At 54.6% G+C, this 57,098-nt stretch carries 55 protein-coding genes, 1 pseudogene and 4 riboswitches (1 of these 60 running past the window's edge); of the genes and pseudogenes, 42 read left to right on the top strand and 14 right to left on the bottom strand.

What is annotated here, in order from left to right; genetic code table 11:
* From NLX71_RS16055 to NLX71_RS16020, 8 genes are all read left to right on the top strand, one after another.
* A protein-coding gene (locus NLX71_RS16055; RefSeq protein WP_254364824.1) for an acetyltransferase crosses the window boundary here: on the top strand, window positions 1-425 show its 3' portion. 238 nt of this gene lie to the left of the window's left edge; the window shows 425 of its 663 coding nt (coding positions 239-663); its start codon lies off the left edge, out of view; its stop codon occupies window positions 423-425.
* 4 nt (window positions 426-429) lie between these two features.
* Complete coding sequence (locus NLX71_RS16050; protein WP_302058267.1) at window positions 430-1,599, top strand: DegT/DnrJ/EryC1/StrS family aminotransferase; 1,170 nt, start codon at window positions 430-432, stop codon at window positions 1,597-1,599.
* Window positions 1,586-2,488 carry a UTP--glucose-1-phosphate uridylyltransferase GalU gene (gene galU, locus NLX71_RS16045; protein WP_254364822.1) on the top strand — a complete coding sequence of 301 codons (903 nt, stop codon included), beginning with the start codon at window positions 1,586-1,588 and terminating at the stop codon, window positions 2,486-2,488. The genes NLX71_RS16050 and galU overlap by 14 nt, the downstream gene beginning before the upstream one ends.
* A gap of 3 nt (window positions 2,489-2,491) precedes the next feature.
* Window positions 2,492-3,835: a UDP-glucose 6-dehydrogenase TuaD gene (gene tuaD, locus NLX71_RS16040; protein WP_254364817.1), complete on the top strand. Its 1,344-nt coding sequence runs from the start codon at window positions 2,492-2,494 to the stop codon at window positions 3,833-3,835.
* Window positions 3,810-4,343: a VanZ family protein gene (locus NLX71_RS16035; RefSeq protein WP_309248959.1), complete on the top strand. Its 534-nt coding sequence runs from the start codon at window positions 3,810-3,812 to the stop codon at window positions 4,341-4,343. The genes tuaD and NLX71_RS16035 overlap by 26 nt, the downstream gene beginning before the upstream one ends.
* Window positions 4,340-4,999, top strand: coding sequence for a hypothetical protein (locus NLX71_RS16030; protein WP_254364815.1), 660 nt, complete (start codon window positions 4,340-4,342; stop codon window positions 4,997-4,999). Before NLX71_RS16035 ends, NLX71_RS16030 begins: the two co-directional genes overlap by 4 nt.
* A 38-nt stretch (window positions 5,000-5,037) precedes the next feature.
* Window positions 5,038-5,964, top strand: a complete 927-nt coding sequence (locus tag NLX71_RS16025) for a hypothetical protein (RefSeq protein WP_254364813.1) — start codon at window positions 5,038-5,040, stop codon at window positions 5,962-5,964.
* Between the two features lie 134 nt (window positions 5,965-6,098).
* Window positions 6,099-6,296 (top strand): hypothetical protein, encoded by a 198-nt coding sequence (locus tag NLX71_RS16020; protein ID WP_254364812.1) that lies wholly within the window; start codon window positions 6,099-6,101, stop codon window positions 6,294-6,296.
* A gap of 77 nt (window positions 6,297-6,373) precedes the next feature.
* Here the strand turns inward: NLX71_RS16020 and NLX71_RS16015 are convergent, their stop codons facing one another.
* Together NLX71_RS16015 and NLX71_RS16010 are read right to left on the bottom strand one after the other, a co-directional pair.
* Window positions 6,374-7,138, bottom strand: a complete 765-nt coding sequence (locus NLX71_RS16015) for an AAA family ATPase (RefSeq protein WP_254364810.1) — start codon at window positions 7,136-7,138, stop codon at window positions 6,374-6,376.
* A 174-nt stretch (window positions 7,139-7,312) separates the two neighbouring features.
* Entirely contained in the window at window positions 7,313-8,179 is an 867-nt protein-coding gene (locus NLX71_RS16010; protein ID WP_254364809.1) for a stalk domain-containing protein, read from the bottom strand.
* A 4-nt stretch (window positions 8,180-8,183) separates the two neighbouring features.
* Window positions 8,184-8,338, bottom strand: a riboswitch (cyclic di-AMP (ydaO/yuaA leader).
* A gap of 163 nt (window positions 8,339-8,501) precedes the next feature.
* Between NLX71_RS16010 and NLX71_RS16005 the strand changes: the two genes are divergently transcribed.
* The 14 genes from NLX71_RS16005 (at window position 8,502) to purD (ending at window position 23,648) form a co-directional block, all read left to right on the top strand.
* Complete coding sequence (locus NLX71_RS16005; RefSeq protein WP_254364807.1) at window positions 8,502-9,200, top strand: DUF6483 family protein; 699 nt, start codon at window positions 8,502-8,504, stop codon at window positions 9,198-9,200.
* A 115-nt stretch (window positions 9,201-9,315) separates the two neighbouring features.
* A riboswitch (purine riboswitch) is annotated at window positions 9,316-9,417 on the top strand.
* 158 nt (window positions 9,418-9,575) lie between these two features.
* Window positions 9,576-10,061 carry a 5-(carboxyamino)imidazole ribonucleotide mutase gene (gene purE / locus NLX71_RS16000; protein ID WP_254364806.1) on the top strand — a complete coding sequence of 162 codons (486 nt, stop codon included), beginning with the start codon at window positions 9,576-9,578 and terminating at the stop codon, window positions 10,059-10,061.
* Window positions 10,058-11,251 (top strand): 5-(carboxyamino)imidazole ribonucleotide synthase, encoded by a 1,194-nt coding sequence (gene purK, locus NLX71_RS15995; protein WP_254364805.1) that lies wholly within the window; start codon window positions 10,058-10,060, stop codon window positions 11,249-11,251. The genes purE and purK overlap by 4 nt, the downstream gene beginning before the upstream one ends.
* 28 nt (window positions 11,252-11,279) lie before the next feature.
* A complete protein-coding gene (gene purB / locus NLX71_RS15990) occupies window positions 11,280-12,575 on the top strand; it encodes an adenylosuccinate lyase (protein WP_254364803.1) in 1,296 nt (431 codons plus the stop codon).
* A 27-nt stretch (window positions 12,576-12,602) separates the two neighbouring features.
* The gene (locus NLX71_RS15985; RefSeq protein ID WP_254364801.1) at window positions 12,603-13,496 is read left to right on the top strand and encodes a phosphoribosylaminoimidazolesuccinocarboxamide synthase; all 894 of its coding nucleotides are present in this window, start codon (window positions 12,603-12,605) and stop codon (window positions 13,494-13,496) included.
* A 95-nt stretch (window positions 13,497-13,591) separates the two neighbouring features.
* Entirely contained in the window at window positions 13,592-13,840 is a 249-nt protein-coding gene (purS, locus tag NLX71_RS15980) for a phosphoribosylformylglycinamidine synthase subunit PurS (RefSeq protein WP_025845489.1), read from the top strand.
* 19 nt (window positions 13,841-13,859) lie between these two features.
* Window positions 13,860-14,555: a phosphoribosylformylglycinamidine synthase subunit PurQ gene (gene purQ / locus NLX71_RS15975; RefSeq protein WP_254364799.1), complete on the top strand. Its 696-nt coding sequence runs from the start codon at window positions 13,860-13,862 to the stop codon at window positions 14,553-14,555.
* Window positions 14,533-16,779, top strand: a complete 2,247-nt coding sequence (gene purL, locus NLX71_RS15970) for a phosphoribosylformylglycinamidine synthase subunit PurL (RefSeq protein ID WP_254364798.1) — start codon at window positions 14,533-14,535, stop codon at window positions 16,777-16,779. The genes purQ and purL overlap by 23 nt, the downstream gene beginning before the upstream one ends.
* Window positions 16,761-18,299 (top strand): amidophosphoribosyltransferase, encoded by a 1,539-nt coding sequence (gene purF / locus NLX71_RS15965; protein ID WP_375377932.1) that lies wholly within the window; start codon window positions 16,761-16,763, stop codon window positions 18,297-18,299. The genes purL and purF overlap by 19 nt, the downstream gene beginning before the upstream one ends.
* A gap of 398 nt (window positions 18,300-18,697) precedes the next feature.
* A complete protein-coding gene (purM, locus tag NLX71_RS15960) occupies window positions 18,698-19,738 on the top strand; it encodes a phosphoribosylformylglycinamidine cyclo-ligase (protein ID WP_254364796.1) in 1,041 nt (346 codons plus the stop codon).
* A complete protein-coding gene (gene purN / locus NLX71_RS15955) occupies window positions 19,735-20,367 on the top strand; it encodes a phosphoribosylglycinamide formyltransferase (protein ID WP_254364794.1) in 633 nt (210 codons plus the stop codon). Before purM ends, purN begins: the two co-directional genes overlap by 4 nt.
* On the top strand, window positions 20,364-21,551 hold the full coding sequence (locus tag NLX71_RS15950) for a phosphoribosylaminoimidazolecarboxamide formyltransferase (RefSeq protein WP_254364793.1): 1,188 nt from the start codon (window positions 20,364-20,366) through the stop codon (window positions 21,549-21,551). Before purN ends, NLX71_RS15950 begins: the two co-directional genes overlap by 4 nt.
* A gap of 89 nt (window positions 21,552-21,640) precedes the next feature.
* Entirely contained in the window at window positions 21,641-22,375 is a 735-nt protein-coding gene (locus NLX71_RS15945; protein ID WP_254364791.1) for an IMP cyclohydrolase, read from the top strand.
* A 13-nt stretch (window positions 22,376-22,388) separates the two neighbouring features.
* Window positions 22,389-23,648: a phosphoribosylamine--glycine ligase gene (gene purD, locus NLX71_RS15940; protein WP_254364790.1), complete on the top strand. Its 1,260-nt coding sequence runs from the start codon at window positions 22,389-22,391 to the stop codon at window positions 23,646-23,648.
* A 64-nt stretch (window positions 23,649-23,712) separates the two neighbouring features.
* On the opposite strand, the gene NLX71_RS26620 is transcribed toward purD, so the two are convergent.
* Window positions 23,713-23,844 (bottom strand): hypothetical protein, encoded by a 132-nt coding sequence (locus NLX71_RS26620; RefSeq protein ID WP_281943158.1) that lies wholly within the window; start codon window positions 23,842-23,844, stop codon window positions 23,713-23,715.
* Window positions 23,845-24,098: 254 nt separating this feature from the next.
* Between NLX71_RS26620 and NLX71_RS15935 the strand changes: the two genes are divergently transcribed.
* From NLX71_RS15935 to NLX71_RS15915, 5 genes are read left to right on the top strand one after another with little or no spacing between them, the layout of a single operon-like run.
* Window positions 24,099-25,202 carry an ABC transporter ATP-binding protein gene (locus NLX71_RS15935; RefSeq protein WP_254364789.1) on the top strand — a complete coding sequence of 368 codons (1,104 nt, stop codon included), beginning with the start codon at window positions 24,099-24,101 and terminating at the stop codon, window positions 25,200-25,202.
* Window positions 25,195-25,827 (top strand): DUF4129 domain-containing protein, encoded by a 633-nt coding sequence (locus NLX71_RS15930; RefSeq protein ID WP_254364787.1) that lies wholly within the window; start codon window positions 25,195-25,197, stop codon window positions 25,825-25,827. Before NLX71_RS15935 ends, NLX71_RS15930 begins: the two co-directional genes overlap by 8 nt.
* On the top strand, window positions 25,820-26,953 hold the full coding sequence (locus NLX71_RS15925) for a DUF4350 domain-containing protein (RefSeq protein WP_254364785.1): 1,134 nt from the start codon (window positions 25,820-25,822) through the stop codon (window positions 26,951-26,953). Before NLX71_RS15930 ends, NLX71_RS15925 begins: the two co-directional genes overlap by 8 nt.
* A gap of 5 nt (window positions 26,954-26,958) precedes the next feature.
* Window positions 26,959-27,879: an AAA family ATPase gene (locus tag NLX71_RS15920; RefSeq protein ID WP_254364784.1), complete on the top strand. Its 921-nt coding sequence runs from the start codon at window positions 26,959-26,961 to the stop codon at window positions 27,877-27,879.
* 22 nt (window positions 27,880-27,901) lie between these two features.
* A complete protein-coding gene (locus NLX71_RS15915) occupies window positions 27,902-29,209 on the top strand; it encodes a DUF58 domain-containing protein (RefSeq protein ID WP_254364783.1) in 1,308 nt (435 codons plus the stop codon).
* Here NLX71_RS15915 and NLX71_RS15910 read toward each other — a convergent pair.
* A complete protein-coding gene (locus NLX71_RS15910; protein WP_254364782.1) occupies window positions 29,187-30,242 on the bottom strand; it encodes a stage II sporulation protein M in 1,056 nt (351 codons plus the stop codon). The two genes, NLX71_RS15915 and NLX71_RS15910, sit on opposite strands and share 23 nt — an antisense overlap.
* A gap of 82 nt (window positions 30,243-30,324) precedes the next feature.
* Between NLX71_RS15910 and NLX71_RS15905 the strand changes: the two genes are divergently transcribed.
* Together NLX71_RS15905 and NLX71_RS15900 are read left to right on the top strand one after the other, a co-directional pair.
* A complete protein-coding gene (locus NLX71_RS15905; RefSeq protein ID WP_254364839.1) occupies window positions 30,325-31,119 on the top strand; it encodes an RDD family protein in 795 nt (264 codons plus the stop codon).
* 127 nt (window positions 31,120-31,246) lie between these two features.
* Window positions 31,247-31,573 (top strand): hypothetical protein, encoded by a 327-nt coding sequence (locus tag NLX71_RS15900; protein ID WP_254364780.1) that lies wholly within the window; start codon window positions 31,247-31,249, stop codon window positions 31,571-31,573.
* A gap of 74 nt (window positions 31,574-31,647) precedes the next feature.
* On the opposite strand, the pseudogene NLX71_RS15895 reads toward NLX71_RS15900, so the two are convergent.
* Window positions 31,648-32,234, bottom strand: a pseudogene (locus NLX71_RS15895) (P-loop nucleotide/nucleoside kinase family protein).
* 447 nt (window positions 32,235-32,681) lie between these two features.
* Between NLX71_RS15895 and NLX71_RS15890 the strand changes: the two are divergent.
* The 4 genes from NLX71_RS15890 (at window position 32,682) to NLX71_RS15875 (ending at window position 36,557) form a co-directional block, all read left to right on the top strand.
* Window positions 32,682-33,392, top strand: a complete 711-nt coding sequence (locus NLX71_RS15890) for an MIP/aquaporin family protein (protein WP_254364779.1) — start codon at window positions 32,682-32,684, stop codon at window positions 33,390-33,392.
* A gap of 55 nt (window positions 33,393-33,447) precedes the next feature.
* The gene (glpK, locus tag NLX71_RS15885) at window positions 33,448-34,950 is read left to right on the top strand and encodes a glycerol kinase GlpK (RefSeq protein WP_254364777.1); all 1,503 of its coding nucleotides are present in this window, start codon (window positions 33,448-33,450) and stop codon (window positions 34,948-34,950) included.
* 152 nt (window positions 34,951-35,102) lie between these two features.
* Window positions 35,103-35,645, top strand: a complete 543-nt coding sequence (locus tag NLX71_RS15880; RefSeq protein ID WP_254364776.1) for a glycerol-3-phosphate responsive antiterminator — start codon at window positions 35,103-35,105, stop codon at window positions 35,643-35,645.
* Window positions 35,646-35,786: 141 nt separating this feature from the next.
* Window positions 35,787-36,557: a DODA-type extradiol aromatic ring-opening family dioxygenase gene (locus tag NLX71_RS15875; protein ID WP_254364775.1), complete on the top strand. Its 771-nt coding sequence runs from the start codon at window positions 35,787-35,789 to the stop codon at window positions 36,555-36,557.
* Between the two features lies 1 nt (window position 36,558).
* Here the strand turns inward: NLX71_RS15875 and NLX71_RS15870 are convergent, their stop codons facing one another.
* The gene (locus tag NLX71_RS15870; protein WP_254364773.1) at window positions 36,559-36,969 is read right to left on the bottom strand and encodes a hypothetical protein; all 411 of its coding nucleotides are present in this window, start codon (window positions 36,967-36,969) and stop codon (window positions 36,559-36,561) included.
* A gap of 11 nt (window positions 36,970-36,980) precedes the next feature.
* Window positions 36,981-37,174, bottom strand: a riboswitch (cyclic di-AMP (ydaO/yuaA leader).
* 330 nt (window positions 37,175-37,504) lie between these two features.
* A riboswitch (cyclic di-AMP (ydaO/yuaA leader) is annotated at window positions 37,505-37,679 on the top strand.
* A 127-nt stretch (window positions 37,680-37,806) separates the two neighbouring features.
* Between NLX71_RS15870 and NLX71_RS15865 the strand changes: the two genes are divergently transcribed.
* The gene (locus NLX71_RS15865; protein WP_254364772.1) at window positions 37,807-38,262 is read left to right on the top strand and encodes a hypothetical protein; all 456 of its coding nucleotides are present in this window, start codon (window positions 37,807-37,809) and stop codon (window positions 38,260-38,262) included.
* Here the strand turns inward: NLX71_RS15865 and NLX71_RS15860 are convergent.
* Window positions 38,247-39,518 (bottom strand): ATP-binding protein, encoded by a 1,272-nt coding sequence (locus NLX71_RS15860; RefSeq protein ID WP_254364770.1) that lies wholly within the window; start codon window positions 39,516-39,518, stop codon window positions 38,247-38,249. The two genes, NLX71_RS15865 and NLX71_RS15860, sit on opposite strands and share 16 nt — an antisense overlap.
* A 277-nt stretch (window positions 39,519-39,795) precedes the next feature.
* Here NLX71_RS15860 and NLX71_RS15855 point away from each other — a divergent pair, with 277 nt between their 5' ends.
* Window positions 39,796-40,944 carry a DUF3048 domain-containing protein gene (locus NLX71_RS15855; RefSeq protein ID WP_254364769.1) on the top strand — a complete coding sequence of 383 codons (1,149 nt, stop codon included), beginning with the start codon at window positions 39,796-39,798 and terminating at the stop codon, window positions 40,942-40,944.
* A 122-nt stretch (window positions 40,945-41,066) separates the two neighbouring features.
* Here NLX71_RS15855 and NLX71_RS15850 read toward each other — a convergent pair whose 3' ends face one another.
* From NLX71_RS15850 to NLX71_RS15840, 3 genes are all read right to left on the bottom strand, one after another.
* Complete coding sequence (locus tag NLX71_RS15850; RefSeq protein WP_254364767.1) at window positions 41,067-42,368, bottom strand: hypothetical protein; 1,302 nt, start codon at window positions 42,366-42,368, stop codon at window positions 41,067-41,069.
* Window positions 42,369-42,372: 4 nt separating this feature from the next.
* Window positions 42,373-42,924 carry a sigma-70 family RNA polymerase sigma factor gene (locus NLX71_RS15845; RefSeq protein WP_254364838.1) on the bottom strand — a complete coding sequence of 184 codons (552 nt, stop codon included), beginning with the start codon at window positions 42,922-42,924 and terminating at the stop codon, window positions 42,373-42,375.
* Window positions 42,925-43,067: 143 nt separating this feature from the next.
* Entirely contained in the window at window positions 43,068-43,985 is a 918-nt protein-coding gene (locus NLX71_RS15840; RefSeq protein WP_254364765.1) for a polysaccharide deacetylase family protein, read from the bottom strand.
* 192 nt (window positions 43,986-44,177) lie between these two features.
* Here NLX71_RS15840 and NLX71_RS15835 point away from each other — a divergent pair, with 192 nt between their 5' ends.
* Window positions 44,178-45,002: a DUF6492 family protein gene (locus NLX71_RS15835; protein ID WP_254364764.1), complete on the top strand. Its 825-nt coding sequence runs from the start codon at window positions 44,178-44,180 to the stop codon at window positions 45,000-45,002.
* Entirely contained in the window at window positions 44,999-46,165 is a 1,167-nt protein-coding gene (locus NLX71_RS15830) for a glycosyltransferase (protein WP_254364762.1), read from the top strand. Before NLX71_RS15835 ends, NLX71_RS15830 begins: the two co-directional genes overlap by 4 nt.
* Before the next feature lie 59 nt (window positions 46,166-46,224).
* Here the strand turns inward: NLX71_RS15830 and NLX71_RS15825 are convergent, their stop codons facing one another.
* The 4 genes from NLX71_RS15825 to sda form a co-directional block, all read right to left on the bottom strand.
* Window positions 46,225-50,427 (bottom strand): S8 family serine peptidase, encoded by a 4,203-nt coding sequence (locus NLX71_RS15825; RefSeq protein ID WP_254364761.1) that lies wholly within the window; start codon window positions 50,425-50,427, stop codon window positions 46,225-46,227.
* A gap of 255 nt (window positions 50,428-50,682) precedes the next feature.
* Window positions 50,683-51,201 (bottom strand): hypothetical protein, encoded by a 519-nt coding sequence (locus NLX71_RS15820; RefSeq protein ID WP_254364760.1) that lies wholly within the window; start codon window positions 51,199-51,201, stop codon window positions 50,683-50,685.
* Window positions 51,202-51,226: 25 nt separating this feature from the next.
* Window positions 51,227-51,433: a sporulation histidine kinase inhibitor Sda gene (locus tag NLX71_RS15815; RefSeq protein ID WP_254364759.1), complete on the bottom strand. Its 207-nt coding sequence runs from the start codon at window positions 51,431-51,433 to the stop codon at window positions 51,227-51,229.
* 340 nt (window positions 51,434-51,773) lie between these two features.
* Window positions 51,774-51,866 carry a sporulation histidine kinase inhibitor Sda gene (gene sda / locus NLX71_RS15810; protein WP_254364758.1) on the bottom strand — a complete coding sequence of 31 codons (93 nt, stop codon included), beginning with the start codon at window positions 51,864-51,866 and terminating at the stop codon, window positions 51,774-51,776.
* A gap of 810 nt (window positions 51,867-52,676) precedes the next feature.
* Here sda and NLX71_RS15805 point away from each other — a divergent pair.
* The 5 genes from NLX71_RS15805 (at window position 52,677) to NLX71_RS15785 (ending at window position 56,898) form a co-directional block, all read left to right on the top strand.
* Window positions 52,677-53,120, top strand: coding sequence for a hypothetical protein (locus NLX71_RS15805; RefSeq protein ID WP_254364756.1), 444 nt, complete (start codon window positions 52,677-52,679; stop codon window positions 53,118-53,120).
* 263 nt (window positions 53,121-53,383) lie between these two features.
* A complete protein-coding gene (locus NLX71_RS15800) occupies window positions 53,384-53,794 on the top strand; it encodes a hypothetical protein (RefSeq protein WP_254364754.1) in 411 nt (136 codons plus the stop codon).
* A 73-nt stretch (window positions 53,795-53,867) separates the two neighbouring features.
* Window positions 53,868-54,914 (top strand): ABC transporter permease, encoded by a 1,047-nt coding sequence (locus tag NLX71_RS15795; protein WP_254364753.1) that lies wholly within the window; start codon window positions 53,868-53,870, stop codon window positions 54,912-54,914.
* A complete protein-coding gene (locus NLX71_RS15790) occupies window positions 54,914-56,209 on the top strand; it encodes an ABC transporter permease family protein (protein ID WP_254364752.1) in 1,296 nt (431 codons plus the stop codon). Before NLX71_RS15795 ends, NLX71_RS15790 begins: the two co-directional genes overlap by 1 nt.
* A gap of 5 nt (window positions 56,210-56,214) precedes the next feature.
* Window positions 56,215-56,898 (top strand): ABC transporter ATP-binding protein, encoded by a 684-nt coding sequence (locus tag NLX71_RS15785; protein ID WP_254364751.1) that lies wholly within the window; start codon window positions 56,215-56,217, stop codon window positions 56,896-56,898.
* Window positions 56,899-57,098 lie beyond the last annotated feature (200 nt).

The raw sequence follows: 57,098 nt of genomic DNA, 5'->3' as shown, positions 1-57,098 counted from the left end.
GGCTCGGGTACCCCGAATCCCGCTACGCGGTGCTGATTCATCCGAGGGCGACGCTCGGAAGCGAGGTGACGATCGGCGGCGGTACGGTCGTCATGCCGGGAGCCGTCATCAATCATGGCGCCCGGATCGGCGCTCAATGCATCATCAACACCGGCGCCATCGTCGAGCACGAGAACAGGCTCGGAAGCTTCGTGCATATTTCTCCCTCCGCAGCCTTAGCGGGCGATGTCACGGTAGGAGACGGAACGCATATCGGGCTTGGCGCGAAAGTGATCGAAGGATTAACGATAGGCGGCTGGAGCACGCTCGGAGCGGGAGCGGTTGCCGTTCACGACATGCCGGCTCAATGCACGGCCGTAGGCGTACCCGCCAAACCAATCAAATACGCTGATCAGCCGGATCAGCTTGCACAGAGGAGGGCGTAGCGAAATGTCGCTGAATCAAAGGATTTACCTGTCTCCCCCGCATATGGGGCAAGAAGAGCAGCAATGGGTGCAGCAAGCTTTCGCCACCAACTGGATCGCGCCCTTAGGGCCCAACGTCGATGTCTTTGAGAAGGAGATTGCCGGGTATGTCGGAGCCGACGGAGCTTTGGCGCTCGGCTCCGGTACGGCGGCCATCCACCTAGCTTTGCGTTTGCTCGGAGTTGGCGCCGGAGATACGGTGTTCTGCTCAAGCTTAACGTTTGTCGCCAGCGTGAATCCGGTGATGTATCAAGGGGCGGAGCCGGTCTTCATCGACTCTGAGCCGGAGAGCTGGAATATGTCTCCGCAAGCGCTGGAGCGTGCGCTGTCCGAAGCCAAGCGTGCCGGGAAGCTTCCGAAAGCGGTCGTTGTCGTCAATCTGTACGGGCAAAGCGCAGACATGGACCCGCTGCTTGATTTATGCGACCAATACGGCGTTCCCGTCATCGAGGATGCCGCCGAATCGCTGGGCGCGACGTACAAAGGGCGGGCCAGCGGAACGCTGGGCAGGTTCGGAGTCTACTCGTTCAACGGCAACAAAATCATCACCACCTCCGGCGGAGGCATGCTGGTGTCGGACGACCTTGAAGCTTTGGAGAAGGCCAGATATTGGGCGACTCAGGCCCGGGACCCCGCACCGTATTACGAGCACAGCGAGGTCGGGTTCAACTACCGGATGAGCAACGTGCTCGCCGGCATCGGCATCGGTCAGCTTCATCAGCTTCCCGAACGAATCGAAGCGAGGCGCGCCATCTTTGCAAACTACGCCGAAGCGCTTGGTTCTATGGAGGGCATCGAGTTTATGCCGGAGGCGTCCTTCGGCCAAGCGACCCGTTGGCTGACGGCATTGACCGTCGACCCGCAAGCTGCGACAACGACGGTGGGGGACATCATCCAAGCGCTCGCGGAGGCGAACATCGAGTCCAGACCGGTGTGGAAGCCAATGCATCTGCAACCGCTCTTCCAAGGCTGCGCCTATTATCCGCATCAGGAGGGGCACAGCGTATCCGACCAGCTGTTCGGGCAGGGCATTTGCCTGCCTTCCGGCTCCAGTCTGACCGAAACCGAGCAAGCGAAAGTGATTGAGATCGTCAAAACACTCGTATGCGGAGGTATGACTCATGAAATTGCGTAAAGCGATCATTCCGGCAGCAGGACTGGGAACGCGCTTCCTGCCTGCAACCAAAGCCCAACCGAAAGAAATGCTGCCGATTGTGGACAAGCCGACGATTCAATACATTATTGAAGAGGCGATTGCCTCCGGGATCGAAGATATTCTGATTATTAGCGGACGCGGAAAGCGGGCCATCGAAGATCACTTCGACAAGTCGTTCGAGCTGGAGGAGACGCTGTCGAAGAAGGGCAAGAACAAGGAGCTGGAGCAAATTCAAGCCATTTCCGAGATGGCGAATATCCACTATATCCGACAAAAAGAGCCGAAGGGTCTCGGTCACGCGATCTGGTGCGCGCGCAGCTTTGTCGGCGACGAGCCGTTTGCCGTTCTCCTCGGCGACGACATCGTGCAATCGAGCGAGCCGTGCCTGAGCCAGCTCATTCGCGTGCATTCCCGGTATTCCTCCTCGGTCGTCGGCGTGCAAAAAGTGAACGACGAGGACGTGTCCAAATACGGGATCATCGCTCCCCGGGGATCGTCGATCGAGCCGGAGGTGTTCTTCTTGGAGACACTGGTCGAGAAGCCTTCGAAAAAAGCGGCTCCATCCAACTATGCCATCATGGGCCGGTACATTTTGACGCCGGACATTTTCGATATTTTGGAGAGTCTCCCGGCCGGTGCGGGCGGCGAAATCCAGTTGACGGACGCGCTGAAGCGGTTGAACGAGAAAAAGCCGGTCATCGCCTACAATTTCCAAGGGGCCCGGCATGATGTAGGGGACAAATTCGGCTTTATCAAAGCGACGTTGGACTTCGCGCTGCAGCGCGACGATTTGCGCAATGACGTGATGAACTATATCCGGACGATGTACGAAAGTGAGCCTTCATTTTACAGTAAGGTGGCGAAATAAGTTATGCACAATATAACAGTGATTGGTACGGGATATGTCGGTCTGGTGTCGGGAACGTGCTTTGCCGAAATGGGCAACCGCATCATCTGCTGCGATGTGAACAAGGACAAAATCGCCATGCTGCAAAACGGAGAGATTCCCATCTACGAGCCGGGCTTAAAGGAGCTTGTCGCGAAGAACGTGGCGGAAAACCGTCTCTTCTTCACCTCCGAAGTCGGCGAGGCCATTGAAGATTCCGACATCATTTATATTGCGGTTGGCACGCCTATGGCGGAGAACGGCGAAGCCGATATGCGCTACGTGAAGGAAGTAGCCAAGACAATCGGCAAGCATTTGAACACGTACAAAATTATCGTCAACAAAAGTACGGTGCCGGTCGGTACGGGAGAGCTGGTGCGGACGATCGTCGCCAACAACCGAATCAACGAACGTGTTCATTTTGACGTCGTGTCCAACCCCGAATTTCTGCGCGAAGGTTCGGCGATTGCGGATTGCATGAACATGGAGCGGGCGGTGATCGGGGCGACGAGCGACAAGGCGGCCAAAGTCATTGCGAAGCTGCACGAACCGCTGCAGACGAAAATTTTCATTACGGACCTGCAAAGCGCGGAGATGATCAAATATGCGGCCAACGCCTTTCTGGCCACGAAAATTTCGTTTATCAACGCCATCGCCAATCTGTGCGAGCGGGTCGGGGCCGACGTGACTCAAGTGTCGGAAGGCATGGGGATGGACAGCCGGATCGGCGGGAAATTTTTGCAGGCCGGTATCGGCTACGGAGGCTCCTGCTTCCCGAAGGATACGTTTGCGCTTGCCCATATGGCCGATCAGGCCGGGTATGATTTTACGCTGCTGAAATCCGTCATTTCAACGAATGAGGCGCAGCCGTACGTGATGCTGAAGAAGCTGCAGGATTTGTTCGGTGACTATGCCGGAAGGCGGATTGCGGTGCTTGGGCTTGCCTTTAAACCGAACACGGACGATATGCGCTGCGCTCCGTCGCTTGTTATTATCGACGAGCTGGTGAAAAAAGGTGCTATCGTACAAGCGTACGATCCGATCGCCATTCCGAACGCCCGGGCGCTGCTGCCTGCCGAGGTGGCCTATTTTGACAGCGTTGAGGCGGCAGTGACGGACTGCGACGCCTGCCTGATTTTAACCGAATGGGATGAGATTGCGGGCATGGATCTTGCTTCCGTTCGCAGGCTGCTGAAATATCCGTTCCTGGTGGACGGGCGCAACTGCTTCTCGCTCCAGGAAATATACGAACACGGCTTTGTTTACCATTCGGTTGGCAGGCCGGCAGTATTGACGGCTAGGAGTGAATCCCATCCGGTCAATTACTAAGCTCCTTATCCTTGTTCCTGTGTTGCTGTGGACGCTGCTTATTTTTAACTTCTCTTCCCAGTCCTACCATAAGCAGAGTATACATCCAATTTTACATAAATGGTTCACGAAGGAGGGGATGCTTAACGTCGTACCTGAAATGACCATTCACTATCATCATTCTACGATTGAAGCCAGGAAGCAGCCGTTTGAATTTATCGAGTTTTTGTTTCGTAAAGGTGCGCATTTGTTCATGTATGCGATGCTGGCAGTTTGTGCTTGGTTCGCGTTGATTCAAGCCCGATGGAAGCTTGGCTTCAAGCTATTGCTTGCGATCGTTTATGTGATTGGCATAGCTTCGGTGGACGAATGGAATCAAGCGAGAAGTGTGGAGCGTACCAGCGCAATGCAGGATATTGTATTGGATTCAATCGGCGGATTCCTTGGCTTGGTGGTTCTCATCCTATGCCTGGCGATGTTCCGCAAAATCAGACGGAACAGTGCGCTTCGAAGAGGGGAGGTTCCATGAAGGCGAGAATGAAAAAGGCCTTAGTAGTCGGGACAGTGGTTGTATTGCTGCTGCTTGCCGGCGGATATTGGGCGCTTCATGCGGTGCAGGAACGGATGACAGCGGCTCTTGCCAGTCTGGCGGAAGAAGCGCCAGCAAAAAGCCGGCTGGTGAACGATCCGGAGAAGCGGACCGAAGCGGCGCGCCAAGCTCCGGCCTCCGAGCAGCCTTCGGTATCGCAGCAGAAGCCGGCGGAGGCCCCGAAGCCGGGCGATTCCCCGGCACCGTCGGGGAAAGCAGAGCAGGCTCAGTCGCCAGCGCAGGCACCGGCCACGGTCCCGCAGGCAACCGGCAAGCCGTCCGACCCGAAGTCGGGCAGTACAGGCTACAAGGCTGAAATATCCGAAAGCAAAGCGAAGGAAGTGCAGGATCAAATTTCGCTGGCCGAGCAAGTCAAAATCACAACTGTGCTGCTTAAAAAGTTAGATGGAAATGATTTAAAACAATTACAGAGTATGTTCGACAAAGGCGTTTCCTTGGAGGATAAAAGGAAAGCCAAGGTCATGATCTTGGAAAAGCTTTCGGAAGAGGAGTACGACGAGCTGATTGCAATTGCTTCGAAATATGGTTTGAGCAAGGGCAAAAGCTACGAGGAGTCTCTTCAGGAGAAAAAATGAGCTCTGCATAACTTTATAAAACTAAGGGAGAGAAAACTATGAAAAAAAGGAAAGCCACCTTGACAAAGTTTCTTGCAGTCGTGATCGCGGCAGCCTTGACGACGCCGGCACTATCTGCGCCGAAAGCCGAAGCGGCATCGCTAACATTTGAGAACCAGTCGCCGCTGGTTAACTTCAACGGACCTACCGTGATCAACTTGAATGTGCTCCTCGGAGAAAAGTTTAATATGGACAAATGGTTCGAGACGAATTTCGGCTGGAGCACTCCAAAACCGTCAAAGAGCGATAAGGAAAAGGAACAGCAGGAGAAAGAGAAGCAGGAGAGAGAGAAGCGGGAAAAGGAACGGCTAGAGAAAGAGAAGCAAGAGAAAGAAAAGCAGGAGAAGGAGCGGTTAGAGAAGGAAAAGCAGGAAAAAGAAAAGCAGGAAAAAGAAAAGCAAGAGAAGGAAAAACAGGAGAAAGAGAAGCAAGAAAAGGAAAAGCAGGATAAGGAAAACGGCAATGGAAACGGCAACGGCAATGGTAATGGCAACGGGAATGGTAACGGCAACGGCAACGGCAACGGCAACGGCAATGGCAATGGCAACGGTAATGGTAACGACAACGACAACGACAATGGAAATGGTAAAGGTAACGGCGATAAGGAGAAGGATAAAGAGTACAAGGAAATCACGAAAAATGCGACTCAGCAGCTCATCCATCTCCGTAATGAAAGCAAGCAGGAATTGATGGGGATCGCCATTCAAGCCAAGCAGGCGAAAAACTCCAAGGAAAGAGCAAGTATTTACCAGCAGGGAGAAAGCACGTTTAACGAAAAAACAGCTCAATTCAACGCCATTCTCGATAGCGTAAGAAGCGAGTTGGAGTCTAAAGGCTTCAGCACGGATATCATCAACGAATATCAAGAAGAGTTTAACAAAGAAGTTGAATTGGGACAAAGTCTGCTGCAAGCTCTCGTGCATTAACCATCGGGAACCGGCGATCGCCTACGGGTATCGCCGGTTTTTTCGTATCCGGCCGGAAAGCAGACGCTTTTCAGGTATGAAATGTCAGCGCAAACCGCAAAATACAGGTAGTTCACAATAAGGAGGGAATTCGAATGAGCCAAGTGCATGATCATGCAGGTAATGCCGAACTGGAGGATCTGGGCACTCATGCGGCCGGGGCTACCGACCTGCACCAGACGCGTACGACCGAGCAGGCCGTGCAGATCGATCCGCCGGTTGCCGGAAGCCCGGGCCCAATTGACCGCCGCGAGGAACGCTTCAGCGTACAAAAGAATGAAGATTCCGTTTAGCGACGGTTCGAACCAGATCATCCCGCAAAAAAACGAAGAACAGTGTACCGGAACGAACCGGGCCTGTTCTTTTTTCGTTATTCCTCGTCGGCAAAAAGCTCTCTAAGCATGCGTTCCCGATTATGCAGAAATTGCTTCATAATGATATAGTGATCGGTTTCTTCCACATTGATGTGCTCGATTCCGTCCGGCGTCAAATAATAAGCCAGAGCATCCGGATAGCCCATCAGAATGGGCGAATGCGTCGAGATGATGAACTGCGAATTTTTCTTGACCAGCGCGTGGATGCGGGCGAGCATGGACATTTGCTTCAAGGGAGATAGCGCCGCTTCCGGCTCGTCCAGAATATATAGCCCGTTGCCTCCGAAACGGTGAAGGAAGGCCGCAAAAAACGATTCGCCGTGCGACTGCTCGTGCAGCGATTTGCCCCCGTATGAATTGATGATGGGAGGGGCGGGCGACAGTTCGCTATCCAGCCGATCGATATTGGTCGCGAGATTGTAGTAGGTTTCCGCCCGGAAGAAGAAGCCGTCCCTTGGCCTATCGATCCCGCGCACCAGACGGATATGCCGGTGCAACTCCGAGTGGGATTCGTGCGTCGCGAAATTGAAGTTCAAGCTGCCGCCTTCGGGATTGAAGCCCCAGGCAACGGCGATGGCTTCAAGCAGGGTGGACTTGCCCATGCCATTCTCGCCGATGATGTAGGTGACCTTGGGATGGAAGTGCAGGGTGGTCAACTGGCGCAAAGCCGGGAGGTGAAACGGATATTCGGCAAAAGACGGCACGTTCTCCCGCCTCAGCTCCATACTTCTCACGAACGGATCTTTATCGTATATCCCCATAAGGTAATGCCTCCTTCCAGTTGATCATTGACTCTATTATACAGAAAAGCCGGCAAGTCGCGAACTATGCCAGCAAAACGTACGAATAATAAGATATAAACCGAAAAAAAGCAGCCGTCCCGCTTTGAAGTGAGACGACTGCTTTTTTTCGGTTTGGATGAGAATCAAGCTTGATTAAGGATTAAGTACGTATACCTGCACATTCTGCATACCGAAGAGCTTGGCTTGAGCGCGGCTCTCGGGAAGGAAAATATCGACCCTGTTGCCTTTTATCGCTCCTCCGGTATCCGTCGCTGTGGCGTACAAGCCGTCAGCGGGCAGGCCCTTATAGGAGTAGCCTTTGATCAATACCTTGGAACCGAGCGGAATGACCGAAGGATCTACGGCGATCGTTCCAAGTTTCAAGGGGTTGCCCATATAATCGACTGGGCCATATCCGCCGTTCTCTGCAGGAGACGCGGTGTAGGCTGTCGCTTTGACTTCGATCATTTTGCTGTAAGCCGGCGCGGGCGCCTTGGAAGCCGTTTGAACGGCTGCGCTTGGGCGATACCAGGCAGGCGCATGATAATTGCCGTCAGCGCCGAGAATCGCGATGCGGTTTTGATTGTCCCATTGCGTCTGGATGTCGAACGAATCCGAGATTAAGCGGACCGGCACATAGACGCGGCCGTCGACGAATTCCGCGGCGCTTTCGAGCTGCTCGCGCTGCCCGTTGACCGTAACCGACTTATTCCCGGTTTGCAGCGACAGGCTGTTTTTATCGTCTTTGATTGTAATTTTGATCTCGGAACCGGCAGGCTCCCAATTCAGCTGGTAGCCGAGTTTGTCCGCGACGACGCGCGCCGGAACTTGAAGCTTGTGATTCTCATCCACAAACGGCTGGGCGTCCGGAAACTGCACCAGCTTGTCGTTCACCTGAACCTTGACGTCCTCCGCCAGACGCACCGGTTCATCGGCATAGGCCGCCGGAGTGTAGACGGGCAGTATCGCGGGCAGCGTGAACAGGCATGCAAGAAGCACGCTTTTCAAACCAAATTTCATATTCTTTTTCCCTCCTGTAAGCCTCCGAGGTTAGTTGTCGGGTTCGGGAAGAGGTAGGCTCCCTAGCTGCGAACCGTTGCGGTCCTGCGGCATTCACCCCATGTATTGCGTCCCCCGTACGTACACGAAATTTGCTGTGCGATTCGGCTTTTAAGAATTTACCACAGGCTCGTTGCTGGTATCAATACATAAAATCATCCAACAACTGCCGGAAAATAGCAGAGCTTTTTTCCTCCCAAGCAGGAATTGCGGTACAATAAAAGAGTGTTCGGGGGCATCCGTTGATTTGGGACGGTCCTGGTCCCGGGAAAGGAGCAGCGCCATGTATAAGCGGGATTATATTTTACGGATGATCGAACAAGCGGTGGAAATGCTGCATAAAGTGATGTTTCATCGGCGGAATCAACAGCTGCGGGAAGCGATGGAGCTGCTGAACCAAGCGATGCGGCAGCTGCTCGGCGTCGGCTCGAAGCTGGTCCATGCGCTATCGGTCAAAGATTTGCTGGCATTGCTGTCCAAAGACGGCGAGGTCGATCAGGGAAAAGTGCTTGTATGCGGAGACATGCTCAACGCCCAGGCGGCTTTGCACACGGACTCCGGAGAAGAGGCGGCGGCCAGAGCGGCGGCGGCTAAATCGCTGGAGCTGCTGTTAACGGCCAGAGAGCTGGATGCGCGCGATGAGCTGCGCGAGGAATTCACAGACCGGATCGAGTCCGCGCTTGCCTTGGTTGGACGGGCTCCTATGTCTGCGGGTTTGCTTAAAGTACTTATCCCTTATTATGAAGCAAGCGGCCGATATGGACGGGCGGAGGATGCGTTTTTCCATTTGCTGGCCGAGCTGGAACGGACGAAGGAAACCGAGGAGCGGCTTGAACAGCTAAGATTCGGTATTCGGATGTACGAACGATGGCTGGGCTTGGATTCAGCGGCGCTGGAGCAGGGAAATTTGTCGAAAGAAGAAGTGCAGGACGGGCTGAACGAGCTGATTCGCATAAAAAAGAGCATTTTGGAGCAAGGATAAGCTGTACGGTATTTTGTGCGAAAATGCGAACTATTTTTGCTTTAAATAAAAAAATGTTCGTCTTTTGGAGTTGACATGCGGTGTTTAAGACTGTTAAACTAAAGAGGATGAAAGCCTTAACAAAATCGAATAGTCTCGTATAATGTCGGGAATATGGCCCGAAAGTCTCTACCCGAAAACCTTAAATTTTTGGACTACGAGTGAGCGAAGTTTCAGGGGTCGGCATAAGCATGCCAGACCTTAGCTTGCGCTTGGGGAGTATTCTTGTCGTCCTGCCGATAGACTGCGCTTGTCAGTACTATCCAATGGGCGTTTTGTTTTTTTCTTCTATAAATATAGGGTCAAACATCGATGCGACCGACACGGAGGTTACCAATGTCTGTTCTTGTTGGAGTCATTATGGGCAGCCAGTCCGACTGGGAAACGATGAAGCATGCTTGCGACGTGCTGGACGAGCTCGAAGTGCCTTATGAAAAGAAAGTCGTCTCCGCTCACCGGACGCCCGACCTGATGTTCGATTACGCCGCGTCAGCGGCAGAACGCGGATTGAAGGTCATTATTGCCGGAGCCGGAGGCGCGGCGCATTTGCCGGGCATGGTGGCGGCGAAGACGGTGCTGCCGGTGATCGGCGTGCCGGTCAAATCGTCCACGCTGAACGGCCTCGATTCGCTGCTATCCATCGTTCAGATGCCGGGCGGCATTCCGGTCGGCACTGTGGCGATCGGACATGCCGGAGCGACGAATGCGGGGCTGTTGGCCGCTCAAATGCTCGGCGCCTTCGATCCGGCACTCCAGCGTAAAGTAGCGGAGCGCCGCGAAAAAATCGCGCAAACCGTTATTGAAAAGAGCGTGCTGGAATGACGCGGCAGACGGATCAAAACCGAACGTACGACCCATCGAAAGTATGGCTCCCCGGCGCTGCGATTGGCGTGCTTGGGGGAGGGCAGCTTGGACGGATGATGGCTCTGGCGGGAAGCGCTATGGGCTACCGGTTCGTGACGTTGGACCCGACGCCGGATTCGCCTTGCGGCCAAGTGGCGGACCGGCAAATTGTCGCGCCTTATGATGACGTCGATGCCGCGCGGCAGCTTGCGGAGCTGGCCGATGTCATCACATACGAGTTCGAGAACGTGGACGCCGATGTTACCAAGCTGCTGATGGCCGAGTCGTACGTGCCGCAGGGCAGCAAGCTGCTGTACACAACGCAGCATCGGCTGCGCGAGAAGCGGGCGATTGAAGCCGCAGGCGTCAAGGTCGCGCCGTATGCCGAAATCGGCAGCGCGGAAGAGCTGCGCGAAGCGGTCCGCCGCTTCGGTACGCCGTGCGTGCTAAAGACGGCGACGGGCGGGTACGACGGCAAAGGGCAGTGGGTCATTCGCTCGCTGGACGAAGTGCAGGAGGCGTACGATACGTTAAGCCGGGCCCGGACGGAGCTTGTGCTGGAGCAGTTCGTTCATTTCACGAAGGAACTGTCGGTCATTGCGGCCCGCAGCCCGCGCGGGGAAGTCAGAGCTTTTCCCGCTGCGGAGAATGTGCATGTGAACAACATCTTGCACTTGTCCATCGTACCGGCGAGAGTGCCGGAAGAGGTGCAGCGGGAAGCGGAGCGGATGGCGCTGCGGATCGCCGAGGAGCTGGATGTGATCGGGCTCATTGCCGTCGAGCTGTTCCTTTCCGCAGATGGCGAGCTGTTCGTCAACGAGCTGGCGCCGCGTCCGCATAACTCCGGGCACTATACGATGGAGGCGTGCCGGACGTCGCAGTTTGAGCAGCACGTACGGGCGATCGCGAACCTGCCGCTTGGAGACCCCGCGCTGATGACGCCGGTCGTCATGGTCAATGTGCTGGGCGAGCATGTGCAGCCGCTGCTGGACTGGATCGTCAAGCCGGAAGCGGAGCAGGTGCCGGGCGTGACGGCGAAGGTGCATTTGTACGGGAAGCATGAAGCCAAAGCCGGCCGCAAGATGGGGCATGTGAACTTGCTCGCGGCCTCGCATGAGGCGGCATTCGATTGGATAGAGGCTTCAAAAATATGGGAAGCTATAAAATAGAAAGATAAAAGCGGAGGATGGAGAAACCATGATCGAACGTTATACGAGACCTGAGATGGGCGGCATTTGGACGGAAGAAAACAAATTTAGGGCGTGGCTCGAAGTCGAGATTCTTTCCTGCGAAGCGTGGGCGGAACTGGGTGTAATCCCGAAGGAAGACGTAGCCGAGCTGCGCAAAAACGCAGACTTCAACATCGACCGCGTCTACGAAATCGAGCAGGAGACGCGCCACGATGTGATCGCCTTCACGCGTGCGGTATCCGAGACGCTCGGACCGGAGCGGAAATGGGTACACTACGGCTTGACTTCCACGGACGTGGTCGATACCGCGCTCGGTTACTTGCTGAAGCAGGCCAACACGATTTTGGAGAAGGACCTGCTGAACTTCATTGAGATTTTGAAGGACAAGGCGGTTGCTTACAAAGATACGCCGATGATGGGACGGACGCACGGCGTGCATGCCGAGCCGACGACGTTCGGGCTGAAAATGGCGCTGTGGTACGAGGAAATGAAGCGCAACCTGGAGCGTTTCCGCTTTGCGGCGGACGGCGTGCAGTACGGCAAAATTTCCGGCGCGGTCGGCACATATGCGAACATTGATCCTTTTGTGGAGGAATACGTATGCGGCAAGCTTGGCACGAAGCCGGCGCCAATCTCCACGCAGACGCTGCAGCGCGACCGTCACGCGGAGTACATGGCGACGCTGGCGCTGGTCGCGACCTCGCTCGACAAGTTTGCGACGGAAATCCGCGGGCTGCAGAAGAGCGAATTCCGCGAGGTGGAGGAGCCGTTCGCCAAAGGGCAAAAAGGCTCGTCCGCGATGCCGCACAAGCGCAATCCGATCGGCTGCGAGAGCATCTCCGGAATGGCACGGGTCATCCGCGGCCATATGGTTTCCGCTTACGAGAACGTGACGCTGTGGCACGAGCGCGATATTTCGCACTCCTCGGTCGAGCGGATCATTTTGCCGGATGCGACGATCCTGCTCAACTATATGCTGAACCGCCTCGGCAACATCGTGAAGAACCTGACGGTGTTCCCGGAAAATATGAAGCGCAACATGCAAAGCACGTACGGCGTGCCGTTTTCCGGCCGCGTCATGACGAAGCTGATCGACAAAGGCTTCAGCCGCGAGCAAGCGTACGATACGGTGCAGCCGCGCGCGATGCAGGCGTGGGAGGAGCAGCGTTCGTTCCGCGACATCGTCGAGAATACGCCTGCGATCCGGGAGCATCTAAGTCTGGAAGAGATCGAGGATGCGTTCAACCCGAGCTGGCATTTGAAGCATGTGGATACGATTTTCAAGCGTCTCGGCTTGAGCTGATCTAAACGGGGGAGGCCTGACGAAGCGATGAGTGGAACGACGACAACGGCCATTTCGAGTGCCGAGCCTTACGTAAAGGCGCCGCTGCTCTACAAAGGCAAAGTCCGGGAGCTGTACGATCTCGGCGAGCACTACCTGATCGCGGTCACCGACCGCATCTCCGCGTTCGACTGGGTGCTGAGCCCGGCGGTGCCGGACAAAGGCAACGTGCTGAATTCGCTCAGCCGCTTCTGGTTCGAGCAGACGGCAGGCATCCAGCCGAATCATCTGGTGCACGCTGACGTGGATCGGCTCGGGGAGCTGGTCATGGACCGCGAGATTATGAAGGACCGGTTCATGGTCACGAAAAAGGCGCAGCGGATCGACATCGAATGCGTCGTGCGCGGCTACATTACCGGCGGCGGCTGGCGGCAGTACCAGAAAACTGGCGAGGTAAACGGACACAAGCTGCCGGCGGGCATGCGCAAGAACGAGCGGTTTCCGCAGCCGATTTTCACCCCCGCCGCGAAGAACGACGTCGGCCATGACGAGGACATCACGATCGAGCGCATGACCGAGCTGGTCGGCGTGGAGCTGACGCAGCAGCTTCAAGAGATAAGCATCCGGCTGTACGAGTTTGCGCGGGAGTTTTGCGAGGCGCGCGGCATTATTTTGGCGGATACGAAGTTCGAATTCGGTCTGATCGACGGCGAAATCATCCTGATTGACGAAATTTTTACGCCGGATTCCTCCCGCTTCTGGGACAAAAGCAAATACGAGCTCGACATCGAGATCGACGGCATGGACAAAGAGCCGGTCCGGACGTATTTGTCCGGCACCGATTGGGACAAAAACAGCGAGCCGGACCCGCTGCCTCCGCATGTGGTGGAGGAGACTTCCCGGCGTTACCGCGATATCTATAACCGTTTGGCGCAAGGGTAAGCTGGCTTGCCGGGGCGGCAAGCCGCCGCTCCGCGGATAACGCGCTTCAGGATAGGCCCAAAATGATTAACTTAATGTGGGAGGTACTTTTCCTAATGTTCAAAGCAACGGTATACGTAACGATCAAGCAAAGCGTTCTGGATGTGCAAGGAACCGCCGTACAGGGCGCGCTCCACTCGATGGGCTTCGACGAAGTGGAGAAGGTGAGAATCGGCAAATATTTGGAAGTGGAACTGAACACAAACGACCGGGCTGCGGCGGAAGAGCGGTTGAAAGCGATGTGCGAAAAGCTGCTCGCAAACACCGTGATCGAGGATTACCGTTTCGAGCTGGTACAGGGTTAATCAAAAGGAGGCGCGCGTGATGAATTTCGCGGTGTTGGTATTCCCCGGCTCCAACTGCGATATCGACTGCTATAAAGCGGTAGAGGATACGATCGGACAGCCAGTGGATTACGTGTGGCATACGGAAACGGACTTATCGAAGTATGATTGCATTCTTATTCCCGGCGGCTTCTCGTACGGCGACTACCTGCGCTGCGGCGCGATTGCCCGCTTTGCCCCGGTCATGAACGCCTTGGTGAAAGCGGCGGCGGAAGGAAAATACATTCTGGGTATTTGCAACGGATTCCAGATTTTGCTGGAATCGGGTCTGCTGCCAGGAGGCATGCTGCGCAACCGGTCGCTCAAATTCCGCTGCCACGCAGCCATGCTGCAGGTGGAAAATACGAACACACCGTTTACTTCGGATTACACGAAGGGCGAGCTGATCAACATTCCGATCGCCCATGGCGAAGGCAACTATTACTGTGATGAGACAACGCTGGCGGAGCTGAAAGCGAACAACCAGATCGTGTTCCGTTACGAAGCGGGCAACAATCCGAACGGTTCGGTCGACGATATTGCCGGCATTTGCAACCGGGCGGGCAACGTGCTGGGCATGATGCCGCATCCGGAGCGAGCGGTGCATGAGCTGCTCGGCTCGGCGGACGGACGGAAGATGTTTACATCGATTTTGAGCACCTGGAGGGAGAAGCATGGCGCAGCAGCTATCGGCTAAGGAACCAACGGCAGAGCAAATTGCCGAGCAGCAGATTTACAAGCAGTTCGGCGTATCGGATGCGGAGTATGACAAAATTTGCGGGTTTTTGGGCCGGAAGCCGAACTACGTCGAGATCGGCGTATTCAGCGTCATGTGGTCCGAGCACTGCTCCTATAAAAATTCGAAAGCGGTTCTCCGCAAATTCCCGACAAGCGGACCCCGTGTCCTGATGGGGCCGGGCGAAGGCGCAGGCATCGTCGATATCGGCGACAACCAGGCGGTGGTGTTCAAAATCGAAAGCCATAACCATCCTTCGGCGGTCGAGCCGTATCAAGGCGCGGCGACGGGAGTCGGCGGCATTATCCGCGACATTTTCTCGATGGGCGCAAGACCGGTGGCGGTCTTGAACAGCTTGCGTTTCGGCCGTCTCACGAATGACCGTGTCAAATATTTGTTCGAGCATGTCGTTTCAGGGATTGCTGGATACGGCAACTGTATCGGCATCCCGACGGTTGGCGGCGAAGTCATGTTCGACGAGAGCTACGAAGGCAATCCGCTCGTCAATGCGATGTGCGTCGGTCTGATCGATCACGACAAAATCCAAAAGGGCGTCGCCAAAGGCGTCGGCAACCCGGTCTTCTACGTCGGCCCGGCGACGGGACGCGACGGCATTCACGGCGCGACGTTTGCCTCCGAGGACTTGACGGCGGAGTCCGAAGCGAAGCGTTCGGCGGTGCAGGTCGGCGATCCGTTCATGGAGAAGCTCGTGCTGGAAGCATGCCTTGAGCTGATCGATTCCGGCATCGTCGTCGGCATTCAGGATATGGGCGCCGCAGGCTTGACCTGCTCCAGCTCGGAGATGGCCAGCAAGGCCGGCAACGGCATGGAGCTGTATCTGGACGAGGTGCCGCAGCGCGAGGAAGGCATGACGCCTTACGAGATGATGCTGTCCGAGTCGCAGGAGCGGATGCTGTTCGTTGTGAAGCCGGAGCACGAAGCTCAGGCGAAAGCGATTTTCGAGCGTTGGGGGCTGCACTGCGCGAAGGTGGGCAAAGTGACTGACGACGGCAACCTGAAGCTGTTCCATAAGGGCGAGCTGGTCGGTGACATGCCGGTCAAAGCGCTTGTAGACGACTGCCCGATGTATCACAAGCCTTCCGCGGTACCGGCTTATTATGAGGAGAACGGCAAGATCGACACGCTTCGTTACCCGGAAGTGACGGATTTGAACGGCGCGCTCAAGCAGGTGCTGGCTTCCCCTACGGTAGCGAACAAAGAGTGGATTTATAACCAATACGATTATATGGTGCGTACCAGCACGGCGGTTCAGCCGGGCTCCGACGCGGCGGTCGTGACGATTCGCGGCTCCCGCAAGGCGCTGTCCATGTCCACGGACTGCAACGGACGCTATGTCTACCTCGATCCGGAAGTCGGCGGCCGCATCGCTGTAGCGGAAGCGGCGCGCAACAACGTCTGCTCCGGCGCGGAGCCGCTGGCGATTACGGACAACCTGAACTTCGGCAGCCCGGAAAAGCCGGACATTTTCTGGCAGCTGGAGAAATCGGTCGACGGCATGGCCGAAGCTTGCCGCAAGCTGAATACGCCGGTGATCGGCGGCAACGTCAGCTTGTACAACGAGAACGCCAAAGGCGCGATTTATCCGACGCCGGTCGTCGGGATGGTCGGCTTGGTGCATGACACCGACCATATTACGACGCAGGGCTTCAAGCGCGAAGGCGACGTGATCCTGCTGCTCGGCGAGACAAAAGCAGAGCTGGGCGGCAGCGAGTTCCAATATGTCGTTCACGGCGTCACGGAAGGCCGTCCGCCGCAAATCGATTTGGACGTGGAAAAAACGCTGCTGGATGCGGTGCTGACGGCGATTCAGCAGGGGCTGGTCGCTTCCGCGCACGACTTGTCCGAAGGCGGACTGGCCGTCGCGCTGGCCGAGAGCTGCATGAGCGGTCGTCTCGGGGCGAAGGCGAACTTCGCTTCGGAGCTGCGCCCGGATATCGCGCTGTTCAGCGAAAGCCAATCCCGCCTTCTGCTAAGCGCAGCCCCGGACAAAGCCGAAGCGCTGCAGAAGCTGCTGACAGAGCGCGGCGTGCCGGTGCAAGCGCTCGGTACGGTCGGCGGCGGCTCGCTGCAGCTTCAAGTCAATGGAAAACCGGTTATTGATGCATCTGTGACGGAACTAGAAAAGGTTTGGAAGGATGCGATTCCATGTCTGATGAACAGCTGATCGGCGGACAGGGAGAAGAGGCAGCAAAAATCATTCGTTCGGCTTCCGGAGTGGCAATGCCTCTCTGGACCGGGCGCTACTATAACGAAGGCCATACCGGCCAGGACAGCTTTATGGACAAGCTGGGGGAAGAGTGCGGGGTTTTCGGCGTGTTCGGTCATCCCGAAGCCGCTTCGCTTTCGTACTACGGCCTCCATGCGCTGCAGCACCGCGGACAGGAAAGCGCGGGCATCTGCGTAGCGACCGGGGAGTCGTTTCATTATCACCGCGGCATGGGGCTTGTGAAGGAAGTGTTCAACAACGATAACCTCGCCCCCATGACCGGAAATGCATCGATTGGACACGTGCGTTATTCGACAGCGGGCGAAAGCAAGCTGGCCAATGCGCAGCCGCTCGTGTTCAAATACCGCGGAGGCGACCTGGCGATTGCTACGAATGGCAACTTGACCAATGCGCCTCAAATCAAGGATCAGTTGGAAAAGGAAGGGTCGATTTTCCAAACGACCAGCGATACGGAAGTGGTAGCGCACTTGATCGCCCGCTCGAAGCAGAACGATATCGTCTCCGCCGTAAAGGAGACGCTGCTCCGGGTGGAGGGCGCGTATGCGTTTATGTTTTTGACGAAGGACAAGCTGATCGTCGCGCGGGACCCGCACGGCTTACGGCCTTATGTGATGGGCCGTCTTGGCAACGCGTGGCTGTTTGCTTCCGAATCCTGTGCGTTCGACACGGTCGGGGGCAAATATTACCGCGACATCGAGCCGGGCGAGCTGCTGGTGTTTGACTTCAAGACCGGCGCAATGACGGAAGATCGCTTCTCGCCGATCAAGCAGCGTGCGATCTGCGCGATGGAATACGTTTATTTTGCCCGGCCGGACAGCGATATCGACGAGACGAACATCCATTCTGCGCGCAAGCGGATGGGACGCCAGCTGGCAATTGAAGCGTTCGTCGATGGCGACATCGTTACCGGCGTGCCGGATTCCAGCATTTCCGCTGCGATCGGCTACGCGGAGCAAACAGGCATTCCATACGAGCTGGGCCTGATCAAAAACCGCTATACCGGCCGGACGTTCATCCAGCCGAGTCAGGAGCTGCGCGAGCAGGGCGTCAAGATGAAGCTGTCGGCGGTGCGCAGCATCGTCGAAGGCAAGCGCGTCGTCATGATCGACGACTCGATCGTGCGCGGCACGACCTCGCTGCGCATCGTCAACCTGCTGCGCGAGGCCGGCGCGAAGGAAGTGCACGTGCGCATCAGCTCGCCGCCGTTTGCGAACCCATGCTTCTACGGCATTGATACGCCGAGCCGCACGGAGCTGATTGCGGCGGTCAAGTCGGTGGAGGGAATCCGCCAAGCGATCAATGCCGACTCGCTGTATTTTCTCAGCAAAGAGGGACTACTTGCGGCGATCGGACGTCCGAACGTGGAAGTCAACCGCGGGCTGTGCACGGCCTGCTTCGACAACAGCTACCCGACGCCGATTCCCGACGAAGCCGCTCTTGGCTGCGGCTGCGATTGATTGTGGCCAGCAGCAGGCTGGCGGCGCGAGTGTAGTGGCTACAGTGAGGCCGCGTTAAGCGGGAGAATGCCAATACCTTTTAAACGCGCCAGCTTGCTTTTGACCTAACCCGGCGGTCCCGGGCTGCCCGGACCGCCTTTTTACGATAGCGCAGATTTTCCTGCGCAAAATTTTTGACGGAGCGCTTAGGCGGAGGTTCGTGTGTCTGCTGGGGCTTATGCTTACGAAGCAGTTTTCCCGAGGGAAAACTCTTAGTCTACGTGCCGCCTTTGAAAACGGGTTATTCCCACTACTAATATCAAATAAGATAACCCGTTTTCAAGAGCGGCCGCAGGCAGACAGCACGAACTGGAGCCGTAACAAGCGCAGTCAACCACTTTTGGGGAGGAACAATCCAAGTGTCCGATGCATATAAACAAGCCGGTGTCGATATCGCGGCCGGCAACGAAGCGGTAGAGCGCATGAAGAAGCACGTCAAGACGACCTTCCGTCCGGAAGTGCTGACAGACCTCGGCGGCTTTGGCGCGCTGTTCGGCCTGAACAAGGACAAATACGAAGAGCCGGTGCTCGTTTCCGGTACGGACGGTGTCGGCACGAAGCTGAAAATCGCTTTTGCGATGGACAAGCACGACACCATTGGCATCGATGCCGTGGCGATGTGTGTGAACGATATTGTCGTGCAGGGCGCGGAGCCGCTCTTTTTCCTCGACTATCTTGCCTGCGATAAAGTGATTCCGGAAAAAATCGAAGCGATCGTCAAAGGCATCAGCGACGGCTGCGTGCAGTCGGGCTGTGCGCTGATCGGCGGCGAAACGGCGGAAATGCCGGGCATGTACAGCGAAGGCGAGTACGATATCGCGGGCTTTACGGTCGGCATCGTCGACAAGAAGAAGATCATCGACGGCTCCACGATCCGTCCGGGCGACGTTGTCCTGGGGCTCGCTTCGAGCGGCGTTCACAGCAACGGCTTTTCGCTCGTGCGCAAGCTGCTGCTGGAAGACAAGGGTTACACTCTGCACGATACGATCGACGAGTTGGGCGGCCGTCTGGGCGACACGCTGCTCGTGCCGACGAAGCTTTACGTCAAGCCGGTGCTGGCGGTGCTTGAAGTATTGCCGATTAAAGGGATGGCTCACATTACAGGCGGCGGTTTCCTGGAGAACATTCCGCGTGTGCTGCCGGAGAGCGTCAATGTCGAGATCGATTACGGCTCTTGGCCAATTTTGCCGATTTTCCAGTTGATGCAGCGGGAAGGCGGTATCAGCAACAACGATATGTTCCGCACGTTCAACATGGGGATCGGCATGGTCGTTATCGTGGCGGAGGATCAGGCCGCACGGGCTGCCGAGCTATTCGCGCAGCATGGCGAGAAAGCCTATACGCTTGGCCGCGTAACGGCAGGGGAGCGTAAAGTTACGTTTACCGGGGCGGTCGTATGAGAACCGAACCGTTGCGTATTGCCGTATTTGCCTCGGGCAGCGGAAGCAACTTCCAGGCGATTGCGGATGCGGCAATAGCAGGCCGGCTCGATGCGCGCATCGAGCTTTTGGTCTGCGACCGGCCAAAGGCCGGAGTGGTGGAGCGGGCCAAGCAGGCCGGCGTGCCTGTTCATACGTTTCGTCCGAAGGATTACGATTCGCGCGAAACGTATGAGCGGGAAATTTTGACGATGCTACAGCAAAAGCAAGTCGAGCTTGTCGTTCTTGCAGGGTACATGCGCATTGTGACGAATGTGCTGGTGGACGCGTATTGGGGACGCATGCTCAATATTCACCCTTCGCTGCTGCCGTCGTTCCCGGGTCTTGATGCCGTAGGACAGGCGCTGCGGCACGGGGTCAAGGTGACTGGCGTGACCGTTCATCTTGTCGACGGGGGCCTCGACAGCGGACCGATTTTGGCGCAGCGCGCCTTGGACATTGAACCCGGCGATACGGAGACTTCCGTCGCCGAACGAATCCATCGCATCGAGCACCGGTTGTACCCCGAAGTGATACAGGCGATTGCTACGGGAAGCATCCGCTTGGAGGATGCCGCCAACAAATATAAGGAGGACGGGACCGCATCATGAGCCAAACGACGAATCAAACGCAAGTATTGGAGCTCCGTTACGGAATGAACCCGCATCAAAAGCAAGCGAAGCTGATTGGGGAAGGGACGCTGCCGATCAAAGTAGTGAACGGCGACCCCGGTTTTATCAATCTGCTGGACGCTTTTAACGGCTTCCAGCTCGCAAGGGAGCTGCGCCGCGCAACGGGGCTGCCTGCCGCCGCTTCGTTCAAGCATGTCAGTCCGGCAGGCGCAGCCGTAGCTGCGCCACTAACGCCTGAGCTGAAGAAAGCTTATTTCGTGGAAGGCCTGGAGCTGTCGCCGCTGGCAACCGCTTATGCACGAGCTCGTGGCGCCGACCGCATGTCCTCGTTCGGCGATGCCGCCGCGCTCAGCGATATTGTGGACGCCTCGACGGCATCACTGTTGAAGCGGGAGGTATCCGACTTGGTCGTGGCCCCGGGATATACCGACGAAGCGCTGGAGATTCTCCGCGCCAAGAAAAACGGCGGTTACCTGATTCTCCAAATCGATCCGGATTACGTTCCGAATCCGGTCGAAACCCGTACGCTGTTCGGCATGACGCTGCAGCAGGAGCGAAACGACGCCGTCATCGACGAAACGGCGCTGGAACGCATTGTGACGAACAACAAAGAGCTTCCGGAGAACGCGAAGCGCGACCTTCTCATTGCGCTCGTGACGCTGAAATATACGCAATCCAACTCGATCTGCTACACGCTGGACGGTCAAACGATCGGGATCGGCGCCGGCCAGCAATCGCGCATTCATTGTACCCGTCTGGCCGGAGACAAAGCGGACCGCTGGTTCCTTCGCCAGCATCCGACGGCGTTGAACATGGCTTTCCGTCAAGGGCTCTCCCGTGCGGAGCAAAACAACGCCATCGATCTGTGGCTGGAAGAAGAGCTGACGCCGGTGGAGCAGGCGGCTTGGGAAGCTTGCTTCGAGCAAGTACCGGCGCGTCTGACGCGCGAAGAGAAACGCGAATGGCTGAACAAGCTGCAGGGCGTTTCCTACGGCTCCGACGCTTTCCTGCCGTTCCGCGACAATCTGGACCGTGCCAGCCGCAGCGGCGTCAAGTACGTCGTGCAGGCAGGCAGCTCGATGCGCGACGAAGAAGTCGTGAAAGCAGCCAACGATTACGGCATGGTCATGGCTTACTCGGGAGTCCGTTTGTTCCACCATTAAGAAACGAAATGGCATTACTCCGTAGTGCCTAAGCCTATGCTTACGATGCGAACATTGCTTCCGCAATGTTCTGAGGAGGAGTATTACAAGTGTCAACGAATAGAGCCGCGCAAGCGGAGCAATATTTTCAAAGTTTGCGGCAAAATGTATACCCGGGCCGCGGCATCGTAATCGGCCAGACGCCGGACGGCACCCGACTCGTACAGGTGTACTGGATCATGGGGCGCAGCGAGAACAGCCGCAACCGTGTATTTATTCAGGAGGACAACGGATTTGTCCGCACCGAAGCGAAAGACCCGGCGAAGCTCACCGATCCGTCGCTCATCATCTACTACCCGGTGAAGCACGCGAACGGCGCGCATATCGTCACGAACGGCGATCAGACGGACACGATTCACGAGGCGCTGCTTTCCGGCAGCACGTTCGAAGCCGCGCTGTCCACGCGGACGTACGAGCCGGACGCGCCCAATTTTACGCCGCGTATCAGCGGCTTGATCGATGTGAACGACGGGCAATTTGCCTATAAGCTGTCGATCCTAAAATCGAGCGGCAATACGGAAGATCAAACTCTTCGTCATACGTATACGTACGAGAAGGCGCTGCCGGGCTACGGTCACTGCATCCATACGTATGCAGGCGATGGGAATCCGCTGCCTTCGTTCCAAGGAGAACCGGCGATTGTACCGATTGCCAGCGACGACATACGGCAGATCGCGGATGCCTACTGGCAGGCGCTGAACGACGAGAACCGCATCTCGCTGCTCGTCAAAACGGTACGGATCGGAAGCGGAGAAACCGAGCTGCTGATCGTCAACAAAGAATAGGAGGAGCCTGAACGTGCGGATACTGGTTGTAGGCGGCGGCGGCCGCGAGCATGCGATATGCTGGGCGTTGAAGAAAAGCCCTAAAGTCACGGAGCTGTACTGTGCGCCGGGGAACGGAGGCATCGCGTCGGTAGCCGAATGCGTCCCGATTCAAGTAAACCAATTCGAGGAGATTGCGCAGTTTGCCATCAACCATACGATTGATCTGGTCGTCATCGGTCCGGACGATCCGCTGTCTGAAGGCATCGTGGATCACTTGGAAGCGAAGGGCCTAACCGTGTTCGGACCCCGCCAAAATGCGGCGATTATCGAAGGCAGCAAAGTATTCACCAAGCAGCTGCTGAGAAAATATAACATCCCGACGGCTGCGTACGAATCGTTCGAGCAGTACGAGGACGCGGTCGCTTATCTGCGCCAGCAGCAAGCGCCGATCGTGATAAAAGCGGACGGCCTTGCGGCAGGCAAAGGGGTCGTCGTGGCGCAGACGCTGGACGAAGCGGAAAAAGCGCTGCACGACATTATGGTTGCCAAGGTGTTCGGCGAATCCGGCAATCAGGTCGTGATCGAGGAGTTCCTTACCGGTCAGGAAATGTCGATTCTTTCGTTCGTTGACGGCGAAACGGTATGCCCGATGGTTCCTGCACAGGACCATAAGGCTGTCTACGATAACGACAAAGGGCCGAACACCGGCGGTATGGGCACCTACAGTCCGCTGCCACACATCCCGCAAGCCGTGATCGACGAGTCGATCGAGACGATTATTAAGCCGACGGCTAAAGCGATGGTTGCCGAAGGTCGGCCGTTTCGCGGCGTATTGTTCGCCGGCCTGATGCTGACGCCGAACGGACCGAAGACCATCGAGTTCAACGCCCGCTTCGGCGACCCCGAGACGCAGGTCGTGCTGCCGCGGCTGAAAACCGATTTGCTGGATATTTTCCTCGCTGCGGTCAACGGTAGGCTGGATCAGATGGAGATCGAGTGGATCGAGGACGCGGCCGTTTGCGTCATTTTGGCGTCCGAAGGCTATCCCGCCTCGTATCCGAAGGGGCTTCCGATTGAAGGCTTGGAGGACGTGCAAGATTCGATCGTATTCCACGCGGGAACAGCTGTCAAGGATGGCGCAATTGTGACCAACGGCGGCCGCGTGCTTGGCGTGACCGCGCTTGGCCGCGATATTGCCGAGGCCCGCGCCAAAGCTTATGCGGATGCCGATCGCATCCGTTTCCAAGGCAAGCACAATCGTACGGACATTGCGAAGAAAGCGCTCGTGTAAATACGAACCGGGGTAAAGGAAACGTTCCTTTGCCCCGGTTTTTTTGCGTGCGGCGAAGCCTTGCCTACTTGCGTCCGCTTCCTTTAATCATAATTTTGTCCCAATTTCGATACACGTAAAAAACAGCCCCTATCGCTCCGACCACCAAAATACCCGACAGCCAATAGTTATGCACATAATAGGAAAAAGCGCGCAAGGCTATTCCTCCCAGTCCATTTTCGAATTAGTGTTCCCTAACCGCAGAAAAATAAAGCGCCTGACTCCATTGCAGGAGAGGCGCTTTCTTCGGTATCGATATTATTTCCCCGCCATCGTGAGCTTCGGAGCTGCTGCTTGCCTCTGCCGAAAGGAACAGACGGCCGGCTTTTCTGCATGCTGTAATTTATTGGTGCTATCCCGCTGAAAGTTCGTGTATAATGATGTCGAATATGTGGGGCAGGAGGAGCAACAATGATTTCATTTGAAAGGCCGATGGGGATCGGTGCGATTTTGGACAGGAGCTTTCAGATCTACCGCAAGCATTTTACGGTGACGTTTTTGCTGACGCTGCTGTTTTTCGGTCCGCTTTATCTTTTGCAAAACGTAGTGCTCTTCGATTTGAGCAGTGTTTCGCTTCTCCCGGAATCCGGGGAAACGATCACCGATTCGCTGGAACGATTCGCCGAAGCTGGAGGGTCGGGTGAAGAACTGAACATAGGACTGCTGTTGTTTTCGTTCCTGCTGCTGCCGATTTACGTGGTGGCTGTGTTGCCGGCAGCGGTCTCGTCGCAGCTTCACCTGGTCCGCGCCGCCGCCGAAGGAGCTTCCGTGGGCTTCAAGGAGCTGTTGAAAAGCTCATTCTCCCGTTTCTGGCCGATGGTAGGAAATACACTGCTGTTCGGATTGATCCTCGGAGGCGTGTACATGGCGATCTCGACCATTGTCGTGTTCGGGGTTATTATTGTCGGCGTGGTGTCGATCGGCATCGGCGCCGGCATTGCCGAGATCGGTTCCGACCCGTTCGGCGGCAGCATCGTGCTGATTGTTCTGCTGTTTGTCTTGTATTTGCTGATCGGGGTGCTGACGATGGCGGGAATCGGTTTTATTGCCATCCGATTCGGCTTTTATTTGCCGGTCGTCGCGCTGGAGGACGGCCGTTCGTCACTGGGCCGGAGCTGGAGGCTGACCAAAGGAAACTTTTGGCGCATATTCGGCATCTACTTCGTCCTGTCGATCATTTACGGTGTCTTTACGATGGGGACTTATGCGCTGCTGATCGCGGTATTCAAATTGTCTCTGCTCGGCCAGTTGATTTACATCGTGCTGTCGCTGCTGATCACGCCGATCTATATGATTCCTTATGCGGTGACGTACTTCGACTTGCGGGTGCGTAACGAGGGGGCCGATCTGGAGCAGATGCTTGCCGCCGGTCAGTCGTACGGTTCATACGGCAGCCAACCGGTGGAAACGGGAGATGCGGCCGGACGGGAAAACGGAAGTCTCGCGAAGCCGTCGCCGGAACGCGGGCCTGCCGATGCCAACCGTTCGGAGGAGCCCGAGAGGAAAAATGATTAACGAAGGTTGGAAAGCGGAAAAGAAACAGCTGGAGAGTATTCTGGAACGCGACGAGTACACGGCGTATTTGCGAGGCGACGGACGGAATCCCGTTATCGAGTGGCTGGAGCGGATGTGGTTGAAGGTGCTGGACCTGTTCCCGGACATGGCGGTTCCGCCCGGCACTCCGAAGGTGCTGGCCTACGTCTTGCTCGGCATCCTGCTCGCCGTCCTCGTGGCGGCTATCGTCTGGCTGGTACGCAGCCTGATTCTTCTTCGCCGCAGCCGACGGCGCAGCGTGTTCCGCAGCGCTGCGGAGCTGGATCGCTCCTTCGCCGCATTGCTCCGGGAAGCGGAGGAATGCGCAGCGGAGGGCAACTATCCGGAGGCGGTGCGCCGGACGTTTCTGGCGATGCTTCTGCTGATGGACGAACGCGATTGGGTGCGGGCGGAGCGGTGGAAGACGAACCGCGAATACGCGGAGGAGCTGTACGAACGGCAGCCGGGGGCGGTCGAGTCGTTCAAGCAGGCCGCTTCTTTGTTCGAGCTCGTTTATTACGGAGGCGGTACGGCGGGAGCGTACGAATACGGACGGATGACCGAGCTGTTGGCGCCGTACCGGCGGGAGGAGGCGGGCTATGCTTAAGCGGAACAAGCTGCAGATCGCTTTGGCGGTCAGCATCGTCGCCTTTCTGCTGTTCGGATACGTTCTGGTGAAGCCCGATCTGCCGGATCTTCCTCCGTATCTGTCGACGTCCGCAGACCGCGATGGGACCAAAGCGGTATTTACGCTGCTGAAGGAGCAGGGCGCACCCGTCAAAGCCTGGAAGCAGCCTTGGCGGTCTCTGCCAAGCGGGGGGCGTCATAAGCTGATCGTCATTCAGCCTTATACGCTGGCGGCCAAGGAATGGGAAGAGATTCGCACATGGGTAAGCGGGGGCAATGAGCTTGTGCTGTTTCATGACGCGCCGGCAGAATTGGATGAATTCTCCCTCACGAAGACAGGGAAAGCCGGATCGGCCGCTGTGGCGATCACCGACTTGACAGGGCAGCCGGGTACCGGGCTCAGCGGAAAGGTTGCGTCCGCTTACCGCCTGGAGGAAGCGCCGGGCATGAAGCCGCTGCTGAAGGATGAGCGCGGCATTATTGCCGGACGCGCGGCAATCGGGCAGGGCAGCATGACGTTGCTGCTCGTTCCGGAGTGGATGAGGAACGACGGCATTTTGGAGCATTCGCATTTTGAGCTGATCCGGCCGTACCTACAGACAAGCCCGGAGACCGTGGGGCTGTGGTTCGACGAGTACCATCACGGGCTTTACGAAAAACCGGGCCTGCTTGCGGTATATCCCGGCTGGCTGCTCGCCGTGCTGTTGCAGTTGACTCTGGGAGCGCTGCTGTGGCTCTGGATGAAGGGCGTGCGCTTCGGACCGGCTTACACGCCGCGCGCATGGACGGTGCGGCGCGGGGACGAGACGCTGCTCGCGGCCGCAGGGTGGTACGAGCGGCGCGGGCTGGCGCGGGAAGCGCTGGCGCACCAAGCGAGATACGTCCGCGGCCTCATGCGCGAGCGATGGGGCGTACGCCTTGATGCGACCGTAACGCAGGCGCTTGCGGCGGCCAAGCCGCATTTGAGCAAGGAGGAGCTGGAGCAGCTTGCGGCGGTGCTGCGAAGCTGGCAAGCCGCCGAGGAAGCGGCGAGCTATTCGCCGAAGCAGTTCGAGAAAGACAGCCGGATGGCCGATAGCGTGATCCGTAGACTGGAGAGGGAGTGAGCCGATTGCAGCAGTTGCTGGAACAGATGGAGAAGAGCGTGATCGGACAGCGGCACAATATTCGTCTGCTGCTGACCGCATTTTTGGCCGGGGGGCATGTGTTGCTGGAAGGAGTTCCCGGCCTTGGGAAAACGAAAATGGTACGCACGCTTGCCGAATTGACGGATGGTTCGTTCAGCCGGGTGCAGTTCACGCCGGACATGATGCCGAGCGATATTACCGGCAGCGTGATTTTCAATATGAAAGATAACGAATTCCAGACGATCCGCGGTCCGGTCTTTACGAACCTGCTGCTGGCTGACGAGATTAACCGTACGCCTCCGAAAACGCAAGCCGCCTTGCTCGAAGCGATGGAGGAGCGGCAGGTGACGATTCAGGGCACGACGTACCGGCTGCCCGATCCGTTCTTCGTCGTCGCGACGCAGAACCCGGTGGAGTACGAAGGCACGTATCCGCTGCCTGAAGCGCAGTTAGACCGCTTTTTATTCAAGCTGACCGTGTCTTACCCGAATTTGGAATCGGAGCTTGCGATTTTAAAAGAACACGTTCCTTTCTTCGCCACTGCGGAGCGGAAGGAAAACGCCGCGTTCTCGCTGGACCGTCTGAAGCAGCTTCGTGCGGAGCTGCAAGAGGTAGTCGTGCAGGACAGTCTGGTCGAATATATTGCCGTGATCATCCGCAAAACCCGCGAAGACAAGCGGCTTCTGCTCGGCGCGAGCCCGCGAGCGGGGATCGCGCTCATGATGGCAGCCCGCGCGTGGGCATTGCTGGACGGGCGCAGCTTCGTCACGCCGGATGATATCAAGACCGTAGCCGTTCCGGCGCTGCGGCACCGTCTGTTGCTGACGCCGCAGGTTGAATTGGAGGGAGAGACCGGTGACCACTTCATCCAGGAAACGCTGGCCACGATTCCGGTCCCTCGCTGACGCGATTGAGCGGAGGCTGATCGTGCCGACGCCACGCATGGCGCTGCTGACAGGCGCGGGGGCGGTTCTTGTAGGCGTGGGCTATGCCGCCGGGAACGGGGCTGGAGCCGCCGTGCAGTGGCTGGTCTGCGGCGCGCTGCTCGGGCTGAGCGCGCTCGATCTGTCGCTGCTTCCCAGGCGGCGCAGCTTGCGCGTCAGCCGCAGCCTGCCCGAACAGGCCGATATCGGCAGCCCGTTCGAGGTGACGGTGCGCGCGGAAGTCCCGCAGCCCGTATCCTTGAAGCTGACGTTAGCCGACGATTTGCCGCAAACGTTCCTTTCGCCGGAAGCCTCGCTGACGGCGGTCTGGGAAGGGAAGGCGGCCGAAGTTCGCTACACGACGCTGGGCCGAGAGCGGGGAGAATATCATTTTCGTTCGGTATGGCTTCGGCTGAGAGGGCGAATCGGGCTGTGGGAGAAGCAGGCGCGCGTGGAGCTGGAGCAGACGATCCGCATTTATCCCGATATGTCGGGGGTCCGCGGCATCTTAGCTTCGATGCAAAATCAGCTGACGCTGGAAGGCAGGCGGATTTACCGGAAGGAGCGGTCCGGCTCGGAATTTCACGCGATTCGCGAATACGTCCCCGACGACGACCCGAGGTTCGTCAACTGGAGAGCGTCGGCGCGGTCCCGCACGCTGATGACCAACGTATTCCGCCCCGAACGGGGCAAGGTCGTCACCATCCTGCTGGACTGCGGACGCATGATGGGGATCGAGCTGGACGGCCGGACCAAGCTGGACGTGTCGCTCGAAGCGGCGCTGGCGCTTGCCGCCGTAGCGCTTAAGCAGGGGGATAAGGTGGGACTGCTCGCCTTCTCGAACCGGGTGAAGGCGTACGTGCCGCCGGACAGTGGACTTCTCCATTTGCAGACGCTGACGGCGGCGGTCTACAACCTGCAGAGCGACTTCGTGGAGGCCAGCTACAGTACGGCTTTGCAGCATTTGCTGCGCGTGCAAAAGAAGCGGAGCCTGACCGTCCTGTTCTCCGATATGGACAATTATATGTTCGAGGACGGGCTGCGTCCGCTGCTGATGCGGCTGAAGCGCCAGCACCGGATTTTGCTGCTCGGCCTGCGGGACGAAGTGCTGCAGGGGTGGGCGTCGGCCGAGACGGCGGGCAGGCGTCAGGCTTATGTGAAAAGCGTGGCGCACAAGTTTGCCGTCGACCGGCAAACGGTCGCCGCCGAGATGGCGGCCGGCGGGATCGACATTGTGGACGTTCCCGTCGGGCAGCTGGCTTGGACGGCGGTTAACCGGTATCTGGACCTTAAATCGAACGATTCGATATAGAGGCCGGGGAAGAGAAGAGGTCCGCCGTGCTCGTCCCGGTTTCGTCCTTCGGGACAGCGCCTTCGGCCGCAAGCTGCGCATGCCTGCGTTCGTTCAAGCGGCCGTAAGCGACATACAGCGCCAGGGCAATCAATGTGGCGCCCGCGACGATATATTTCGTTTCCAGCGACAGGCCGGAAGGCGTAATATAGCCTTCGATGATCCCGGCAATGACGAACAGCGGAATCGTGCCGACCATCAGCAGCGCCGATTGCTTGACGGAGCGCAGAAGCATATATTTTCGCGTATACGGTCCGGGGTTGATCATCCGGTAGCCCATATACAAGCCGGAGCCCCCGGCAATGAAGATGGCGGTCAGCTCGATGACGCCGTGCGGCAAAATGTACGCCCAGAACACGTAGCTATTGCCGGATTGCCAGAAGACGGCGGTTAGCGCGCCGATCAGGATGCCGTTGTGGAACAGCACGTAGACCGTCAGGAGCCCGAAGGTGATGCCGCTGACGAACGCGAGAACGGCGACCCGGATGTTGTTGGTCATGATGGACGTGGACATGACGGCGCTTTGCACTTCGCCGTGGTTTTTGCCCAACGCTTGGGGATTGATGCCGTCGGCCATCTCGGGGGATACGAGTGCGTACAGGTTCAACGGGTCCTGCCAGACGGCGGCGAAGCCGGACAGCGCTCCGACCATAAACAGCAGAAATGCCAGCGCAATGAACCGTTTGCGTTCCAGAAGGAAGCCGATAAACCGGCGCTTGAAAAAGTCGCCGAGCCGATGGGACGTTTTCCACTGTTCGGCATGCAGGGCATGGTGCGCCCGCGCTACAAGCTGATTGAGGTAAAGCTCGATCTCATCGCCGGGGTAGTACGTTTGCGCGTAGGCCAGATGTGCGGAAGCCGTTCGGTACAAGAAAGTCAGCCGGTCAACCTGCGGGGCCTGTACCGTGCGGCGCCTTTTCTCGAATAAGGTCAGCAGTCCGTCGAGCTCGGTCCATACGGGCTTGTGCTCGCGGATAAAGCGCTGAATGTTCATAGGTGCGAACGATCTCCTTCCGTCTCTCGAATAGTTTCATATTACCACAATAATGGAAAGGGGGAGCGGGGAATTGAACGAGGTGAATATCAAGGAAGCGTCAATCGTGACGCCGGAGCATGTCCGGCTCCAGTTCCGGACGGCGGGCATCGGCAGCCGGACGGCCGCTCAGCTCATAGATAACGTGCTGCTGTTAGCAGCCTTCGGGGCCGTCAGCCTGCTTGTCGGTCTGATCCTGATGCTGCTGGATATTGGCTTGGACGAAGCGCTTGGGGAATATGCCGCTGCTTTCCTGATCGTGCTCGGCTTTGCATTGATCGGCGGCTACTACGTGTTGTCGGAATATTATATGGGCGGGCAAACGTTCGGCAAAAAATGGCTGGGCCTGCGCGTCATTCAAGAGAACGGCCAGCCGATGACGCTGCTGTCGGCCATCATCCGCAATTTTTTCCGGCTGATCGATTTCTTGCCGTCCTTTTATTTTGTCGGCATGCTGTGGATGTTCTTCCATCCGATGGACAAGCGGATCGGAGACCTGGCGGCAGGCACGCTCGTCATCCGCGATATGCAGCACGAGCGGCTTGCCCTGCGCAAGCGGACCCGGAAGTGGCTGGCCAATAATCGCATTCGACCGACATACGAACTCAAGCTGTCCGATGCGTTCCGCAGGCGGATCGAGCGGGAAGACTGGCTGCTGCTGTCCACGTTCGTGGAGCGTCTGCCCTCGCTGGATAAGTTCAAGCGCGAGGAGCTTGCCCGGCAGGTGGCCGATCGGCTCGGTGCCAAGCTGGAGGTAGAACGGGAACTGTATGCGGGCCAGCCGACGGCTTTTCTGATCGAGCTGTACGTGCAGTTGTCGGAGGAATGGACGCTGTAAGCGGAGCGGGAGCGGTGAAAAAATTTTGTGCAGGGATGCATAAGGATGGAGAGACGCATGCATACTAAAGTGGGCTGAAGGTGAAGCCAACTATTTCCAACAAGCATGCCAAGGAGGAATTCCGTCCATGTTCAACGCTACTCAGCAATTGAACCAATGCCAGCACATGATTCAACAATTGATCCAGCAAACGGATCAAGCAAGCGCGAACTACCAGCGTCTGCTTCAGCAAGAGCAGCAAAATGCGCAGCAGCTGCAAATTTTGTCCCAGCGCGAGCAGCAGGCGGTTCAAGTGATTCAAACGGCGCTGCAAGGTCACCAGACGGCGATTCAGCAAATGCAGCAAATGGCGCAAATTTGCAACCAGCTTGAGCAAACGGTCGCACAGTTTAATCAAGTGAGCTTTCAAGCGCAGCAAAATCAAAACTTTGCCCGGAGCAATTTCTATCAATAATCGGGCACATGCGGACGGAGCCGGCTCCCGGAAAGGGACGGCTCTGTTTTGTTGTTTGGAGGCGGGGATTCGCATTAAAACTCGTAAATAAATCGCTCGACCTGCCGCAGCTTTTCTTCCGAGAGCGGGCCCGCGTTATCAAACGAGAGAATCGATGAGGCCGGAAGCTTCCATCGATTTCACGAACCGCGAGGGAACGGCTGAATTCGTTCCAATTTTCCAGCTTCCATGCATCCAGAACCAAGCCCCGGTCCCGAATGCACTCGCGGTAATGCTGTTCGCCGGGAAGCGATACGAGGATCGCTTTGACGTCCACGTCGCGCAGCGACGCGCCGATCCGCAACAGTTCCTTCTCCGGCCATACCGGATCTTCAAGCTCCCGAGTAAAAGGACCGATGACGAACGCATTCACGCCAAGGTCCACGTTCTCCAGAGCGACGTCCATCGTGATGCGATAGCCCAGATCCCGGCAGCGCATTTTGTAAACGGAGGAATCGCGGTCGTTCGGGTCAAGCCCGGAGAGAGTCATAATCGCTTCCGAGGCGGGCCGGGCTAAGGTGTCCATATCGAACAAAGCCGCGTGGCGTCTGCGGACCAAGGCTTTGGCCAAGGTCGTCTTGCCCGCACCGGCGGGTCCCAGAAAAAACACGAGCTTGCGCATGTCATGCCTCCTGTCCGTCAAAGGTCTTGCCTTTTGCAGTCCCGGTTTCTTCTGCGATCTATCGTATCATAAAAGCGGCGGATAGCGGTAAAATCCGATTTCTTTTATAGGATACGTATTGCTTAGGATGCGATTGGCGAGTCATTCAAATCATTGAAATTTTGGGGATTTCAGGGTTTACGAAACGATGTGCGTATACTATAATAAAAATCACAAGTAAATCGTTTTGCTGTGAGAAGATGAGAACAGCCGTCATCCAAAGTGGAGCTTTCCACATTTCGGATCGTGGCTGTTTTTTGTCTTGTCCTGGAAAGGAGGGGCTCTTCATGCAAAGGCTTGGGTGCAGAACATATTGACCCATGATCAATGATGGCGGGGAAATCTTTCTTTAACTTTAAAGCAAAGGTTTGAAAGGGTTTACAAAACTCGATACCGGGAGGTAGGCCGATGACTCCGTTTATGGGGGAATTGCTGGGAACGATGCTTTTAATATTATTTGGTGACGGGGTATGCGCCGGAGTCAGCCTGAACAAATCCAAAGCGCAGAATTCGGGCTGGATTGTCATTGCGATGGGCTGGGGGCTTGCGCTCGCCATTGCGATTTTTGCGGTCGGCCGGTTCAGCGGCGCGCACTTGAATCCCGCCTTTACCTTCGGGCTGGCCATAGCCGGACATTTCCCTTGGGAGAAGGTTCCGTCTTATATTGCCGCACAATTCATCGGAGCGTTTCTGGGAGCTTGCCTCGTATGGCTGCAATACTTGCCGCACTGGAAAGCGACCGAGGATACCGGGGCGAAGCTCGGAACCTTCGCGACAGGACCTGCCATCCGCAGCCCGTTCGCGAACCTGATCAGCGAAGCTCTGGCCACGTTTATCCTGTTTGTTGGCATTTTGGCCATCGGCGCGAATAAATTTACGGACGGCTTGAATCCGTTTGTCGTCGGCTTCCTGCTGGTCGGCGTCGGCCTTTCGTTCGGAGGAACGACCGGCTATGCGATGAACCCGGCCCGCGATCTGAGTCCGCGTATCGCGCATGCGGTGCTGCCGCTCGGGAAGAAGGGCTCCTCGGACTGGGGCTATGCCTGGATTCCGGTCGTCGGTCCGCTGGTCGGCGGCTCGCTCGGAACGCTATTTTATTATGCGGTTTTCGGAAGCTGACGCATAGGCTACTATAGGTATATCCAACATTTTAACGATACGGGAGGACATCGTCATGGATAAAAAATATGTGCTTGCGCTCGATCAAGGAACGACCAGCTCGCGCGCCATTTTGTTCGACCATAGCGGCAGCATCGTCGGCTCCGCGCAAAAAGAATTTACGCAAATTTATCCCAAGGCCGGCTGGGTCGAGCATGACGCGATGGAAATTTGGGGGACGCAAAGCGGCGTTGCGCGAGAAGTGCTGGAAACGGTCGGCGTGCGACCGCAGGAAATCGCTTCGATCGGGATTACCAACCAGCGGGAGACGGCGGTCATCTGGGACAAAAATACGGGAAGGCCGATTCACAACGCCATCGTCTGGCAGGATCGCAGAACCGCCGAGCTTTGTGATGAGCTGAAGGCGAAAGGCTTGGAGCCTTACATCCGGGAGAGCACGGGGCTCGTTGTAGACGCTTACTTCTCCGGGACGAAAATCAAGTGGATGCTGGACCACGTCGAAGGGGCGAGGGAGAAGGCGAACCGCGGAGAGCTGCTGTTCGGCACCGTCGATACTTGGCTCATCTGGAATTTGACGCGGGGCAAAGTACACGCGACGGATTACACGAACGCTTCTCGTACGATGCTTTATAATATCAAGCAGCTCTGCTGGGACGAAAAGCTGCTGCAGGAGCTGGACATTCCGCATTCGATGCTGCCGGAGGTTAAGCCTTCGGTAAGCGTATACGGCGGAACTGATCCGCACACGTTCGGCGGTGCGGAAATCCCGATAGCGGGTGTGGCGGGGGACCAGCATGCGGCGCTGTTCGGACAAACGTGCTTCGAATCGGGAATGGCGAAAAATACGTACGGCACCGGCTGCTTCATGCTGATGAATACCGGCACGAAGGCTGTCGAATCGAAGTCGGGGCTATTGACGACGATCGCCTGGGGCATGGACGGCAAGGTGGAATACGCGCTGGAAGGAAGCATCTTTATCGCCGGTGCGGCGGTTCAATGGCTGCGCGACGGGCTGAAGCTGTTCGACTCGGCATCGGATTCGGAGTATTACGCGGGCAAAGTCAAGGACACGGACGGCGTTTATGTCGTGCCGGCCTTTGCGGGGCTCGGGGCGCCTTATTGGGATATGTACGCCAGAGGCGCGATTTTCGGCTTGACGCGCGGAACGAAGAAGGAGCATCTGATCCGGGCTACGCTGAATTCGCTGGCCTACCAAACGAAAGACGTATTGGGAGCGATGGAGATCGATTCCGGCTTGAAGCTGCAATCGCTGCGGGTGGACGGCGGAGCGACCGCGAACAACCTGCTGATGCAATTCCAGGCGGACATTCTCGGAGTGGCCGTGCAAAGACCGCAAATTACCGAAACGACTGCGCTTGGCGCCGCTTACATGGCGGGCATCGCCGTCGGCTTCTGGGACAAAGCGGAAATCGCGTCGCGCGCCGGTTCGGACACCGTATTCGAACCGGGCATCGATGAACCGACCCGTGCGAAATTGTACCGGGGCTGGAAAAAAGCCGTAGACCGTACGATGCATTGGGAGAAAGACGAAGAATAAGCAGTGACCGGACCGTGCTGTCGCCCCCTTCTTCTGGAGAAGGGAGACGGCACGGTTTCGCTTGTTTTCCGAAGCGGGAGTGGGTTTGATATGATAGTACCAAATCGTACCATAAGAGAATACAGATGCTTATCGAAAGGAAGGAGGATTTTATGCTGAAGCCCAACGCGATGATTCCGGCTGTCCGGGGTTTTAAAGAATTAGAGAAGGCGCTTGCTTCGCCGCATGAGGTTATTTTTCTGCTGGAGGGGGAATTAATCCAATTACAAAGCATCGTAGGGGCGGTCAAGCAAGCGAACAAAAAAATATTTCTTCATTTGGAGATGGTGAAGGGGATTAAAGACGATGAGGCTTCGATCCATTTTTTATCCAAGGTGATTAAAATCGACGGGATCATCAGCACCCGGACGTCGTGCCTGCTTCACGCCAAAAAATATGGGCTGAGCGCCATTCAGCGCGGCTTCATCATCGACTCCCACTCGATCCGCACGATTATCAATTCGGCCGCTCAAGTGAAGCCGGACTATATCGAGATTTTACCGAGCTTCTCTTATCCCAAATTAAACTTGATCAAAAATGAAACGGGGCTCGATATCATTTTGGGCGGATTTGTTGAAAAGAAGGAGGAGCTGCCCGTTCTGTTCAACGCTGGCGCGATTGCCGTATCGACCAGCCGGATCGAGCTGTGGAACTGAGGCGGATTGGCTCCTCTCCGTCAACAGATGAATACGATATAACGGATCTGGCATCACGCGGGGCGTAATACGGCAAGTGCCCCGGCAGCCGCAGGGCTCTGCCGTCCGGAGCAGCTCATCGAAAAGGAGAATGATGCGCGAATGTACCCGTCCTTTTTTCTCGCCCATGGCTTGCCGACGATTGTGACGGAGCCGCATGGTTATTCCCGTTTCTTGAGAGCGCTCGGGGCGCAGCTGCCGAAGCCCGAAGGGATTGTCGTATTCAGCGCCTATTGGCAAAGCGAGGTGCAGACGATCGGCGCGGCGTCCGAGCCGGAAACGCTGCACGATTTTTTCGGGTTTCCGGAGGAATTGTATGGTATTGCGTACCCTGCGAAAGGGAATATTTTACTTGCCATGGGCATTAGGCGGCTGCTCGATATCGAAGGGATCGCCTGCACTCTGGACGATAGCCGGGGACTCGATCACGGCGTATGGACGCTGCTCTCGCTCATGCACCCTGCGGCGGACGTGCCCGTCGTCCATCTGTCCGTAAATCCGCTGCTGGTGCCGGAAGAGCAGTACCGGATCGGCCGGGCGATCCAGGCTTTGCGCAGCAAGGGCATCATGATCGTCGGCAGCGGCGGGACGGTGCATCATCTCGGTAAGTTGCATTGGCAGGACGATGCCGCCGAGCTGTGGGCGAAGCAATTCGACGCCTGGTTGTACGACCGGATTACGGTGTGGGATTCGGATGCCTTGTTCGATTACGAGCGGCGGGCGCCGCATGCTTCTCTGGCTGTGCCGACGGTGGAGCACTTCGCGCCTCTGTTGATTGCCATGGGCGCGGCGGACCGCAGCCGACGGGCCAAGCTGCTGTACCAGAAGTACCAGTACGGGACGCTCAGTCTCGGCGCGTGGATGTTCAGTTAGCCTATTCGTGCGCCGAATGGATCAGAAACGATACTTCGTTACTGTTCGTATGAATCACGTAGTTGGCTCCGAGCCCTTTATAAATCAGGCGCGGGTTGTTCGACTGCGTAATAACATACAGCGGTTCCGAGGTCCAGGAGCGGCAAATGCGGATATAGCGGCAGCACAGGGTCAGACTGTTTTCGAACAAAAACACTTTGCCGACAGGCCATTCGGGGAGGAGCCATGTGTTCTCCTCGTTCGTATCCACCATCACAATCCGCTCGGTCCCAAGCTCCTGCAGCCGGGCCTGCTCCGCTTTGTTGTTGACGATGACCGCGAACGGAATGCTGCCGAATTGAAGCTGCCGGATAAACGCTTCGCCGGGCTTGTTGGGGGCCGATACCAAAATCGTTTGCTGTTCCTGTTCCATTGTTTTCTCTTCGCCTCTCTCGACTACGCTGACGAGGTTAGCTGACGGGTTCGGGCGGTGAGCGTCGCCCTACTCTGGCGCATGTGCGGCATGCGCGGTCAAGATTCACCCCAAAGCGATGGGCGGCACGGCTCTCACGGCGTGCGCCGCATCGCTTGTTTGGTTCCCCCGCTTTCCTGTTCAGGAAATTAAGCGATGTGCTTGGAAATTTCAAATCAACTTGAGTCGTATCATACGCCTGCGATTTAGCCGGTGTAAAGAAACGCCGCAGCGCATATTCGGCCATAGGATATATTTGGAAGAAGAAAGACAATGCCGATCTCCGTTATTCTGCATGAATCTCTGTATTTCTTCGATTTTCTTGAAAATAATGAAAATCGACGAATCAAACAGCTTTTGTATCGATAATCAACGCCGACCCCATATGAATCCGTTTCCACATGCAAAAAAAGCGAAAAGATCAAAAATAGCGTGCGGTTTCGGGTTTTACTTTGCGCCACAACCGGCGTATGATTCATGTCAACAACTTGATATGCCAAGCCAAACGCTGAATTCCCGAACCGGGAAGCGGGGGAACCAATCGAAACCGCCGATAGGAAGGACGGTTTCATGGGGTGAATCTCTTCGCGCTTGCTTTGCAAGCGCTGGGGTAGGGCGCTCTCAAGCCCGAATCCGACAGCTAACCTCGTAAGCGGATTGAGAGAGAACGACGATCGTGCCTCCGCAGCCTGCGTGATTTCCTGTGGTAGAAGCCCGAGAGTAGAGTTTCTCTGCTCTTCGGCTTCTTTTTGCATTCCTCCCAAATACCCCATTTTGTGAAAAAAGGAGAAGTTGTTCATGTTGAAATTAAGCGATCCCCTGCCCGAAGTGAACGAAGGTATCTTGTCGACAAGCCGGATCGGGCTTATCGAGGTATACCGGTTCGACTGCCGCCTGATTGAGGCGCGCATCGCAGGCAATTGCCGCGACTGCAACTGCGGGCTGCTTAAGCTGTCCTGCCACGGCGTGAATGGCTGGGCGGAATACGTCGTGCCGAACACGCAGCCGTATGCCGACATCGTACGGTGGACTTCGGTCTTTCTGAAGCTGAAGGGACTGTCCGTTTGTGAAGCCATCAGCTACGTACGGAGCCATGCCGAGGCGTGGGGGTCGGTGCGTACGGACATCGCGGAAGTCGCTATGGCCGATTTGACCGCACAGCTGCTGAACCCGTCGGCGGGACATGGTCATGAGGGGGCCGCCTTCGAGCGCTCGCGCTTGATCGACTGTTCGCAAGCCTACTGCTCATTCTGATAGGAGTCCGACGGACCGGGCAGAATGATCGTGAAGACCGTTCCGGCTCCCTTCTTGCTGTGCACTTCGGTTCGGCCGCCCATACTTCCGATAATGCCGAGCGCGACCATGGTACCGATGCCGGTGCCTTTTTCTTTGGTTGTATAAAACGGGGTGCCGAGCCGGTCGATCTCCGCCTGAGTCATGCCGACGCCTTGATCCGAAATTTCAATCAACAGCTTACTCTGTTTCCGGTACGCTTTGATTTCCAATGTTCCTCCGTCCGGCATCGCTTCAATGCCGTTCTTGACAATGTTGATCAGCGACTGGCTAAACCGGGAAGCATCGGCCTTGAGCTGAAGATTCTGCTCGATGGAGCTGGCGATGCTGACCGTGTTCATAAGCGCGTAAGGGGACATCAATTCGATGATTTGCCTCAGCAGAGGCTCGAGCTGGATAAGCTGGATGGAATCGTTCTTCGGCTTGGCAATCGCCAAATAATCCGATATGATCGCTTGGGCCCGCTCCAATTCGGTGATCATAATGCGCAAGTAATCGTGCTTGGCGTCTTCCGCAATCTGGTTTTTACCCATCATTTGTAAAAAGCCGCTGACAACGGTGAGCGGATTGCGGATTTCATGGGCAAACGAGGCGGCGAGCTCTCCGACAAGATACATTTTCTCCGCGCGTTCCACTTCTTTGCGCAGCTTCTTTTTTTCATAAATGCCTTCGATGAAAAGGATGGCCATGATCATGGAAAACGATGTGAATGTAATCAGGCTAGCCATGAACCAGCCATAGAGCAGGTCTGCTTGTCCCGTTCGGAAGCTGGAAAAGGCGACCGCTGCGACCGCCCAAAGGAGGGTTAATCCGGTGCCTTGTACGATCCGCTTCGATTTGGGCTGGTCCGGGTGAAAGGGCCCGAAGATGAACATGATCGGCAGCATGATCACATAGACGATTAAAGACGTGACAAAGCCTTCCCCGCCGAAGGAATACCGGTACGCGAGATAAAAAATTGAAATCAACAACAAATTGCGGTGGCCTCCGTATAAAAAGCAAACCAGAATCGGCACGTATCGCAAGTCGAAAAAATGCCCCGAGAAAAAATGAATCGGAAAAGCAATGCACATCGCCATCGCTACGGTGGAGAATAGGAGCAGGAACCACCGATTGGCGCGCTCCGACCTGTCTTTGTCGAGGCAAACGATTTGATAAAAAAAGATAGATATAATAATAATAAAGGTGTTCAGCAGCAAGGGAAGAACTTCAATCATAAGACACCTCCTGATAGCGATAGATAACCGACCCGCATGCGTAATCGGTCGTGACGATGACAACGGCGGCATCTTAAATGGTTATTTTCTACAAATTTTCCTGTTTCCCTGCTATCATTGATGTGAAGATTCGGATGGCGCTTGGAACCTTTGGGGAGAAAACACGTTTAATAATAATGAAAAGCGCTCATTTTTCGTCTTTTTGTGCGAAAACGCTTCTAAATCCAGCCTCGCTAGAATACAGATTCATAGAGGACATGCAGATGAGGTGACGTGTATGAAACGAAGTGGATGGAGAAGATGGAGTCGGTTCTGGCGGCAGGGGAGGCTCGCGCTGCTCGCGGGCTGCCTCGCCATGACGGCGGCGGGCTGCAGCCTGACGGGCGGCGATACGCAGGACAAGCCTGTCGCTGCGCCGGTCGAGCCGGAGAAGTCCGTCACGGACCAGAAGGCGCCGACGCCCCCCACCTTCCAGGCGCCACTGACCGGGATGATGCTGCCTCAGCCCAGCGAAGCCCGGCCGGTGATGGTCATGATCAACAATCACCCCGCGGCGCGGCCGCAAAGCGGGCTGTCGCAGGCGGACGTCTTGTTCGAGGTGCTTGCCGAAGGCGAGATGACGCGCCTTGTGGCGCTGTTCCAGAGCAGCGCGTTCGCGGAGCCGATCGGACCGGTGCGCAGCATCCGGCCATATTTTATCGATATCGGGAAAAGCTTCGGCGCCATCCAAGTTCATGCGGGCGGCAGTCCGGATGCCTACGAGCGGCTTCGGAAAGAGAAAATAGCCGATATGGACGAAATTACGAATGCCGGATCTTATTTCTGGCGGGAGAAGTCGCGGAAAGCTCCGCACAACCTGTATACGGATCTAAAGAACATCCGCGAAGGCGCGCAAATGCGGGGGCTCGACAAACAAGGCCCGACCGGACCGGTATACGCTTTTGCAAAGAATGAAGCGGAAGCGGTCAAGACGATGGGGGCGGCGGCGCAGGATGCTCCTAAGGTAGACATTACCTTTCTGTGGAAAACCTATGTTGTCTCTTACGAGTATGATGCGGCCGGGGGTAAGTACCAACGGTCGATCAACGGCAGCAAGCACGTCGATCTGAACAACGATCAGCCGCTGAGCGCCTCCAATGTAGTGGTGATGGGGACCGATCACAAGGTGCTGGATAAGGAAGGCCGCCTGAACGTCCGGCTGACCGGCAAAGGACCGGCGCTGCTGTTTCAGCAGGGCAAGGTGAAGCCGCTGGAGTGGAGGCGGGATAAGGTGAACGATCCGGTCCGCTATTACGAGCAAGGCCACGAAGCCGCATTTCGGCCCGGGCAGACGCACATCATGATCGTGCCGCTGAATCCGACGTTCGAGAGCCATGTGACGTACGGTGCCCCCGGCGGCGGCAAGGAAAAGCCGGACCCGGCTTAGCGGGACCGGAAGGGTTGTTAGCCTGCCTGAAGAAGAGAGGCCCCGGCCTCCGCATTCCTCTGTGGTCCAAGCCGCGTAAGCTTGGTGAAGAGGGAGCGGGAGCCGGGGCTTTTTTTGGCGCGTCACTTGGGTAATTGCGGTTGCAAGTAAGCTTTCACCTGCCGTTTCCACAGCTCGACGTAAGATCCCATAGCCCATTGAATCATGACGACCGATTCCTTCGGTTGAAGCGGCAGCGTCATGAGAGGGATCGGAATCCATTGGTCCGCATATGGGTAAATGATAATATTTTGCTCGGTGACGACGGCGACCATGTCGTGGTTCGGGGAGGAGAAGGCATCCACCGCACCCGGCTGCACCCGTACGATATCACGCCAGGGAACGGCCAGCTCGTCGTGGGAAACGACCGATTGGGGCAGCGCCAGCGGCACTTCTCGCAAGCGGTACGCCGTGCCTTCCGCTGTGCCGCTTGCCTGGCCGTCGTACGAAGCGAGCTGCGCCGTCCATTTCCCTTGCTTGCGGGCGATGGTCCAGCTCTCGCCGGAAAGCTCGGCTGCGGCGGGCTTCGCGTGTCCCGAGCCTGCCGGAGGCGCAGGCTTCAACTCCTTCAGCACGGGGGCGGCTGCAGCGGCGAATACGCTGCGCAGCGTGACGTGCGGCTCCGCTAGCGGGGCGGGTCCCTGCCGGCCCGAGGCGAGCTGCTCCAGCTCTTTCACCCACACATAGTCCTGCTGCGCCGGGGATTGGGCTGTGCTGCTTTTGGCTGCCGTCGTTTGTGCCACGGCAACGTAACGGTTGCCGGCGAACATCAGCTTCTCTGACCGGACGACGGTTTGTGTCGGGTTTCCACGGTCTGCGCTGCTGCTTGTCTTCGGCTTGGTTGAGGCCAAATGAGCCGTCAGCGTATGCGCGTCCTGCGGGCCGCTTGCTTTCCGCTCGTTCCCGATTTTCCAGAAATCAAGCTTATATGGCATCAGGATGCCTTCGCCTTCCGCCGTCTTTTGCAACCGGTTCCGATCCGGTGCGATAAGGACGGTGCGGTACGTGCTGGGAGCCTGAGGGTTTTCGGCTGCGGGCGCGTCGGAGCGCAGGCCGATCAACAGCGCCGACTGGATAGAGGTTTCCCAATCCGGGCCGTGGGGCGCGGGAGCGGCTGCGGAGGGCTGCTGCATCTCCGGCTTCTCCGCCGCTTCCTGCTGCATGAGAGGGAAAGGGCGGCCGTCCGTAACGAACAAGAATACGAGGGCCGTCGCCAGTACGGCAGAAACGCCGGTATTCCAAACGTTCCACCTGCGAGGCCTGCGAACGGCAACGTGGTTATCGATGCGGTCTTCGATGCGCTTGCGCAAGCTGTCGTTGAACCCGTTTTGGCTGAACGGCGCGCGGGCCAATTCTTTCTTGAGCTCGTTATCCATCGGATCCAAGGCGTCAACTCTCCTTCATCTTCGATATTTTCCCCCGTGCGTGAAACAGCCTCGATTTAATCGTTCCTTCGCTTACGCCGAGCACCTCCGCCATCTCTTTCATGGACAGTTGATGGTGCGCGTACAGGATCAGCACCTCGCGGTATTTGACGGGCAGCTTCAACACCATATCCCACATCTCGTTCACGGCCATTTTGCCAAGCACTTCGTGTTCCGTCGAAGCGGCCTGCTCGAACTCTCCGCGCGAGGCGAAGAAGTCGACGAGCGTCACCTTGCGGTAGAAGGCCGACTTGCGGTAATCGAGCGTCATGTTGCGGGTGATGGCGAGCAGCCACGTCTTCACCGAGGATTCGCTGCGGAACGTGCTCAAATTGCGGTAAACCTTGATGAAAACCTCTTGGGTTATATCGTCAGCCTGATCCCACTTCCGTGTGATGCTGTAGGCGTAATTCCATACGTCTTTTCCGTACGCGTTCATCAGCTCGTTCAAAATGGCTTTCTTGTCGGAGCTCGCGGAAAGGTATTTCAAATAGTCAAAATTGACATTCGAGTCCAAAGCTGCCACCTCTAAATTATTGACGATCTCCCCGACACTCCGGTTCAATCGGAACGGGACCGAACCTGCCAAGAGGCCTCGGCCCGTACCTTCTTTACCCAGTGTACTGCGATCGTCCGACGAAAGAAAGGGGCAAAATGGGATTATTCTTTCTGTGCCTGAAGCTCGGGTACCGTGACAAAAGCGTATCCGTCCTGCTTCAACGCTTCGATCATGAGCGGCAGCGCCTCTATCGTATTGTCCAGATTGCCGTTTTTGCCGCCGAAGCTGTGCATCAGGATGATGCCGCCGTTCTTCGTCCGCTTGCGTACGAGCTCCACCATGTCTCCCGAAGCCCTTCCGCTCCAATCCTTCGTATCGACCGTCCAATCGACGATCTGACGTCCCGCGGAGGTCAGGCCGCGTCTAGTCGAAGCGGTAATGGCGCCGTAAGGCGCCCGGACCATCGGAGTGGAGGCGCCGATAACTTTTTCGATCGCTTCATCCGTGCTTTTGATTTCTTTCTGAATCTGGGCGGAAGTCAGCTTGGTCAGGTTCGCATGATTCCAGGAATGATTGCCGATGGAGTGGCCTTCATCATGAATACGTTTCAGCACATCCGAGTGATGGGCGATCTGCCTGCCTACGACAAAGAAGGTGGCTTTCGCTTCATACTGCTTCAAAATATCCAGCACCTGCGGAGTATACTTCGTATCCGGGCCGTCGTCGAACGTCAGCGCCACTTGCTTCGTCGCTTTGACCGGCGCTTGCTTTCCTTGCTGCGCCCCAGCTTCCGGGTGACTCTCCGCCGTCCGTCCGTCAGCGGGCTGCACGCCCGGCGTTGCCGGGGAACCGGCTTCTTGAGAGGATTTCGGGTTTTCCGCAAGTTTTGGGTGGGTCGCCTGCTCGGGGACTCCCCCCGGGACAGACGCGCTGTCCGGCGTCCGGGCCTCGTGCTGGCCGGAAGAAAGCGGCTGCTGCGTCTCCGCCGCATGGATGCCAAACATTACAATTGTCGTGGCGCCGAGCAGCGAAGCGCCGAGTACGACGAGTTTTCGGTTGGATATAATTCGTATGGCCATGGTAGCATTCCTCTTTCACAAGTTCGTGCTTGCAAATCATTTGACGAGTCAAATCGACAAAAGGTTTAAGAAAGTTCTCCCATTTCGACAAAAATTTTAGGCACCGCCTGTCTGGCGCTCGGACAGGTGCCCGGACCAACCTCCGCTGCATGACATAGACTGGTGCAAAATCTTGCAAATGGAGATGAAGAGATGTCTCTCGCCCCCTCTCGTTCCCGGAGCGGCAGGATCAAAATCGATGTTCTGATCCCCGCCATTGACAAAGATTTGGAAACTCTGCCGTTCGTCATCGACGCGATCCGGAAGCAGGTTAAGCATCCGATCGGCAAAATCATGATCGTTTCTCCGAATAGTCCGAGAATCAAAGCGCTGTGCGCCAAAAAAAAATGTGCTTTCGTGCATGAGCGGACGGTGCTGCCGATCACCAAAAAGCAAATCCGTTACCGTTCGAAGCGATGGGAGCGCTCCGGGTGGATGCTTCAACAACTGCTTAAGCTAAGCGGCGATAAGCTGGGCTCAAGCCGGTATTTTTTGACGATGGATGCCGATACGGTGCTCATCCGCCCGCATGTATTCAGGCAAAAGGGGAAGCCCGTGTTTTACTGCCGCAACTGGAGCCATCCCGAATATTTCAGAGTCGGCCGGAAGCTGCTGGGTCGCAGACGCACCGCGCCTTCGTCGTTCGTCGCGCATTACATGCTGTTCGAGAAAGCGAAGCTGGCCCGGATGAAGAAGAAAATTGAAGCAAGACACGGGACGCGCTGGTACCAAGCTATTCTTCGAAGCGTCGACAGGTCGAAGCCGTTCGGCTTCTCGGAATTCGAATTGTATGGCAACTTCGTCTACGCTGCCAATCCGAGTGGCGTCGTGCTCAAAAAATGCTTGAACAAAAGCTTCAGCCAAAGCGTGAAGAGCATTTCGGCGAAACGCTTGAAAGCTTTGGCCCGCTCTTTCCGGTCGCTTTCCTTTCACAAGCGCGGAGGGTACTCGCTTAAGACGAAAGGACTGAGGAGATGAGTTCATATCAGGTCATATGGAAAGGGCCAATCCAGAGAAGCAGCGGGCTCGGAAGAGCCAGCCGGGAATACGCGGTTGCGTTAAGCCGACACGGGGTGAACGTCAAGGTGGAGGCGGGAAAGGCAAGGGGAAAGAAGCTTGCGGGCGGCGCCCCCTTTGCGCGCCTGGTGCGCAAGCCTTATGCCGCAGGCAAACGCAAAATTTTGATTTACCATTACCCGCCTAATAGGATACGGCTGCGGAAGGAACGCCAGAAATACGACCGCATCGTGTTGAATACCGTCTGGGAGACGACGCGCGTGCCCCGGAACTGGTTTCCGAACCTTAACCGCTTCGACGCCGTAATCGTGCCCTCCAGACATAACAAATCCGTCATGCTTCGCAGCGGGGTGAAGGTGCCGATCTATATCGTGCCGCACGGGGTCAATACGAAGAAGTTTACGCCCAAGAACAAGAAGCTGGCGGTAAAGGGGACAGCCGGGAGGTTCGTCTTCGTGTCCGTCTTCGGCTTCCAGCACCGCAAAAATCCGGAAGCCTTGCTGAGGGCGTATTGGGAGGAATTTGGCCCGTCCGAGAAGGTCGCACTGGTGATCAAGACGAACGGATACGGCTCCGGGCAAAACGAAAAGTGGATCAAAAATAAAATCAATAACTACAAAAAAAGGCTCGGGCTTCGTAAAACCGCTCCCCTGATTCTGATATCAAGCCACATGCCGGACCATCGTCTGAAGGGCCTGTATACGCTTGGCTCCGCGTTCGTTCTCCCGACGAGGGGGGAAGGGGTCGGTCTGCCGTTTCTCGAGTCGCTGGCGAGCAGTGTTCCGGTTATCGCGACGGGCTGGGGCGGACACATGGATTTCGTCACGAAACGCAATTCGTTCCTGGTCAAGTACCGGCTGCAAAATCCCGCCGTCAGCATGCGAAGCAAGCATGCGATCTCTTACAAGTTTCGCCATTTGTTCGGGCAAAAGGGCCAGCGCTGGGCCGAGCCGGATATCGGCAGCTTGAGGAAGCAAATGAGGCGTGCTTTTCAGAATCGCACCCTTTGCCAAAGGAAAGGGAGGCTGGGCAGGGGGAATGTGATGAAGTTCACGTGGAATCGTGCCGGTGCTCTCATGAAACGGGCAGTGGAGCGAACGATTCAGATGAAAAAACGACGGTAAAAGAGAAAAGCCCCCTTTGCAAAGGGGGCTCTTTTCTGTAAGGAGAATCGTCCGATCGCTTAGTTCATCAAGCTGCCATTCCGCAGTAAATTGAACAGGACGGTTGCGGCGGCCTCCCGGGTCGTCGGGTCGGCCGGATGGAAGTGCGGCGTTCCGTCGATCTCGTCGCCGCTCATCAGGCCGCTTTTCGTAACCGCATCGATGCTGTTCGTGGCGTACTCGGCAAATTTGGAAGCATCCGCATACGGCTTGCGCGAAGGATTGCTCTTCGGCGTAAGCTGGATCAGGGAGGATGCCCGGGACAGCATCACGGCCAAGTCTTGGCGACTGATGCTGGCCTGCGGATCAAATCGCCCTTCTGCGACGCCGTTCACAAGACCCGCTTCATAAGCGGCTGCAATGTCGTCGGCGAACCAATCGGAGGCGCTCACGTCCTGGAACGGGGCCTTCGAGCTGGCATGCAGACCGAGCGCACGGACCAGCATGGCCGAGAATTGCGCGCGGGTTACCTGTTCTTTGGGCGAGAACGCCGAAGCCGAGGTGCCGTTAAGCAGCAGCTTATTGGCCAAAGCCTGGATATGCGATTGCGCCCAAGACGTATTGATGTCCGTAAACGAGATCGCGCGGGTCGCGGCCGCATAGGTCGAGATGCCCGGGCGGTTGACGGTTACGGTACGTGAGCCGTCCTTGTTAGGAGCGACGTTGGCCGGAACGGCATATACCTTGCCGTTGTCGATATACAAGACGCCCAGTGCGTTCGCGTCGGTGTTGCCGCTCACGATAAAGGAGCTTTTCAGGAAATCGCGGTTGGATACGGAAATCGGCTGCGAATCGCTGCCGTTCACTGCGCTAACGGCAAAGGATACCGGCGTACCGATCACCTTGGCTCCCGGGAATCCGTCGGCGAATGCCGATGCCCGTTCTGCTTCGTACCGGACGGCCACATTCAACCCTGCTGCCGCCGGTACGCGCTTCAATACCGAGACGGGGAGCGCAACCGACGCGCTTCCGTTGCTGACGACAACGGAGTTTTGCTCGCCTGACGCTTTCAGCGTATTCAATTGCTCCGGCGTCAGCTTAATGGTTACCTGCTGCGACGGTTTGGCATAGACGGAGATGATCACGGCAACCGGCGTGCTGGACTCTGTTTTTAATGCGGCTTTCAGGTCTGCGTCTGCAATGGTCGCCGTCAGCTTGTTGCCGTCTGTCGTTACCGCCCGTTTCAGGGAAGCAGAGACTTGTCCTTGACTAACGACCGCATTAATGGAAGGATTGCTGTCGGATGGCTCCGCGCTGCTGCCGCCGCCTAAGTAGTAACCGCCGCCGCCGCCGCTGCTGCTGCTGCTATTCGGGGTGCTGCTGTTGTCCGTGCTGCTGAAGCGGAGCGCTTTCCATGCGACATATTGAATAAGTTCGCCATAGGCGTTCCGTTTCGGTTTTCCGTTCGCATCCGGAATGAGGGCGCGGACCATGATTTTATACGTGCCTTCCTTCAGGCGCTGGACGACCGGCTTTCCGGTTTCATCCACCTTATTGTTAATATAGGTGCCGTCGATATTCTGGAACGTATACGTTCCCGGAGCAAGCAATTGCCATTTCCCGTTAGCGTCTTTATTCAGAATTTGCCCCATGGTGCCGACGTACTTGTCGTCTACGCCATAAACGTTCAGATCCAAGTAGAACGCATCTTTCGCCGTCAGGTTCACGGATACGTCCGTCGCCTTGCTTGGCGTAATGACGGTTTGGGTCAACGTCATGTCCTGCAGCCCGAAGCCGTTGTCCGGCATTTTTTTGCCGACATGCATGACGAACGGCAGGTGCAGCGAAGGCAACCCGGCGCTCTCCAGCAGCACCTCTCCTTCGTACACGCCGTCTGCGGCCGTGGCCTTCGGCGCTACGGAAAGAGAGAACTTCTGGGTCGATTTGGCGCCAGTGGAAAGCGTATTATCGCTGCCGAGGCCTTCCAGCGTCGCGACGATGTTGTTCACGTCCGGCGTTTTTACCGGGTTGTACGGATCGGAAGTGACGTTCGGATGCAGCTTGACGGAGGCTTTGTACGTTACCGCTTTGTCCGAAGTATTTTTGAGCTGAAGCTGCTCTTTCTTGGCAATGCTTCCGGCAGCCATCAACCCGAAGCTGGCGCTGCTGCCATAGTTGACGATCTCTTGCGGATTCAGGTTCTTGTCGAGAATGGTGATCTGATCCACCGTCTGGAGCACAGCCGGCGTATAGACCGCTTGAGATACGTTCATACGGCCTGCGCCTTGAGAATACACATCGTATGGCGTTCCGTCAGTATCCTTGATCACATTCGCGGTATTGGCAAGCGCCGCGCGGATATCGAACGGAGTCCAATCCGGGTGCTGCTGCTTGAGCAGCAGGGCGGCGCCCGCTACGTGCGGAGCGGCCATGCTGGTTCCGGGGAGCCGTTTGTACGCTTCCGCGTAAGAGGCGCCGGGAATCATTTTGCCATAGGCCGGAAAAGTCGAAAGCACATTCATGCCCGGCGCGCTAATATCCGGCTTAATGCTGAGCTTGTCGTCCGACAGAGGACCGCGGGAGCTGAACGTTGTCATCATATCGCCGGGATTGGTCGTTGGCGTATAGTTTGGACCGAACTTCAGACGGAACGGCTTGGCCGGATTAGCCAACACGGCAGCGGCCAGTGCGCGTCCTTGGTCACCGCGCATGTCGAAGGCAGGGATATAATGGGGCTCGTCCCCTATGAAGCTGTCAATATGCTCGTCTCTACCCGGTATGCTGGGGGAGAGATCCGGTATGTCATTGCCCTTGGCATCCTTCTTGACATTACCGTTAAAAATCACGATGGCTTTGGCTCCCCCATTTTTCGCATTTTTAAATTTGTCTGCGAAGGCCAGCGAACCGCGCGATACGAAGGCGATCTTGCCTTTCACTTTATCGCCTGCGAAATCTTTTTCTTGCCCAAGCCCTGCATATTCGGCTTCGATGGGGTCCGTCCCGAGGATTGCTTTAAAGTTCTCCAGCCCGCTCTTCCAGCCCATGACGTTTAACTGATAAACGGCTTCGTACACGGAGCTTGTAACCATAGCCTGATAACGGTTGGACGGGCTGGTCACCGCGCCGACGGAGATCGCAAGCTGCGAAGAAGCCGGCGAGCCCATCGAGTAGTAGTACGCTCCTTTATCTCCCGCATTGCCGTTGGCTACGACGGCAACGATGCCGCCGAGTATGGCATTGTTGATCGCGATCGAATCCGGGGAGTTCGGGTCTTTTTCCTCGTCCGATCCGAGCGACAGGTTGATCACGTCCATTTTGTCTTTGACCGCGCGCTCGACTCCGTCGATCACCTGGGCCGAAGAGCCGGAGGATCTGCCGGTTTTGGGGTCGCGGGACAGCACTTTATAGGCGTAGAGGTCCGCTTCATAGGCAATGCCCTTTTGGACGACATCGCTGCTCGTGTTCTTAGCCTGGCCGACAATCGTACCGGCCACGTGCGTGCCGTGAGACGTGCCGTCGAAGCCGAGTCCAAACGGATCATCTTTCTTTGAAATCGGAGGTTCTTCGTACGGATCGGGCGTATTGAACGAAGAATTGTACCCGCCTTTATAGGCATCCTTCAAGTCCGGATGCAAATAATCGACGCCGCTGTCGATGACGCCGACCTTCAAGCCTTTGCCTGTCAAGCCCTTGGCCCAAGCATCCTGAGCCCCGATTTGCTTGATAGGCGCAGCATCGTAATTTGCGGTAGCTGTATCGAGCGGCTGCGGAGCTTCGGCGGGCAAGGCATAATAGGTCCGGTTCTTGTGAATCGACTTGACGCCGGGGATGGCGGCCAGCTCGGGAATCTGGTTGGCCGGCAGCGTAATTTCCATGCCGTTCAGCACGGTATTGTACTGGTAGTTGACATTCAAATCGATGCCTTCGGATTTCGCCAAGCTGATCATGGACGATTGCTCGCGATTGACAGCGCTTTCTATGGCTTCCGCAGAAAGCTGCTGCTGGCCCAGCTCGGAAGCATATTTTCCGACGGAGACCGGCTGCCCGCTCAGTTGGACGATGACGTTCACCTTGTTCGCGGAGGTGGTGTCCAGCTTGTCGGCAATAAAGGCGTTGGCCTTCGGACTTAACGAATGAGTGCGGATGATTTCCGGATCGACGATGCCGGACGGGATGCCGGATACCGATGTCAAAGGCGCTGCCTGTGCAACGCTTTGCATCATTAAACCTGCGGTTAATAGAGTAGACAGCAGTGAGAGACGCGAAAATTTTGCTCTTCTCATATCAAAACTCCTTTTCACTATGATTTTGAGAGCTAAAGTGTGTCGTCACCCCCGATTCGGATTTGTTTTACATCATTTACAATAATTTATTGTATCACCTATTTCAAATATATACCATATAATAATAGTAAAATCTTCTGAAGGATCTATGAAATTTCGATAGATAGCAAACAAGCACCGGGGCCGAGGAACGGCTGCCAGGTGCTTGTTTGCGGGTGGGGCTAAGCCACGGTCCGATCCGGCAGGCGGCTTCCCCTAAACAAACGGGTACGCATAGTTTTGCGGCGCTTCGAAGAAACGGCTGACGTTGATTAGCCGGCTCGGATCGAAGCTAATACGGACAGGGCCCTCGGCATGAATTTCGAGCTCGCAGTACCCGTGAGGCCAATCCAGCATTCCCGTCAGACGATACAGATAGGGGCTCTGTGGGGGAATTCCCCGAATGGCCCACTCTTTGGACAAGGAAACCTTGTTCCCGTCAGCGGTTCGGACAAAATCGTTGTTTTGCTCCAAGGAATGATACAGAACGGTCGAAACGCTTACCTTCGACACCTGATGGAACTCGATCTTCGCCATGCCGGACAAATAAAAATGACTGCCCTCGTCCGGCTTAAGGACCCGATTCTGGACACACCAGCCTTTGCTGACATCGATTCCCCAGGCGCCGATGCGCAGGGTATCTTCCGTAAGCGGAACGCTGTTGAAAAAAAGATGCGACTCGCGAAAACCGATCGGTTTAAAGAAGTTGTTTGTAATATCTCCCTCAAATATCATATGCTGTAGTCCTTCCATAGCAGAATTAAAAACTTAAGCCCCTGCTTCTCTCTTCTCTCCGTAACCTGTCTCCGGAAAGAACGAACCAGGTCCGGCGAAAAACCGGATCGTGCAATCGTCGGTGAATTTCATTAAGCAGCAAACGAATAAATGTCGGATCAAGCTGAAGCCGGACCGCATCGGTGTAGCAGTCCAAGAGCCAATCGTCTTTAAGAGAACGCAAACTTGCCATACTGGCCTCCACTCAAAGTCGTTTCCATATTTATACTAAAATGATAGTATTAGTTGGTCTCGGGCGCATCACATTTTGTTTTTCGTCGGATAGCAAATATTGTTGCAATATGTGGAAAAAAGACGCAAAATCAAAAAAATTCCGAGCTGGGCGGGCGTCATGCCAGCTCCTGCGCTGCGCTTTTTAGTACGACACAGCGTAAGAGCCCGGAAAGATAAGAAAAGGAAGGCGAGGTTTAAATCGCATGGAAGGCGGCGCTAGTCGTAGTCTCTTGTTCCAGATGGGATACGGCCATCCACACTTTGCGAAAAACGGGGTCGGTTGAACGTCTATGGATTTCTTATAGCAGCAGATCGATAAATTCGGGATCGAGTTGAAGGCGGACCGCATCCTTGTAGCATTGAATAAGGCAAGCGTCATTGAGCGTGCGCATCGGTTATCCTCCATCCTTAGGATTCGTTGCTGTTGGTTATCTCAAATTTCTCAATAAAATTCCATGATTATACCAAAATTGTAATATTCATGTTTGGAAGTCGCATCACATTTTGTTGTTTTTTGAATGCAAAAATAGTTGCATCCTATCGAAATAGGGCGCAAATTGGCTTTTGGAGCTGCGACCTGGTTGAAAAAAAGATCGTCCCTGCCGCAAACCATGCGAACAAGGGACGATCTTTTACGTTGTTCCACGAATAGAGGAGTTTCTTGACATGATCTCTTATTAAAACGGTTTCTACAAACTTCATCAGAAGAAATTCCTTTACTCGTCCCGAATCGAAAAAAGGATTATGGGGTTGACGTGGCTTACGGTTACTTCTTCTTCGCCCAAGTAAACAAGGGAGCTACAGTGAAAAACATGCAGAGGTTCAAGCCTTACATGCTGAATTGTGGAATGAGCTTCAACATTGTGACGAAGCTTTTGCAGAACATTTTATGGCAGACTGCTTGAAAAGACTTAGAGCAAGGCGTATGCAGCGGAATACTTTAAGAAACTTCATAATGACACGAGGGTTCTGAATTTCGGTTATTGTGGGTACTCTGCTGGGACCTTTGATTGTTGTCCTTTTCATTTGGGTTTCCCTTTGGATTGAGTAGGACTCGAAAGGTTGGATATACAATATATTATTTATTTGGTAAAATAAAACTCATATCTTAATATTTTTCTAAAAGAAAACTATTTCCATGTTTGTGTACATGTCCCCAAACATGTTCGTGCCTAAATAACTAAAAAAGGAGAATACGCCAAATGAAAAAAGTTTTTGCTGCTCTTGCAATCTCTACTTTAGCATTAACCGCTGTAACAACTTCCGTTAATGCAGCAACCCCTCCTTTTAATGATCCCATTATCATCCCGTCCGACAAAGGAGGAATTACCCCTTTTGCATTACTCCTTGATCAGCACGTCACCTTTAATGGAGAAGGAACGGCTAGCTTTCAGTATAGAGGTGGAGGTGATTTGCGATTTTACATTAAAAATACTGGATCAAAGGAATTCTCGTACTCACTCACATATCCTAACGGAGACAATCTAGTAAGAGGGCCATTAGACGCCGGCAAGCAAGATAAATTTGAATTTGACGTCGAAAGAGTTCATGGGAAGAGTTCGTATGGAAAATATACAGTATACGTTTCGAACTCCGACGGCTCTGCTGGGTCCTTTCAAATTTCGGCCCGTTCCTTAGATCAATAATAAAAAGAGAATGATTTTCGTAAGCCTTAGTATTTTTTTTCGACATTATTTTTATTTCTTACCTATTCCATTGTTGTTGCTTGATAACTGACAAATTTATAAAATAATTATGGAACTTGGAAGACTTGTTTTGCTTGAAGTGCATGCATTGAATATGTAAGAACTAACTTGCTATTGATCAAAATATCATGATTTGATTAGCTGGCCAGCTTTCAAATAAATCACTAAGTTTGTTTGAACTTAAATAAGGGAGGTTATAAAAGTTGACTAACAAGATGACTAAAGCATTGGCGGTAATGGTAGCTTTCGGTGCAATCTCGACTTCTGCATTTGCAAACTCCAATGCTGTTGGAGGAGGATGGGAAGAGGGGAAGGGTTACTTCTATAATGGTACTCAAAACCCTTCCCCCTTCATCTCGACATATGAAGTAAAGGAATATCCAAATTCACACGAAGGAAAAGTGGTAAATAATCCGAATAATTTCAGAGAAGCCAAAGCTGTAGGACATACTAAGTGGAAAGGTAAATGGCACTATACGAGAGCACAAATGACTTGGTTGGGAATGGTAAGGCTTGATAGCAAAAGGCAATGGGACTATGACGAAACTCATGCAGAAACCGATTGGGGACCAACCGAATATTCAGGTAAGACATTTTGGGGTAATGAAGAATAATCATCGTTAGATGAAAGAAAGTGAAATTGCCAGAAATGGCAATTTCACTTTTTTATGAAGGGTTGCGAACAAAATGAATCCTATTATGAAGAAGATTCAAAGAAGTGAAGCACTTTGGATTATTGTCCTTTATATTTTACTAAGTATTATTATCGTAACGGTTAGTTATTATAACGCCAAACAATCGGAACTCAATGTCTTGTCCAAGGGATTGTACAATCAGAATAGTTTAGCTTTTATGCTAGATAACGTTAATATGAAAGGAGTAGATTGGACTAAGCTTCGTTCATCAAAACCATTTACTTTGTTTAAAGAACTTGAAACCGGACAATTTCATGTACGTGCCGTCTACTTCTCGGGAGAAACGTACACTCCGCCAATCGTCTCAGGAAGATACTTTCAGGAACATGATTTTGTTAATGACCATAGATACGCTGTCGTTGGAAAAGAAATGGATCGTTCCAAATGGATATCACAAAATGGAAAATTATATTTTCCTTACCAAGGAAAAAACTTCGAAATCATAGGTACGATGGGGGCTTCCTACCCTTCACTTATTGATACTACGGTCCTCTTAAATTTAAATGCTTTTGATTCTTCAGAAGCTTTGCCGTCCAATATCTATGTATTAAATACTCAAGACAGCTCGATGATAAAAAACAATTCTTTGCTGGTAGAAAACACAAAAATTCATGTTCAAATGTTAGATCGAGGGGATAGCGGCGCGCAGAAGTATCTCGGTACAGACATTTACCGTAAAATAATGATGTATACAGTGATCGGCTTATTAATTAGTTCAAGTATTTTATTTACAATTCGTTGGATGAACAAAAAAAAGCAGGAGATTCGTTTACTTTGGATTGGGGGGATTAAACCTCATATCCCGCTCAGAAAATATACGTTTCAGTATTATGTAATTACGTTCCTCTGCTATCTATTTGTTTGCGCAGTTGGTTTCTTGATTATCCTATACTCTAACCATTCAACGGAAACGATAAAATTATTTTTAAGTTATTTATCGGTTGGGTACGGCCTTGTTCTTCTATCTTCGTATTGTTCTTTATTGATTACTGTAAAAAATACGAATAGAGCTTTAGTTCGGGAAGGAATCAAACGTTAATGAATATGATTCTTGAAGAAGTCATGGAAAGTATAAACAAGAAAAAACTCGTATCCACATTAATTTTTTTTCAGGTTTTAATCCTATTTTTTATATTGACCGTGATATTCTTGAATTACAATCAAATTGATTCAAAATCAAAAAAAGCTGAATACTTGGAAAAATTTTCAGCTTATCAATTATCGGACACGATATTGGATAGTGATGAATTAAAAAGACTAATGAAGCAACCTGATTTTTTGACAAAAATTAAAATTTTTTATGGGAATTTAGAGAATAGTCTGGATGAAAAATATATTTATATTTTCAATCAATCTGTTGCGCTGTTGAATTTTGGGGAAGACAGCCAAAGAAAATTTATTTACGGATACGAGAGCGGAATAGAGACAAAGGGTTCGTTTTATGAAAAACAGGACGGACCATATTATTCAATCAAGGCGTTGCAAATGAATAAACAGGCGTTTGATCATTTTGGAATAGATGTGATTGAGGGCGAGCCCTTTTCTTCGCAAGATTTCGAAAACAAGAACAATAACGATAACATCCCCGTACTATTGGGTTCGGAATATAGAGGCTTGTATCAAGTGGGCGATACTCTGAAAGGGAGGTATTTGTTTAAAAAGTTTACCTTTTCTGTCAAAGGGTTTGTCGATAAAAGCACTATGGTATTTAACTCCAATAAGCGGGAACTCTATTTGGATCGATATATTATTATGCCGGCTCAACAGTTCAATGGTGCTCCCCCTAATAAGGAAGATTTCAGTTTTCAACAAAAACATTATCTTCAGCTCATTAATGGGGAGATTTTTAGTTCAGAGAATGAGTATACCGTAAGGAACAAGTTGGAACAAGTCAAAAACCGGTCTCAATTTTATGATATGCAATTATTAGGTGCGAATAGTTTGCCGTTAAACCTGATTTTTTCAGCCATTCAAGAAAACGTATGGCTTCTTGGCCTTGTCGCTATTTCTATATTCTTTGTTTGCGTTATAACCATTTCGATGATGATGGTAGCGAAGTTAAATGAAAACATGAAAAATCTATCCGTCCATCTTATATCAGGAGCAACGTTAAATCATATATTTGCTTATTTCCTAGCGGAAATTGCATGTATGGTCGCTGTCCCCGGTTTAATTTCTGCTTTCCTGTATACGGTTATCATTGATGTTAACCTGAGCAGCTATCTTGTTTTCTTATTATTCGGTATGTGTACTATCTTTTTATTGTGTGCTGTTCCTTTCCACTTTAAATTTAAACAACTTCAAATCAGTACGTTTCTTAAAAGATCGGAGTGAGAACGATGATTACGATTAGAAATCTTCATAAATCTTATATGGTCGGCGGAAAACGAGTAGAAGTACTGAAAGGAATTGATTTAAGCATAGAAGAAGGGGCCATGGTTGCTATCATGGGAAGAAGTGGTTCCGGGAAATCTACGCTATTGAATATCATAGCTGGATTGGATAAAGGCGATAACGGTGAATACTTATATAGAGGTCAAAATTTAAGCAATAAAACCTTGAATGAATTAGCTAATTTCAGGAGAGACAAAATAGGATTTATTTTGCAAAACTATGCATTATGTGACACAAAAAATGTATTTGACAATATCGCGCTCCCGTTAAAGTACAGGAAATACCCTGAATCAAAAATACAAGCACAGGTTAAAGGTGTATTGGAAGACCTTGAGATGACGGAGGTCGTTGATAAATCGATAGACACGTTATCTGGAGGAGAAATGCAGCGGATAGCGATAGCAAGAGCAATTGTTCAAGACCCTGAAATTATTTTGGCTGACGAGCCTACAGGCTCATTGGATGAAAAAACGGAGGAAGGAATTTTGGCCATTTTTAAGCAGCTTAATAAACAAGGGAAGACTATAATTATAGTAACCCATGATCAACAAGTAGCTAACATATGCGATGAAACGATTTATATCAAGGACGGTAGAAGCTCCACCCCCAAAATCACATCATCTTGCTGAATTAATACATTAAAAAGTAGTAGGCTCTACTATCATGCTCTATCTAATGCCCCATCGGCAAATATTAACCTCAATGTGGAAAGAGATTTAGGCCCTCCCAGTGAAATAAACAGTGGGAGGGATTATAATGCTCCCATAGGTTGAGACACGGGAGAGTGAAAAATAAGTTATAATGAAGCTATGGAAAAACGGAACCGATA

Source organism: Paenibacillus sp. MZ04-78.2 (assembly GCF_024213375.1).
Taxonomy (GTDB): Bacteria; Bacillota; Bacilli; order Paenibacillales; family NBRC-103111; genus Paenibacillus_G.
Note: the sequence above shows the minus strand (reverse complement) of the source record. Positions and strands in the feature narration are given on the sequence as shown.

Coding starts and splice junctions, on each gene's coding strand:
- NLX71_RS15860 (WP_254364770.1), bottom strand. CDS start 39,518: ATGATTGAAGTTCTTCCCTTGCTGCTGAACACCTTTATTATTATTATA.
- NLX71_RS15790 (WP_254364752.1), top strand. CDS start 54,914: ATGAATATGATTCTTGAAGAAGTCATGGAAAGTATAAACAAGAAAAAA.
- NLX71_RS15930 (WP_254364787.1), top strand. CDS start 25,195: ATGATTAACGAAGGTTGGAAAGCGGAAAAGAAACAGCTGGAGAGTATT.
- NLX71_RS15925 (WP_254364785.1), top strand. CDS start 25,820: ATGCTTAAGCGGAACAAGCTGCAGATCGCTTTGGCGGTCAGCATCGTC.
- NLX71_RS15825 (WP_254364761.1), bottom strand. CDS start 50,427: ATGAGAAGAGCAAAATTTTCGCGTCTCTCACTGCTGTCTACTCTATTA.
- NLX71_RS15900 (WP_254364780.1), top strand. CDS start 31,247: ATGTTCAACGCTACTCAGCAATTGAACCAATGCCAGCACATGATTCAA.
- sda (WP_254364758.1), bottom strand. CDS start 51,866: ATGCGCACGCTCAATGACGCTTGCCTTATTCAATGCTACAAGGATGCG.
- NLX71_RS15815 (WP_254364759.1), bottom strand. CDS start 51,433: ATGGCAAGTTTGCGTTCTCTTAAAGACGATTGGCTCTTGGACTGCTAC.
- purK (WP_254364805.1), top strand. CDS start 10,058: ATGACGCGGCAGACGGATCAAAACCGAACGTACGACCCATCGAAAGTA.
- NLX71_RS16030 (WP_254364815.1), top strand. CDS start 4,340: ATGAAGGCGAGAATGAAAAAGGCCTTAGTAGTCGGGACAGTGGTTGTA.
- purQ (WP_254364799.1), top strand. CDS start 13,860: ATGAATTTCGCGGTGTTGGTATTCCCCGGCTCCAACTGCGATATCGAC.
- NLX71_RS15910 (WP_254364782.1), bottom strand. CDS start 30,242: ATGAACATTCAGCGCTTTATCCGCGAGCACAAGCCCGTATGGACCGAG.
- galU (WP_254364822.1), top strand. CDS start 1,586: ATGAAATTGCGTAAAGCGATCATTCCGGCAGCAGGACTGGGAACGCGC.
- NLX71_RS16005 (WP_254364807.1), top strand. CDS start 8,502: ATGTATAAGCGGGATTATATTTTACGGATGATCGAACAAGCGGTGGAA.
- NLX71_RS15830 (WP_254364762.1), top strand. CDS start 44,999: ATGAGTTCATATCAGGTCATATGGAAAGGGCCAATCCAGAGAAGCAGC.
- NLX71_RS15950 (WP_254364793.1), top strand. CDS start 20,364: ATGAGCCAAACGACGAATCAAACGCAAGTATTGGAGCTCCGTTACGGA.
- NLX71_RS15835 (WP_254364764.1), top strand. CDS start 44,178: ATGTCTCTCGCCCCCTCTCGTTCCCGGAGCGGCAGGATCAAAATCGAT.
- purE (WP_254364806.1), top strand. CDS start 9,576: ATGTCTGTTCTTGTTGGAGTCATTATGGGCAGCCAGTCCGACTGGGAA.
- purF (WP_375377932.1), top strand. CDS start 16,761: ATGTCTGATGAACAGCTGATCGGCGGACAGGGAGAAGAGGCAGCAAAA.
- NLX71_RS15795 (WP_254364753.1), top strand. CDS start 53,868: ATGAATCCTATTATGAAGAAGATTCAAAGAAGTGAAGCACTTTGGATT.
- NLX71_RS16050 (WP_302058267.1), top strand. CDS start 430: ATGTCGCTGAATCAAAGGATTTACCTGTCTCCCCCGCATATGGGGCAA.
- NLX71_RS15880 (WP_254364776.1), top strand. CDS start 35,103: ATGCTGAAGCCCAACGCGATGATTCCGGCTGTCCGGGGTTTTAAAGAA.
- NLX71_RS15820 (WP_254364760.1), bottom strand. CDS start 51,201: ATGATATTTGAGGGAGATATTACAAACAACTTCTTTAAACCGATCGGT.
- NLX71_RS15865 (WP_254364772.1), top strand. CDS start 37,807: ATGTTGAAATTAAGCGATCCCCTGCCCGAAGTGAACGAAGGTATCTTG.
- NLX71_RS15855 (WP_254364769.1), top strand. CDS start 39,796: ATGAAACGAAGTGGATGGAGAAGATGGAGTCGGTTCTGGCGGCAGGGG.
- NLX71_RS15840 (WP_254364765.1), bottom strand. CDS start 43,985: ATGGCCATACGAATTATATCCAACCGAAAACTCGTCGTACTCGGCGCT.
- NLX71_RS15875 (WP_254364775.1), top strand. CDS start 35,787: ATGTACCCGTCCTTTTTTCTCGCCCATGGCTTGCCGACGATTGTGACG.
- glpK (WP_254364777.1), top strand. CDS start 33,448: ATGGATAAAAAATATGTGCTTGCGCTCGATCAAGGAACGACCAGCTCG.
- NLX71_RS15870 (WP_254364773.1), bottom strand. CDS start 36,969: ATGGAACAGGAACAGCAAACGATTTTGGTATCGGCCCCCAACAAGCCC.
- purB (WP_254364803.1), top strand. CDS start 11,280: ATGATCGAACGTTATACGAGACCTGAGATGGGCGGCATTTGGACGGAA.
- NLX71_RS16025 (WP_254364813.1), top strand. CDS start 5,038: ATGAAAAAAAGGAAAGCCACCTTGACAAAGTTTCTTGCAGTCGTGATC.
- NLX71_RS15805 (WP_254364756.1), top strand. CDS start 52,677: ATGAAAAAAGTTTTTGCTGCTCTTGCAATCTCTACTTTAGCATTAACC.
- NLX71_RS15985 (WP_254364801.1), top strand. CDS start 12,603: ATGAGTGGAACGACGACAACGGCCATTTCGAGTGCCGAGCCTTACGTA.
- NLX71_RS15890 (WP_254364779.1), top strand. CDS start 32,682: ATGACTCCGTTTATGGGGGAATTGCTGGGAACGATGCTTTTAATATTA.
- NLX71_RS16010 (WP_254364809.1), bottom strand. CDS start 8,179: ATGAAATTTGGTTTGAAAAGCGTGCTTCTTGCATGCCTGTTCACGCTG.
- NLX71_RS15935 (WP_254364789.1), top strand. CDS start 24,099: ATGATTTCATTTGAAAGGCCGATGGGGATCGGTGCGATTTTGGACAGG.
- NLX71_RS15785 (WP_254364751.1), top strand. CDS start 56,215: ATGATTACGATTAGAAATCTTCATAAATCTTATATGGTCGGCGGAAAA.
- purS (WP_025845489.1), top strand. CDS start 13,592: ATGTTCAAAGCAACGGTATACGTAACGATCAAGCAAAGCGTTCTGGAT.
- NLX71_RS16015 (WP_254364810.1), bottom strand. CDS start 7,138: ATGGGGATATACGATAAAGATCCGTTCGTGAGAAGTATGGAGCTGAGG.
- tuaD (WP_254364817.1), top strand. CDS start 2,492: ATGCACAATATAACAGTGATTGGTACGGGATATGTCGGTCTGGTGTCG.
- NLX71_RS16020 (WP_254364812.1), top strand. CDS start 6,099: ATGAGCCAAGTGCATGATCATGCAGGTAATGCCGAACTGGAGGATCTG.
- purN (WP_254364794.1), top strand. CDS start 19,735: ATGAGAACCGAACCGTTGCGTATTGCCGTATTTGCCTCGGGCAGCGGA.
- purL (WP_254364798.1), top strand. CDS start 14,533: ATGGCGCAGCAGCTATCGGCTAAGGAACCAACGGCAGAGCAAATTGCC.